General features: G+C 72.0%; 41 protein-coding genes and 1 tRNA gene. 24 read left to right on the forward strand and 18 right to left on the reverse strand.

What is annotated here, in order from left to right:
- Window positions 1–20 precede the first annotated feature (20 nt).
- The 8 genes from RIN80_RS02195 (at window position 21) to RIN80_RS02230 (ending at window position 11,123) form a co-directional block, all read left to right on the forward strand.
- Window positions 21–1,301, forward strand: a complete 1,281-nt coding sequence (locus RIN80_RS02195) for a ubiquitin-like domain-containing protein (RefSeq protein ID WP_309093777.1) — start codon at window positions 21–23, stop codon at window positions 1,299–1,301.
- A gap of 31 nt (window positions 1,302–1,332) precedes the next feature.
- A complete protein-coding gene (gene rsmA, locus RIN80_RS02200) occupies window positions 1,333–2,220 on the forward strand; it encodes a 16S rRNA (adenine(1518)-N(6)/adenine(1519)-N(6))-dimethyltransferase RsmA (protein ID WP_309093736.1) in 888 nt (295 codons plus the stop codon).
- Window positions 2,217–3,116 (forward strand): 4-(cytidine 5'-diphospho)-2-C-methyl-D-erythritol kinase, encoded by a 900-nt coding sequence (locus tag RIN80_RS02205; protein WP_309093737.1) that lies wholly within the window; start codon window positions 2,217–2,219, stop codon window positions 3,114–3,116. Before rsmA ends, RIN80_RS02205 begins: the two co-directional genes overlap by 4 nt.
- 70 nt (window positions 3,117–3,186) lie before the next feature.
- Complete coding sequence (locus RIN80_RS02210; protein ID WP_309093738.1) at window positions 3,187–4,428, forward strand: HEAT repeat domain-containing protein; 1,242 nt, start codon at window positions 3,187–3,189, stop codon at window positions 4,426–4,428.
- A 71-nt stretch (window positions 4,429–4,499) separates the two neighbouring features.
- Complete coding sequence (locus RIN80_RS02215; protein WP_309093739.1) at window positions 4,500–6,305, forward strand: ABC-F family ATP-binding cassette domain-containing protein; 1,806 nt, start codon at window positions 4,500–4,502, stop codon at window positions 6,303–6,305.
- Between the two features lie 189 nt (window positions 6,306–6,494).
- Window positions 6,495–8,267 (forward strand): PQQ-binding-like beta-propeller repeat protein, encoded by a 1,773-nt coding sequence (locus tag RIN80_RS02220; protein ID WP_309093740.1) that lies wholly within the window; start codon window positions 6,495–6,497, stop codon window positions 8,265–8,267.
- A gap of 58 nt (window positions 8,268–8,325) precedes the next feature.
- Window positions 8,326–10,185, forward strand: a complete 1,860-nt coding sequence (locus tag RIN80_RS02225) for a PQQ-binding-like beta-propeller repeat protein (protein WP_309093741.1) — start codon at window positions 8,326–8,328, stop codon at window positions 10,183–10,185.
- Window positions 10,186–10,433: 248 nt separating this feature from the next.
- On the forward strand, window positions 10,434–11,123 hold the full coding sequence (locus RIN80_RS02230; protein WP_309093742.1) for a response regulator transcription factor: 690 nt from the start codon (window positions 10,434–10,436) through the stop codon (window positions 11,121–11,123).
- Window positions 11,124–11,523: 400 nt separating this feature from the next.
- On the opposite strand, the gene RIN80_RS02235 is transcribed toward RIN80_RS02230, so the two are convergent.
- The gene (locus tag RIN80_RS02235; RefSeq protein WP_309093743.1) at window positions 11,524–11,841 is read right to left on the reverse strand and encodes a hypothetical protein; all 318 of its coding nucleotides are present in this window, start codon (window positions 11,839–11,841) and stop codon (window positions 11,524–11,526) included.
- Window positions 11,842–11,861: 20 nt separating this feature from the next.
- Window positions 11,862–13,541, reverse strand: a complete 1,680-nt coding sequence (locus RIN80_RS02240; protein WP_309093744.1) for a sodium:solute symporter family protein — start codon at window positions 13,539–13,541, stop codon at window positions 11,862–11,864.
- A 164-nt stretch (window positions 13,542–13,705) separates the two neighbouring features.
- On the opposite strand from RIN80_RS02240, the gene galT reads away from it, so the two are divergent.
- Genes galT through galK form a run of 3 tightly spaced genes read left to right on the forward strand, consistent with a single transcriptional unit; the run spans window position 13,706 to window position 16,917 of the window.
- On the forward strand, window positions 13,706–14,767 hold the full coding sequence (galT, locus tag RIN80_RS02245) for a galactose-1-phosphate uridylyltransferase (RefSeq protein WP_309093745.1): 1,062 nt from the start codon (window positions 13,706–13,708) through the stop codon (window positions 14,765–14,767).
- Window positions 14,764–15,726 carry a UDP-glucose 4-epimerase GalE gene (galE, locus tag RIN80_RS02250; RefSeq protein ID WP_309093746.1) on the forward strand — a complete coding sequence of 321 codons (963 nt, stop codon included), beginning with the start codon at window positions 14,764–14,766 and terminating at the stop codon, window positions 15,724–15,726. The genes galT and galE overlap by 4 nt, the downstream gene beginning before the upstream one ends.
- Window positions 15,727–15,753: 27 nt before the next feature.
- The gene (galK, locus tag RIN80_RS02255; protein ID WP_309093747.1) at window positions 15,754–16,917 is read left to right on the forward strand and encodes a galactokinase; all 1,164 of its coding nucleotides are present in this window, start codon (window positions 15,754–15,756) and stop codon (window positions 16,915–16,917) included.
- 53 nt (window positions 16,918–16,970) lie between these two features.
- Here the strand turns inward: galK and RIN80_RS02260 are convergent, their stop codons facing one another.
- On the reverse strand, window positions 16,971–17,429 hold the full coding sequence (locus RIN80_RS02260; protein WP_309093748.1) for a GNAT family N-acetyltransferase: 459 nt from the start codon (window positions 17,427–17,429) through the stop codon (window positions 16,971–16,973).
- 304 nt (window positions 17,430–17,733) lie between these two features.
- On the opposite strand from RIN80_RS02260, the gene RIN80_RS02265 reads away from it, so the two are divergent.
- Entirely contained in the window at window positions 17,734–18,501 is a 768-nt protein-coding gene (locus RIN80_RS02265) for a response regulator transcription factor (protein ID WP_031117914.1), read from the forward strand.
- On the opposite strand, the gene tamR is transcribed toward RIN80_RS02265, so the two are convergent.
- Window positions 18,460–18,957, reverse strand: a complete 498-nt coding sequence (tamR, locus tag RIN80_RS02270) for a MarR family transcriptional regulator TamR (protein WP_309093749.1) — start codon at window positions 18,955–18,957, stop codon at window positions 18,460–18,462. The two genes, RIN80_RS02265 and tamR, sit on opposite strands and share 42 nt — an antisense overlap.
- A gap of 139 nt (window positions 18,958–19,096) precedes the next feature.
- Here tamR and RIN80_RS02275 point away from each other — a divergent pair, with 139 nt between their 5' ends.
- Window positions 19,097–19,915, forward strand: a complete 819-nt coding sequence (locus RIN80_RS02275) for a trans-aconitate 2-methyltransferase (protein ID WP_309093750.1) — start codon at window positions 19,097–19,099, stop codon at window positions 19,913–19,915.
- Between the two features lie 13 nt (window positions 19,916–19,928).
- On the opposite strand, the gene RIN80_RS02280 is transcribed toward RIN80_RS02275, so the two are convergent.
- Both RIN80_RS02280 and RIN80_RS02285 read right to left on the reverse strand, forming a co-directional pair.
- Window positions 19,929–20,606, reverse strand: coding sequence for a TetR/AcrR family transcriptional regulator (locus RIN80_RS02280; protein WP_309093751.1), 678 nt, complete (start codon window positions 20,604–20,606; stop codon window positions 19,929–19,931).
- Window positions 20,603–21,622 (reverse strand): fatty acid desaturase, encoded by a 1,020-nt coding sequence (locus tag RIN80_RS02285; protein WP_309093752.1) that lies wholly within the window; start codon window positions 21,620–21,622, stop codon window positions 20,603–20,605. The genes RIN80_RS02280 and RIN80_RS02285 overlap by 4 nt, the downstream gene beginning before the upstream one ends.
- A 295-nt stretch (window positions 21,623–21,917) precedes the next feature.
- Between RIN80_RS02285 and ppc the strand changes: the two genes are divergently transcribed.
- A complete protein-coding gene (gene ppc, locus RIN80_RS02290) occupies window positions 21,918–24,650 on the forward strand; it encodes a phosphoenolpyruvate carboxylase (RefSeq protein ID WP_309093753.1) in 2,733 nt (910 codons plus the stop codon).
- Between the two features lie 67 nt (window positions 24,651–24,717).
- On the opposite strand, the gene RIN80_RS02295 is transcribed toward ppc, so the two are convergent.
- From RIN80_RS02295 to RIN80_RS02325, 7 genes are all read right to left on the reverse strand, one after another.
- Window positions 24,718–25,392: a hypothetical protein gene (locus RIN80_RS02295; protein ID WP_309093754.1), complete on the reverse strand. Its 675-nt coding sequence runs from the start codon at window positions 25,390–25,392 to the stop codon at window positions 24,718–24,720.
- 145 nt (window positions 25,393–25,537) lie between these two features.
- Window positions 25,538–26,038 (reverse strand): hypothetical protein, encoded by a 501-nt coding sequence (locus RIN80_RS02300; RefSeq protein WP_309093755.1) that lies wholly within the window; start codon window positions 26,036–26,038, stop codon window positions 25,538–25,540.
- A gap of 54 nt (window positions 26,039–26,092) precedes the next feature.
- Window positions 26,093–26,695 (reverse strand): aminoacyl-tRNA hydrolase, encoded by a 603-nt coding sequence (pth, locus tag RIN80_RS02305; protein ID WP_309093756.1) that lies wholly within the window; start codon window positions 26,693–26,695, stop codon window positions 26,093–26,095.
- A 68-nt stretch (window positions 26,696–26,763) separates the two neighbouring features.
- Window positions 26,764–27,360, reverse strand: coding sequence for a 50S ribosomal protein L25/general stress protein Ctc (locus RIN80_RS02310; protein WP_309093757.1), 597 nt, complete (start codon window positions 27,358–27,360; stop codon window positions 26,764–26,766).
- Window positions 27,361–27,533: 173 nt separating this feature from the next.
- Window positions 27,534–28,514 carry a ribose-phosphate diphosphokinase gene (locus RIN80_RS02315; protein WP_309093758.1) on the reverse strand — a complete coding sequence of 327 codons (981 nt, stop codon included), beginning with the start codon at window positions 28,512–28,514 and terminating at the stop codon, window positions 27,534–27,536.
- Between the two features lie 135 nt (window positions 28,515–28,649).
- On the reverse strand, window positions 28,650–30,098 hold the full coding sequence (gene glmU, locus RIN80_RS02320; protein ID WP_309093759.1) for a bifunctional UDP-N-acetylglucosamine diphosphorylase/glucosamine-1-phosphate N-acetyltransferase GlmU: 1,449 nt from the start codon (window positions 30,096–30,098) through the stop codon (window positions 28,650–28,652).
- Between the two features lie 113 nt (window positions 30,099–30,211).
- Window positions 30,212–30,284 (reverse strand) — tRNA-Gln (locus RIN80_RS02325).
- 642 nt (window positions 30,285–30,926) lie between these two features.
- Here RIN80_RS02325 and RIN80_RS02335 point away from each other — a divergent pair.
- Window positions 30,927–32,228: a histidine kinase gene (locus tag RIN80_RS02335; protein WP_309093760.1), complete on the forward strand. Its 1,302-nt coding sequence runs from the start codon at window positions 30,927–30,929 to the stop codon at window positions 32,226–32,228.
- A 25-nt stretch (window positions 32,229–32,253) separates the two neighbouring features.
- On the opposite strand, the gene RIN80_RS02340 is transcribed toward RIN80_RS02335, so the two are convergent.
- Both RIN80_RS02340 and RIN80_RS02345 read right to left on the reverse strand, forming a co-directional pair.
- Window positions 32,254–32,748, reverse strand: a complete 495-nt coding sequence (locus RIN80_RS02340) for an SUKH-3 domain-containing protein (protein WP_309093761.1) — start codon at window positions 32,746–32,748, stop codon at window positions 32,254–32,256.
- A 91-nt stretch (window positions 32,749–32,839) separates the two neighbouring features.
- A complete protein-coding gene (locus tag RIN80_RS02345; protein WP_309093762.1) occupies window positions 32,840–33,427 on the reverse strand; it encodes a YwqJ-related putative deaminase in 588 nt (195 codons plus the stop codon).
- Between the two features lie 388 nt (window positions 33,428–33,815).
- Here RIN80_RS02345 and RIN80_RS02350 point away from each other — a divergent pair, with 388 nt between their 5' ends.
- From RIN80_RS02350 to RIN80_RS02365, 4 genes are all read left to right on the forward strand, one after another.
- Window positions 33,816–34,820: an SMI1/KNR4 family protein gene (locus tag RIN80_RS02350; protein WP_309093763.1), complete on the forward strand. Its 1,005-nt coding sequence runs from the start codon at window positions 33,816–33,818 to the stop codon at window positions 34,818–34,820.
- Between the two features lie 8 nt (window positions 34,821–34,828).
- Window positions 34,829–37,708 carry an SUKH-4 family immunity protein gene (locus RIN80_RS02355; RefSeq protein WP_309093764.1) on the forward strand — a complete coding sequence of 960 codons (2,880 nt, stop codon included), beginning with the start codon at window positions 34,829–34,831 and terminating at the stop codon, window positions 37,706–37,708.
- 190 nt (window positions 37,709–37,898) lie between these two features.
- Entirely contained in the window at window positions 37,899–38,051 is a 153-nt protein-coding gene (locus tag RIN80_RS02360; protein ID WP_309093778.1) for a carboxymuconolactone decarboxylase family protein, read from the forward strand.
- Between the two features lie 156 nt (window positions 38,052–38,207).
- The gene (locus RIN80_RS02365; RefSeq protein WP_309093765.1) at window positions 38,208–39,092 is read left to right on the forward strand and encodes a cellulose-binding protein; all 885 of its coding nucleotides are present in this window, start codon (window positions 38,208–38,210) and stop codon (window positions 39,090–39,092) included.
- A 56-nt stretch (window positions 39,093–39,148) separates the two neighbouring features.
- Here RIN80_RS02365 and RIN80_RS02370 read toward each other — a convergent pair whose 3' ends face one another.
- From RIN80_RS02370 to RIN80_RS02380, 3 genes are all read right to left on the reverse strand, one after another.
- On the reverse strand, window positions 39,149–40,675 hold the full coding sequence (locus tag RIN80_RS02370) for a cation acetate symporter (protein ID WP_309093766.1): 1,527 nt from the start codon (window positions 40,673–40,675) through the stop codon (window positions 39,149–39,151).
- Window positions 40,676–40,932: 257 nt separating this feature from the next.
- Window positions 40,933–41,454 (reverse strand): GNAT family N-acetyltransferase, encoded by a 522-nt coding sequence (locus RIN80_RS02375; protein ID WP_309093767.1) that lies wholly within the window; start codon window positions 41,452–41,454, stop codon window positions 40,933–40,935.
- A gap of 20 nt (window positions 41,455–41,474) precedes the next feature.
- Window positions 41,475–42,968 (reverse strand): MFS transporter, encoded by a 1,494-nt coding sequence (locus RIN80_RS02380; protein ID WP_309093768.1) that lies wholly within the window; start codon window positions 42,966–42,968, stop codon window positions 41,475–41,477.
- A gap of 471 nt (window positions 42,969–43,439) precedes the next feature.
- Between RIN80_RS02380 and RIN80_RS02385 the strand changes: the two genes are divergently transcribed.
- The 5 genes from RIN80_RS02385 (at window position 43,440) to RIN80_RS02405 (ending at window position 52,314) form a co-directional block, all read left to right on the forward strand.
- The gene (locus RIN80_RS02385; RefSeq protein ID WP_309093769.1) at window positions 43,440–44,228 is read left to right on the forward strand and encodes an ABC transporter ATP-binding protein; all 789 of its coding nucleotides are present in this window, start codon (window positions 43,440–43,442) and stop codon (window positions 44,226–44,228) included.
- Window positions 44,225–46,804, forward strand: a complete 2,580-nt coding sequence (locus tag RIN80_RS02390; RefSeq protein WP_309093770.1) for an FtsX-like permease family protein — start codon at window positions 44,225–44,227, stop codon at window positions 46,802–46,804. The genes RIN80_RS02385 and RIN80_RS02390 overlap by 4 nt, the downstream gene beginning before the upstream one ends.
- A 273-nt stretch (window positions 46,805–47,077) precedes the next feature.
- Complete coding sequence (mfd, locus tag RIN80_RS02395) at window positions 47,078–50,611, forward strand: transcription-repair coupling factor (protein WP_309093771.1); 3,534 nt, start codon at window positions 47,078–47,080, stop codon at window positions 50,609–50,611.
- A 173-nt stretch (window positions 50,612–50,784) separates the two neighbouring features.
- Window positions 50,785–51,561 (forward strand): HNH endonuclease family protein, encoded by a 777-nt coding sequence (locus RIN80_RS02400; RefSeq protein WP_309093772.1) that lies wholly within the window; start codon window positions 50,785–50,787, stop codon window positions 51,559–51,561.
- Window positions 51,562–51,600: 39 nt separating this feature from the next.
- Window positions 51,601–52,314: a DNA alkylation repair protein gene (locus RIN80_RS02405; protein WP_309093773.1), complete on the forward strand. Its 714-nt coding sequence runs from the start codon at window positions 51,601–51,603 to the stop codon at window positions 52,312–52,314.
- The last annotated feature ends 338 nt before the right edge of the window (window positions 52,315–52,652 follow it).

The raw sequence follows: 52,652 nt of genomic DNA on the forward strand, positions 1-52,652 counted from the left end.
AGACGGCGCCGCTGCCCGGGTTGCCCCGCCAGGGCGCCGGCGGCCCGGACGGGCGGGCGGCGGCCGCGTTCCCGGAGGAGCCGGAGTCCGTTCCGGCAGGACGCGCCGCGTCCCGAGCCGCGTCCCGCGCCGAATCGCGCGCCGCGGCGCGCGCCGGCTCGCACCGCAGGTCCGCGCGCCGGCGGAAGGCGCGGTACGCCGAGCGCCCCGACAGCCCCCTGCGGCGGCTCCTCCCGCAAGCCCTGGTCGTCGCCTTCCTCGCGGGCGGCACCACGGCGTTCGTCGCCAAGGACAAGGCCGTCGAGCTGAACGTCGACGGCAAGGCGCGCACCCTGCACACGTTCGCCGACGACGTCACCGAGCTGCTCGCCGAGGAGGGCGTCGAGATCGGCGCCCACGACGTGGTGGCGCCCGGCCCCGGCACGGAACTCACCAGCGGCGACGAGATCGCCGTGCACTACGCCCGCCCGGTACGGCTCACCCTCGACGGGCACCGGCGCCAGGTGTGGACCACCGCCCGCACGGTGGACGGGGCACTCCGGCAGCTGGGGGTGCGCCAGCAGGGCGCGTACGTGTCCACCTCACGCTCCCGGCGCATCGGCCGCGAAGGACTCGCGCTGGACGTGCGCACCGAACGCACGGTCACGATCATGGCGGACGGCCGGGCCCGCACCGTGCGCACCAACGCCGCGACCGTGCGGGAAGCCGTCGAGGAGGCCGGCATCACCCTGCGCGGCCAGGACGCCACGTCCGTCCCGCAGGGCAGCTTCCCGCGCGACGGGCAGACCGTCACCGTGCTGCGCATCACCGCCGGCAGGGAGGTCCGCGAGGAGCCGATCCCCTTCCAGGTGCGGCGGACGGAGGACCCGGAACTGTTCCGGGGCACCGAGGTCGTGGACCGCGCGGGCGAGCCGGGCCTGCGCCGGATCACCTACTCCCTGCGCACGGTCAACGGCGTCAGACAGAAGCCGCGCCGGATCGGGGCCGAGGTGGTGCGCGAGCCCCGTTCGCAGCTGGTCAGGGTCGGCACCAAGCCGCGCCCCGCCTCCGTGCGGGGCGCCGACCACCTCGACTGGCAGGGCCTCGCGGCCTGCGAGTCCGGCGGCCGCCCCGACGCGGTCGACCCTTCCGGCACCTACGGCGGCCTGTACCAGTTCGACACCCGGACCTGGCAGGCGCTCGGCGGCCGGGGCCGCCCCCAGGACGCCCCGGCGGCGGAACAGACGTACCGGGCGAAGAAGTTGTACGTGCGACGCGGGGCGAGCCCCTGGCCGCACTGTGGGGGCCGGCTGCGCGGGTAGGCGGGCCCGAAACCCCCGTACCCTTGTCCCCGTGACCAGCCCCGCCCACGACGCCCTCCTCGGCCCCGCCGACATCCGCGAACTCGCGGCGGCCCTCGGCGTACGCCCCACCAAACAGCGCGGACAGAACTTCGTCATCGACGCGAACACCGTCCGCCGGATCGTCCGCACCGCCGACGTCCGGCCCGAGGACGTCGTCGTCGAGGTCGGCCCGGGGCTCGGATCGCTCACCCTGGCACTGCTGGAGGTCGCCGAGCGGGTCACGGCCGTGGAGATCGACGACGTCCTCGCCACCGCGCTGCCCGCCACCATCACGGCCCGCATGCCCGAGCGCGTGGACCGGTTCGCGCTGGTCCACTCCGACGCGATGCACGTCGCCGAGCTGCCGGGCCCCGCCCCGACCGCGCTGGTCGCCAACCTCCCCTACAACGTGGCCGTCCCGGTCCTGCTGCACATGCTCGACACGTTCCCGAGCATCGAGCGCACCCTGGTGATGGTCCAGGCGGAGGTCGCCGACCGCCTCGCCGCCGCCCCCGGCTCGAAGGTGTACGGCGTTCCGTCGGTCAAGGCCAACTGGTACGCCGAGGTCAAGCGCGCCGGAGCCATCGGCCGGAACGTCTTCTGGCCCGCGCCGAACGTGGACAGCGGCCTGGTCTCCCTGGTCCGCCGGACCGAGCCGATCAGGACCACCGCGTCGAAGGCCGAGGTGTTCGCCGTGGTCGACGCGGCCTTCGCCCAGCGCCGCAAGACGCTCCGGGCCGCCCTGGCCGGCTGGGCCGGTTCCGCGCCCGCCGCCGAGCAGGCCCTCGTCGCCGCCGGGGTCTCGCCGCAGGCCCGGGGCGAGTCCCTGACCGTCGAGGAGTTCGCGCGCATCGCCGAGCACAAGGCCGACCGGCACCAGGAGAAGGAGACCGCGTGAGCGTCACGGTTCGCGTCCCCGCCAAGGTCAACGTCCAGCTGGCGGTGGGCCCCGCCCGCCCCGACGGCTTCCACGACCTGGCCAACGTCTTCCTCGCGGTCGGCCTCTTCGACGAGATCACCGTCACCCCCGCCGACGGACTGCGCGTCACCTGCGAGGGCCCCGACGCCGGCCAGGTCCCCCTGGACCGGACGAACCTGGCGGCGCGCGCGGCGATCGCCCTGGCCGAGCGGTACGGCCGCGGCCCGGACGTCCACGTGCACATCGCCAAGGACATCCCCGTCGCCGGTGGCATGGCGGGCGGCAGCGCGGACGGCGCCGGCGCCCTGGTCGCCTGCGACGCGCTCTGGCAGACCGGCGCCACCCGCGAGGAACTCCTGGAGATCTGCGCCGAGCTGGGCAGCGACGTGCCGTTCAGCCTGGTCGGCGGGGCCGCCCTCGGCGTCGGGCGGGGCGAGCGGCTGACGCCCCTGGAGGTCGGCGGCACCTTCCACTGGGTGTTCGCCATGGCGGGTCGTGGCCTGTCCACCCCGGCCGTGTTCCGCGAGTTCGACCGGCTCGGCGAGGGCAGGGACATCCCCGCGCCCGTCGCCTCGCGGGAACTGATCGCCGCCCTCGCCAAGGGCGACCCGGACGCACTCGCCGCCACCGTCACCAACGACCTGCAGCCCGCGGCCCTGTCCCTCTTCCCGGAACTCGCCGGCACCCTGGCCACGGGCCGCGCCGCGGGCGCCCTCGCGGCCCTCGTCTCGGGCTCCGGCCCGACCACGGCGTTCCTCGTCCGCGACCCCGAGTCGGCGGCCGCCGTGGCGCAGGCCCTGGTGGCGTCCGGGACGTGCCGCACGGTGCGCACGGCGTCGGGCCCGGCGCCCGGGGCGACGGTGGCCGGGCGTTGATCACGTGCGGCGGCCCGCCACCGGCGCCTGGGCTCCCCCGGTTGTTCTCGACGACGGGGTAGGCGCAGGCGTGGCGGAACTGGTCGCGGCCGTGCGACGGGGCGACGCGGACGAGGTCCGGGCCCTGCTGGCGGCCGGAGCCGACCCCGAGACCCCCGACGACGGCCTTCCGGTCCTGTGCCGGGCGGTCGCGGCCTACGACGAACCCGTGATCGCGGCGCTGCTCCAGGGCGGCGCCGACCCCCTGCGCCGCCTGCCCGACGGCAGCACCCCGCTGCTGCGGGCGGTGGACGGCGGATCACACCTGCTGGTCCTCATGCTCGCCACCCACCGCCTGCCCCTGCCCGCCCCGGTGCGCGAGGAGATGTCGGCCCGCGCCCGGCACTGGGTGGAGACGGGCGCCGAGGCCGGGCTGCGGCGCCTGACCGGTCTCACCGGCCCGGTCGAACGGGTCCGCGTCGTGGACGACGAGATCGGCTGGTGGTGCGAGCAGCTCACGCTCGGCGGGCTGACCGTGCGCGACGAACACCGGGCCGTCCTCACCTCCCTGGAGGCCCACTACGGCGTCCGCGCGCCCTTCGGCGAACTCGTCGCGCGGGCCCTGGCCCACCCCGACCGGGACCACGTCGTCTGGTCCCGCGTGGTGTTCACGCTCGGCCTGCGGCTCGACGAGGAGACCTGGCGGTCGAGCAGGGACCTGCTCGACCACCCCGACCGGGTGCACCGCCTGCTCGCCGCCGAGATCCTGCTGTCACTGATCCTCGGAGACGTCGTCGAGGGCGGCCAGCCGTTCTGGGAACGGGGGCGGGAGTGCGTGCCCTGGGCCGAGCAGGAGCAGGACCCGGAGGTGCTGGCGGTCCTCCTGCACGCGATGACCCACGACAGCGCCCCCGAGATCGAGGCCGTGGGCCTGTCGTACCTCGCCCACCCGGACCCGAGGGTGCGCGCCCTGGTGCCGGACGCCGTGACGCGTCAGGGGGACGGCTGCTGCCGGGTCCGCCCCGAGAGCCTCACCGCGGTGCTCACCCTGGCCGGTGACGAGGACCCCGGCGTGCGCGAGGCGGCCTGCCGCTGGCTCGGGCACTACCGGGGGAGCGAGCCCGAGGTCGGGGACGCGCTGGTCGCGCTCACCCACGACGAGACGCGACCGGTCCGCATCTGCGCCGTTTCCGGCCTGGCCCACCGCGACGATCCGCGCTGCGTCGAGGCCGAGCACCGGATCGGCCCCGCGGACCCGGAGCTGCCGTTCGACGAGAGGCTGCTGGACGTCTGGCGGTACCAGCGCCGTCAGGAGGCCACCGCCCCCTCCTGAACACCCCGGCCGGAGCACCCCGCGGCACGACTACCCTGGAGGGTCGATCCATCCCCCTCGTCAGGAGCGAAATGGCCGTCAACCTGGTCAATGTCGAGAACGTCAGCAAGGTGTACGGCACCCGTGCCCTGCTCGACGGTGTTTCCCTCGGCGTCTCCGAAGGGGACCGCATCGGCGTCGTCGGCCGCAACGGCGACGGCAAGACCACGCTGATCCGGATGCTCGCCCGGCTGGAGGAGGCCGACACCGGACGCGTCACGCACTCCGGCGGCCTGCGCACCGGCGTCCTCACCCAGCACGACTCCCTGGACCCCGAGGCCACCGTCCGCCACGAGGTCATCGGCGACCTGGCCGACCACGAGTGGGCCGGCGTCGCCAAGGTCAGGGACGTGCTGACCGGCCTGTTCGGCGGGCTGGACCTGCCGGGGTTCCCCAAGGGGCTCGACACGGTCATCGGGCCGCTGTCCGGCGGTGAGCGCCGCCGCATCGCGCTCGCCAAGCTGCTCATCGAGGAGCAGGACCTGCTCGTCCTGGACGAGCCCACCAACCACCTCGACGTCGAGGGCATCGCCTGGCTCGCCCGGCACCTGCAGAACCGCCGCTCGGCACTCGTCTGCGTCACCCACGACCGCTGGTTCCTGGACCAGGTCTGCACGCGCATGTGGGACGTCCAGCGCGGCTCGGTCTACGAGTACGAGGGCGGCTACTCCGACTACGTCTTCGCCCGGGCCGAGCGCGAGCGCATCGCCGCCACCGAGGAGACCAAGCGGCAGAACCTCGTCCGCAAGGAGCTGGCCTGGCTGCGCCGCGGCGCCCCGGCCCGTACGTCCAAGCCGCGTTTCCGGGTCGAGGCGGCCAACGAGCTCATCAAGGACGTGCCCCCGCCCCGGGACAGCAGCGAGCTGATGCGGTTCGCGTCCTCGCGGCTCGGCAAGACCGTGTTCGACCTGGAGGACGTCACCGTCCAGGCGGGCCCCAAGGTCCTGCTCAAGCACGTCACCTGGCAGCTCGGGCCCGGCGACCGGATCGGACTGGTCGGCGTCAACGGCGCGGGCAAGACGACCCTGCTGCGGGCCATGGCCCAGGCGGCCCGCACCGACGGGGAGGTCCAGCCCGTGGGCGGCCGCGTCCGCGTCGGCAAGACGGTCAAGCTGGCCTACCTCTCCCAGGAGGTCGCCGAACTCGACCCGAACACGCGGGTGCTGGAGGCCGTGCAGCAGGTGCGCGAGCGCGTCGACCTCGGCAAGGGCCGGGAGATGACCGCCGGGCAGCTGTGCGAGACCTTCGGCTTCACCAAGGAGAAGCAGTGGACGCCCGTCGGCGACCTCTCCGGCGGTGAGCGCCGCAGGCTGCAGCTGCTGCGCCTGCTCATGGACGAGCCCAACGTCCTCTTCCTCGACGAGCCCACCAACGACCTCGACATCGAGACGCTGACCCAGCTGGAGGACGTCCTCGACGGCTGGCCCGGCTCGATGATCGTCATCTCCCACGACCGGTTCTTCATCGAGCGCACCACCGACCGGGTGTTCGCGCTGCTCGGCGACGGCACCCTGCGGATGCTGCCGCGCGGCATCGAGGAGTACCTGGAGCGACGGCAGCGCATGGAGGAGGCCGCGGCCGCCTCCGCCCCCGCGCCGCAGCAGTCGGCCGCCCCGGAGAGGAGCGCCGCCGACCAGCGCGCCGCCAAGAAGGAGCTGCAGAAGATCGAGCGGCAGCTCGACAAGGTCTCCGAGCGCGAGACCAAGCTGCACGCCCGGATCGCCGAGAACGCCACGGATTTCGCGAAGGTGGCCGAACTGGACGCCGAGCTGAGGGAACTGGCCGGTCAGCGCGAGGAGCTGGAGATGCGCTGGCTGGAACTGGCCGAGGACGCGTGAAGGGTGCGTGAAGGCGCGTAACGGCGGCATCACGGGCCGGTCCTCCCTTGGGAACAGGGGGTGAGACGCCCGGTCCGCCGTGGGAACGGGGTGATAGAAAGAGCCGTCTTGGAACTTTATGAAGCGACTCTGAGCCCATCGCGTATCTCAGGGCGTGGCTAAAAATGAGTGAAACGGGGGGAGCGACTGATGACTCAGCCGCCCAGTCAGCCACCGCACGGTGGCTTCGGAGCACCGCAGGACCCGCCGCCGCAGGGCGGTGGTTTCGGGGCGCCGACCCCGCCGCCACCCCAGGGCCCGCCCCAGACCCCACCGCCCCCGCAGGGCCCGCCGCAGCCCGGCTACGGATACCCGCAGCAGCCCGGCCCCTACGGCCAGCCCGGACCGTACGCCTCCGGCCCCTACGGGCAGCCGCAGCCGGGCCCGTACGGCCAGCCGCAGCAGCCCGGCCCGTACGGCCAGCCCGGCTACGGCTACCCGCAGCAGCCCCAGTTCCCGGGCGCGCCGGGCACCCCGCCGCCGGGCGGCTCCCGCAACCCCTTCAAGGGCAAGCCGGCGATGATCATCGGTGCGGCCGTCGCCGCGCTGCTCGTCGTCGGCGGCACCGTCTGGGCGGTCACCGGCGGTGACAGCGGCGAGGGCGAGAAGAAGCCGGTCGCGCGGCAGAGCGACGACCCCAAGGGCGACGCCTCCGCGCCGGTCAACCCCGGTGACGGCGACGGCGACGGCGGCGAGGACCCGGAGAACCTCAACGAGGGCCGCCAGGCCGGCGAGGCCAAGGTCCTCTGGTACAAGGAGGCGCCCGACGCGCCCGGTTCCGGCGCCGACGCCCCCGGCATGTGGATCACCGACAAGACGGCGGTGAAGGCGGCGTACAAGCAGCTCCTCGCCTTCGACGTCGGGGACGGCAAGCCCACCTGGGACACCATCACCTTCCCGCAGAAGATCTGTGCGACGACCCCGCAGAAGACGGCCGACGACAAGATCGTCGTCGCCTACATGAGCGGCAGCAGCGACCGCGCCAAGTGCAACCAGCTGCAGGAGATCGACCTCAACACCGGCGAGAAGGGCTGGACGGAGAAGGTCGCCGACGGCGCCCTGTTCGACTCCACCCTCTCCGTCGAGCTGTCCCTGACCGGCACGACGCTGATGGTGGGCCGCTCCCAGTCCGGCACCGCCTACGACGTCACCAACGGAGACAAGCTCTTCGACAAGAAGCGCTACGGCGACTCCTGCTTCCCGTCCGCGTTCGCCGGCGGCGAGAAGCTGATCGCCGTCTCCTCCTGCGGCGCGGGCACCGACAAGGAACACGACGAGGTGCAGGAGCTCGACCCGAAGACCGGCAAGGCCAGGTGGACCCAGCCGTTCGACAAGGGCTGGCGGGTCGCGCGCACCTACTCGGTCAGCCCGCTGGTCGTCTACAGCACCAACGAGGACAAGAAGGCCTGGAACATCTCCACCTTCACCTCCGGCGGCAAGTTCCGCTCCCAGGTCGGCTTCGACGAGGACTTCGCCCCCGAGTGCGGCTGGGCCATCCTGGAGCGCGACCTCCAGGGCTGCCAGGGCGTCGCCGTCGACGGCGACACGCTCTACCTGCCGACCGAGGCGACCACCGGCGCCAACGAGATCGTCGCGGTCAACCTGGCCGACGGCAAGGAGAAGTGGCGGGTGAAGTCCCCTGCCGACGAGTCGATGCTGCCCATGAAGGTCGAGGGCGGCAAGCTCATCGCCTATGTGCAGCCGTCGTACGACGCGGGCGGCCAGATCATCGCCATCCCGACCGGCGGCGGCAGCCACAAGCCGGCCAGGCTGCTGCAGAACCCGCAGGGCGCGGCGGACATCGAGGACGGGTTCTTCTCCAAGGACATCGACTGGGTCGACGGACGCTTCTACATCTCCACGACCCGGTTGAGCGGGAACGACGACACGAAGGAGAAGTTGATGCTCGCCTACGGCAAGTGATCCTTCCCCTCCCCGCACGCCCTTCGCCGCCCGTCCCCTTCCCCGAGGTGCTCACGTCATGACCCAGCCCCCGCCGCCGCCCCAGCAGCCCCCGCAGGGGGGCGGGTTCGGGCCGCCGCAGGACCAGCCCCAGACCCCGCAGACCCCGCCGCCCGCCGGCGGGCCGAACCTCGGCAAGGCGCCCGAGCCGGGGTACGGCTACCCGCAGGCCCCGCAGACGCCCCCTCCGGCCGCCCCGCCGCAGCAACCGCAGCCGGGGTACGGCTATCCGCAGGGCGCCCCCCAGCCGGCCCAGCCTCCGCAGGCCCCGCCCGGCTACGGCTACCCCGGTCAGCAGCCGGGGCCGTACGGGCAGCCGCCGACGGTGCCCTACGGGCAGCCGGGATACGGGCAGCCGGGATACGGACAGCAGCCCGGGTACGGCTACCCGCAGGCCACCGTGCCGCTCCAGCCGCAGTCCGGACAGCCGGGCGGCGGCGGGAAGTTCAACGCCCAGGTGGCCATCATCGTCGCCGCGGTCGTGGCGATCGCCCTGATCATCGGCGGCGGCGTCTGGTACTCCTCGTCCAAGGACGACGGCAAGAAGGACGACACGGCCAGCTCCGGCGGCGGCACCGGCGGCACGACCGAGGGCAAGGGCGGCACCTCCTCCGGCGGCAGGGAGAAGGCGCCCGACGACCCCGCCGCCAAGGTCCTCTTCCAGGTCCCGATGCCCGAGGTGAAGAACGACAGCACGGTCGTCGTCTCCGGCTCGTGGCTCACCGGCAAGGCGTACGTCAAGAGCGGCATCGCCGAACTCGTCGGCTACGACCGCACCGAGGGCGGCAAGCTCTGGTCGATCCCGCTGGACGGCCCGGTCTGCCAGGCCAGCCGGCACGTCACCGACGACGGCCTGACGGCGATCCTCTACCAGCCCGCGATGCCGACCAAGGCCGATCCCTCGCACGGGTGCAGCCAGATCGCCCTGATCGACCTCGACGCGGGCAAGAAGCTGTGGACCAAGACGGTCGAGGTCGGCGGCGACCCGGTCACCTTCGACAACGTCACGATCAGCGGCAAGACCATCGCCGTCGGCAGCACCAGCGGCGGCGCCGCCTACGACGTCTCCGGCAAGCTGCTGTGGAGCCCCAAGCCGAGCGACTCCTGCTACGACGCCGGGTACGGGGGCGGCGAGAAGCTGGTCGCGGTGCGCAAGTGCGGCTCGTACGAGCAGCGGCAGCTGCACATCCAGACCATCGACCCGAAGTCCGGGAAGGTGATCTCGGAGTACAAGATGGCCGAGGGCATCGAGTACGCGAGCGTCGTGTCGACCAACCCGCTCGTGGTCGCCGCCGACGTCGGCGACTCGGCGGGCGACGGCAGCGGCATCTCCGACTTCTTCTCCATCGACAACAAGACCGGCAAGCTGCGCACCCGGATCTCCGCGCCGGGCGAGCAGTTCGCGGCCCGCTGCGAGGGCATCACCCGCATCGAGTACTGCAACCAGCTGGCCGTCGGCAACGACCGGCTCTACCTGCCGACCGAGGAGCACGACGGCACCGGCAAGTACAGCCAGACCAACGAGATCGTCGCCTTCGACCTCGCGACCGGCAAGCAGACCGGGCAGCGGGCCGACGCCGGCGACGGCTACACGATCTCGCCGCTGCGCATGGACGGCGGCAACGTCATCGCCTACAAGCGCCCGCCGTACGACAAGGGCGGGCAGATCGTGAGCATCGACGGGGGCAGCTTCAAGCAGACGACCCTGCTGGAGAACCCCGCGACGGACCAGGTGCGGGACGTGGAGACCAGCATGTCGCCGGACTACTCCGAGTTCCTGTTCGGCGACGGGCAGCTGTACATGTCCAAGGTGTACGCGAGCAAGCGGTCCGCCGGGCTGGACAAGGAGTACCTCGCGGTCGGCTTCGGCAGGAGCTGATCGCCTTGTGATGGTTTCCTGATCGTTTGCTGATCGGCCGGTGGCCGGTGCGGTCCCGTCCCTGTTCAGGGGCGGGACCGTTCGCGTTTGGCCCGGTCAACCTCGAATGAGAGGAATTTCGGCGATCCGGGGCGATTCTCGCCGGTAGGGGGAGCGCAACGTCGAACAAGCGTGTAGCTTCCGGGGGCATGAAGGCGGGGGAGCCGGGGGGCTTCCATGGGGGGACTGGGTGACTGGGGGGTTGCTCGATGGGAGTGCGGCTCATGGTGGTCGACGACCACCGACTGCTGGCGGAGGCGCTGGCCTCGGCGCTGAAGCTGCGGGGGCACCGGGTGCTGGCCGCGGCGGCGCCGGCCGCGGGGGCGGCGGAGCTGGTGATCACACGGGCGCCCGAGGTGTGCCTGCTGGGGACGGCCACGCCGGCCGAGCCGGGGATCTTCGACCCCGTGGTGAAGATCAAGCGGGAACGGCCGCAGGTGGCGGTGCTGGTGCTGGGCCCGGTGCCGAGTCCGCGGGGCATCGCGGCGGCGTTCGCGGCGGGGGCCTCCGGCTACGTGCGGCACGACGAGCGCATAGAGGGTGTCGAGCGGGCCATCATGAAGGCCCGGGCGGGGGAGGCGGCGGTGGCGCCGCAGTTGCTGCAGGGGGCGTTCGGCGAGCTGCTCAACCCGGCGGCGCAGCCGGACGACGAGGGGCAGCGGCTGTTGTCGATGCTCACGCCGCGGGAGGTCGAGGTCCTGGTCCGGGTCGCGGACGGCGAGGACACGCGGGTCATCGCGGCGGGCATGGGCATCGCACCGTCCACGGCCCGCACGCACGTCCAGCGCGTCCTGATGAAACTCGGCGTCGGCTCCCGCCTGGAGGCGGCCGCTCTGGCGGCCCGCACGGGCCTGCTGGACCGGGCGGGGCCGGTACGGCGGGAGCCGCGAGAGCCGTGACCGTCTGACGCCGGGTGGGGGGTGCGACTTCGTCTGACGCCGGGTGGTGGGACGGGGCCTTCGTCTGACCGTGGGTGGGGGTGCGGGGCCTTCGTCTGACGGTGGGTGGGGGTGCGGGGCTTTCGTCTGACCGTGGGTGGTGGGGCGGGGCCTTCGCCTGCCCGCCGGTGGTGGGTCGGGGCCGCGCCGGGGGGTGTCCGTCCTCGGAACGGCGCGATGGGGTTGCGAACCGACTCGCTGTCCGTTGACGCGCCAACCGCTGCGGGCGGACACCCCCCGACACGGCCCCTTGCGTCGTCCGGCGGTGGCGGCGGGCGGGGGCGGGCGCCCAGTCCCGCTGAGCTGCGGGCATGCGTGCCGCTGGGGGCGGCACCCACGCCGAGCACCTGACGACGGCGGGTTACTCCACCCGTTCGTCTCCCTCCGGCTCAACCCCGGGCGGCGGCGGAGCCACCGGCCTCAGCTTCAGCCACACCAGGAAGAACAACCCCAGCGCGAGCATGCCCAGCCCGGTCCACAGGTTGATGTTCACCCCCTCGGCCTTGTCGATGTCGGCGTCGGACGCCGTCAGCCCCGCGATCGTGACGATCACGCCGTACACCACGAACAGCCCACCGATGATCCGCCGGATGTCGAACAGCCGCGCTGCGGTCGCCGACTTGCCCTGCAGCTCGGTGACCTCCCGCTGCACGTCCTTCTCGGAGTGGAACTCGGACATGTTCTGTCAGCCTCCCTGGGTCAGAACGAGAACGGGATGTAGCAGGCCGCGGCCAGGATCACCGCGCCCCAGCCGAGCAGCGCCGGCCTGCGGTACCAGGCCTCGTCCCCCGGCGCCGGCGGCTCCGTCATGCCGGGCGAGGTCGTGCCGTAGACCAGCCCCTGGAGCTCCTGGGCGGGCTTCGGCGCGGTGAACAGCGAGACCGCCACCATGACGACCGCGCCCGCGACGAATCCCGCGATCGCCGAGACGAAGTTGGCCCCCTGGTCGGAGGGGATGCCGACGATGTCCTGCTTGTAGAGGACGAAGTAGTTGACCATCGCGGCGGTGGTGCCCGCGAACAGGCCCCAGAAGCCGGACTTCATCGACGCCCGCTTCCAGAACATGCCGATGATGAAGACGACGAACATCGGCACGTTGAAGAAGGAGAACAGCGTCTGGAGGTAGCTCATGATGTTCGAGAAGGACGACGCCAGGAACGCCGTGCCGATCGAGGCCAGGACGCCGATCGCGGTGATGAGCCGGCCGAAGCGCACGTAGTACCCGTCCTCGCGGTCCTTCACGACGTACCTGGCCCAGATGTCCGTCGTGAACACCGTGTTGAACGACGACACGTTGGCCGCCATGCCCGCCATGAACGCCGCGAGCAGGCCGGTGACGGCGATGCCGAGCACGCCGTTGGGCAGCAGCTGTTCCATCAGGTAGGGGATCGCGTCGTTGTACTGCAGGTCGGAGCCGGAGGTGCCGATCTTCGGCACCAGGACGGCGGCGACCAGGCCCGGGATCATCACGAGGAACACGATGAAGATCTTCGGGAACGCGGCGATCAGCGGCGTGCGCTGGGCCGCCGAGAGGTTCTTCGCCGACAGGGCGCGCTGCACCTCGGCGAAGTTCGTCGTCCAGTAGCCGAAGGAGAGGACGAAGCCGAGGCCGAGGACGATGGTCAGCCAGTTCGCGCCCAGCGGGTTGTCGCTGCCGATGCCCGTGCCGCCCCAGGCGGTCATGAAGTCGCCGCCGCGGGACTCGGTGAGGGAGTCCGACAGGCCGTCCCAGCCGCCGACGCTCTTCAGGCCGAGCACGGTGATGGGGATGAGGGCCGCCAGGATCACGAAGAACTGGAGAACCTCGTTGTAGATGGCCGAGGAGAGGCCGCCGAGGGTGATGTAGGCCAGGACGAAGAAGCCGGCGACCACGATCGCCACCCACTGCGGCCAGCCCAGCAGCGCCTCGACGACGATGGCCAGGGCGTAGAGGTTCACGCCGGCGATGAGGATGGCGGCGAAGGCGAAGAGGACCGAGCTGAGCAGGTGCGCCGCCTTGTCGAAGCGCAGCAGCAGGAACTCGGGGACCGAGCGGACCTTGGACCCGTAGTAGAAGGGCATCATGACCAGGCCCAGGAAGACCATGGCCGGGATGGCGCCGATCCAGTACCAGTGCGTCGTGTAGACCCCGTACTGGGCGCTGTTGGCGGCCATGCCCAGGATCTCGGTCGCGCCCAGGTTGGCGGCGATGAACGCCAGACCGGTGACCCAGGCGGGCAGGGAGCGGCCGGAGAGGAAGAAGTCGAGACTGGTCTTCACCGAACGTCTGGCGGCGAAACCGATGCCCAGGACGACGACGAAGTAGATCCCGAGGATGGTGTAGTCGAGCCAGTTGGTGGGGAGCCGTAGCTCGGCTGCCAGGAATGTGGGGGTTTGCATGAGCCCTCGCTTTGTCGCGCGAACCGATACCTCGCGGAATCTACGTGTCCGCGTTCAGCAATTGAACACGTCGGGTGATGCTCTTTGTTGGATTGTGATGTTGACGGTTGAGGGGGGCGGTGTTTTGATATGTTCGGTTATGTTTGAAGGATGAGGAGTCCGGCGTGAAGAAGACCTCGACCCGGCTGGCCGACGGTCGCGAGCTCATCTACTACGACCTGCGTGACGACCGCGTGCGCGGTGCGGCCGACCGCCGCCCGCTGGACCGCACCGTCACCACGTCCGAGATCCGCCGCGACCCCCTGCTCGGCGACGCCGTCGCGATCGCCTCGCACCGCCAGGGCCGCACCTACCACCCCCCGGCCGACGAGTGCCCCCTGTGCCCCTCCGAGGGCGACCGGCTGAGCGAGATCCCCGACTCCTCGTACGACGTCGTGGTCTTCGAGAACCGCTTCCCCTCGCTCGCCGGCGACTCGGGCCGCTGCGAGGTCGTCTGCTTCACCTCCGACCACAACGCCTCCTTCGCCGACCTCTCCGAGGAGCAGGCGGGCCTGGTGCTGGAAGCGTGGACGGACCGTACGTCGGAGCTGTCCCATCTCTCCTCCGTCGAGCAGGTGTTCTGCTTCGAGAACCGGGGTGCCGAGATCGGTGTGACGCTCCAGCATCCGCACGGGCAGATCTACGCCTACCCCTTCACCACCCCGCGCACCGCCCTGATGCTCCGCTCGGTCGCCGCCCACACGGAGATGACGGGCGGTGAGAACCTCTTCGACGCCGTCCTGGAACGCGAACTCGCCGGCGAGCGGGTCGTCCTGGAGGGCGACCACTGGGTGGCCTTCGTGCCGTACGCGGCGCACTGGCCGTACGAGGTGCACCTGTACCCCAGGCGCCGCGTGCCCGACCTGCTCGGCCTGGACGAGGAGGCACGCACAGAGTTCCCCAAGGTCTATCTGGAACTGTTGAGGCGCTTCGACCGGATCTTCGGTGAGAACGAGCCTCCGACGCCGTACATCGCGGCCTGGCACCAGGCCCCGTTCGGCGCGCTGGAGGAGTTCGACGGGGTCGCGCGGGAGGACTTCGCGCTCCACCTCGAGCTTTTCACCATCCGCCGCACTTCCGGCAAGCTGAAGTTCCTCGCGGGTTCCGAGTCCGGCATGAACGTGTTCATCAACGACGTGCCGCCGGAGCGCGCGGCCGAGCGACTGCGAGAGGTAGCGAGTTCATGAGCGGGAAGTACCTGGTGACGGGCGGCGCGGGATACATCGGCAGTGTGGTCGCCCAGCACCTGCTGGAGGCCGGTCACGAGGTCGTCGTCCTCGACAACCTCTCCACGGGCTTCCGCGAGAGCGTCCCGGCCGGCGCCTCGTTCGTCGAGGGCGACATCCGCGACGCGGCCAAGTGGCTGGACGCGTCCTTCGACGGCGTCCTGCACTTCGCGGCCTCCTCGCAGGTCGGCGAGTCGGTCGTGAAGCCGGAGAAGTACTGGGACAACAACGTCGGCGGCACGATGGCCCTGCTGGCCGCGATGCGCGAGGCGGGCGTGCGCACGCTGGTCTTCTCCTCCACGGCGGCCACCTACGGCGAGCCCGAGCAGGTCCCGATCGTCGAGTCGGCGCCCACCGCCCCGACCAACCCGTACGGCGCCTCCAAGCTCGCGGTCGACCACATGATCACGGGTGAGGCGGCCGCCCACGGCCTCGGCGCGGTCTCGCTGCGCTACTTCAACGTCGCCGGTGCCTACGGCGAGTACGGCGAGCGCCACGACCCCGAGTCCCACCTGATCCCCCTGGTCCTCCAGGTCGCCCAGGGCCGCCGGGAGGCGATCTCCGTCTACGGCGACGACTACCCGACGCCGGACGGGACCTGCGTGCGCGACTACATCCACGTCGCCGACCTGGCCGAGGCCCACCTGCTGGCACTGAAGGCCGCCGCCCCCGGCGAACACCTGATCTGCAACCTCGGCAACGGCAACGGCTTCTCCGTCCGCGAGGTCATCGAGACGGTCCGCCGCGTCACCGGCCACCCGATCCCGGAGGTGGTCGCTCCTCGCCGGGGCGGCGACCCGGCGGTCCTGGTGGCGTCGGCCGCCACGGCCCGCGAGAAGCTGGGCTGGAACCCGTCCCGCGCGGATCTCGCGGAAATCGTCGCGGACGCGTGGGACTTCGCGCAGCGGCGCGGCAACTAGAACGTACGGAAGGGTCAGGGGTCAGGCATGAGCGAGGCTGTGGCGGAGACGGTCGCCTCCCGGTTCAGCGAGCTGTACGGCGCCGAGCCGGACGGGGTGTGGGCGGCGCCGGGCCGCGTCAACCTCATCGGTGAGCACACCGACTACAACGACGGCTTCGTGATGCCGTTCGCCCTGCCGCACCAGGCGGTGGCGGCGGTCGCACGCCGTGCGGACGGCGTGCTGCGGCTGCACTCGGCGGACGTCGAGTCGGGCGTGAGCGAACTGCGGGTCGACGACCTCGCCCCCGAGTCGGACAAGAACTGGACGGCGTACCCGGCGGGCGTGGTCTGGGCGTTGCGCGAGGCCGGCCACGCGGTGACGGGCGCGGACATCCACCTCGCGTCCACCGTCCCCTCCGGCGCGGGCCTGTCGTCGTCGGCGGCCCTGGAGGTCGTGATCGCCCTGGCCCTGAACGACCTGTTCTCCCTCGGCCTGCGCGGCTGGCAACTGGCCCGCCTGTGCCAGCGCGCCGAGAACGTCTACGTCGGCGCCCCGGTCGGCATCATGGACCAGACGGCGTCGGCGTGCTGCGAGGCCGGGCACGCGCTGTTCCTCGACACCCGCGACCTGTCCCAGCGGCAGATCCCCTTCGACCTGGCGGCCGAGGGCATGCGCCTGCTGGTCGTCGACACGCAGGTCAAGCACTCCCACAGCGAGGGCGAGTACGGCAAGCGGCGGGCGGGGTGCGAGAAGGGCGCGGCCCTGCTGGGCGTGGACGCGCTGCGCGACATCCCCTACGACGGGCTGGACGAGGCCCTGGCCCGCCTCGGCGACGAGGAGGAGGTCCGCCGCCTGGTCCGCCACGTCGTCACGGAGGACGAACGCGTCGAACGGGTCGTCTCCCTCCTGGAATCCGGCGAGACCCGCGCGATCGGCCCGGTCCTGGTCGAGGGCCACGCCTCCCTGCGCGACGACTTCCGCATCTCCTGCCCGGAGCTGGACCTGGTCGTCGACACGGCCCTGGCGGCCGGCGCCCTGGGCGCCCGCATGACCGGCGGCGGCTTCGGCGGCTCGGCGATCGTCCTGGCGGAGGAGGGGGACGTGGACGCGATCACGAAGGCGGTGACGGAGGCCTTCGCCGCGGCTGACTTCACGACCCCGCGCGTCTTCGAGGCGGTCCCCTCACCGGGAGCCCGCCGCCTGCGCTGACCCACCCGGCCCGGCGCCCTCCCTCCCCGGGGGCGCCGGCCCGGCCATCCGGGTCAGACCAGCCTCTTCACCAGCGTGTACTCCGTGATCCCCGGGGGATAGTCCGGCACCACGCACACCACCTCGTACCCCTGCTTCTCGTAGAAGCGAGGGGCCTGGAAGTCCCAGGTCTCCAGGCGGGACGCGCGGCAGGCGCGTTCTCCCGCGGCGATGCGCTCCGCCCGCGCGAGCAGCCGGGCGCCCAGGCCCCGGCCCCGGTGGCGTTCGTCCACCCACAGGTACGTCACGTGCAACCAGGTCGCCCACGTGTGGCCGACCAGGCCGCCGGCCAGTTCGCCGTCGGCGTCGTTCACAGCCCACACGTGCAACGGGACGTCCCGTTCGTCCGGTGTTCCGCGCAGGGCGCGCAGGATCGGAGAGGCGGCCGTGTTGGCATCCCGCAGACGCGTGCGGAGCAGATCACGTCGGGCCTTGTCGACTTCTGTCTCAAGACGAAACATGCGGCACACCATAAACGTGCCGGACAGTCAGTTCTGCAAATAACCTTCCGCTCCGGGCCCCCGCCCGTACCCTGATGAACAGCACCGGTGGGGGCCGGTGCCGCTCAGGGGGCGAGACAGCCGGGTACGACACCCGGAGTGGGGGTAGCGGTTCCTGCACGGCGGCGGCCGTGCGGCTGCGGCGCCCCGGTCAGGCTGCGGCAAGGACGGACGGACAGGCGCAGCGGACGCACACTCCGGGGTCGTACCCGTGCGGTGTCGTCTCCCGACGATGGGGTATCCCCTGCTCTTCCGAGAGCTCGGGTAAGGGGGTTTCGTGGTTCGCATCCGAGTCCTGGTCGTCGACGACCATCGCATCTTCGCCGAGTCACTCGCCGCGGCCCTGGCCGCCGAGCCCGACGTCGACGTCTCCGCCGCCGGCAGCGGTCCCGCCGCGCTGCGCAGCCTGGAGCGCGCGGTCGCCGAGGGGCGCCGGTTCGACGTGCTGCTCGTCGACGCCGACCTGGGCGGCAAGGTGCCGGGCGCGCGCCCGGCCGTGCCCGTGCAGGAGGGCAACGAGGACGGGCTCGTGGACGGGATATCCCTCGTCACGGGCGTGCGCTCCGCGCAGCCGAACGTACGGATCGTCGTACTCGCCGAGAAGGACGACCCGCGCCGGGCCGCGCTCGCCCTGCAGGCCGGCGCCTCCGGGTGGGTCGCCAAGGACTGCTCGCTGTCCCGGCTGCTCACCGTCATCCGGGGCGTGCTGCGGGACGAGACGCATCTGCCGCCCGCCCTGCTCACCGGCGTCCTGCGCGAGCTGACCGCGGCCCGCAAGCACCGCACGGAGAGCGAGCGGCTGGTGGAGTCCCTCACTCCGCGTGAGCGCGAAGTGCTGCGGTGCATGGTGGCGGGGCTGGGGCGCAAGGCCGTCGCCGAGCGCCTGTACCTGTCGCCGCACACCGTGCGGACGCACATGCAGAACGTCCTCGGCAAGCTCGGTGTCCACTCGACGCTCGCCGCCGTGGCTCTCGCCCGGCGGGCCGGAGTGGGGCCCGTCGACCTAGCCGGGGATGTTGTCGAACGGGGCGGTCAGCTGGCGTAGCAGCCCCGCCAGGTCGCCGCGCTGGGCCCGGGTGAGCTCGGCGAGGATCGCGCGCTCCTGGTCCAGCAGCCCCGCCAGGGCCTGGTCCGCGCGGTCCCGGCCCTCGTCCGTGAGCCGCACGAGCACCCCCCGGCGGTCGCTGGGGTCGGGGAGGCGCTCCACCAGGCCCTTCTTCGCCAGGCGGTCGATGCGGTTCGTCATCGTGCCCGAGGTGACCAGCGTCTGGGTGAGGAGCTGTCCGGGCGAGAGCTGGTACGGCGTGCCCGCGCGGCGCAGGGCCGTCAGGACGTCGAACTCCCACGGCTCCAGGCCGTGCTCCGAGAAGGCCAGGCGGCGCGCCCGGTCCAGGTGCCGGGCCAGTCTGCTCACACGGCTGAGCACCTCGAGCGGTTCCACGTCGAGGTCCGGGCGCTCCCGGCGCCATGCTGCGACCAGCCGGTCGACCTCGTCCTCCATGACGATCAGTGTAGTGGTTGTGTCGACGTAGAGTCTCTTGATGTCCATTATCTTGACATCGAGATATCTCGGGGACCACGCTGGGTGTGCGTCCCGTACCGTCGCCGTGCGGTCACCCCGAAGGACACCAGGAGGACCCATGCCCGCAGCCGCCCCCACCTGGGACCCCGCCCAGTACCTGCGCCACGCCGCCCACCGCGCCCGGCCCTTCGCCGACCTCCTCGCCCGCGTCCCCGACCTGCCCGGCGAGCCGCCCCGCGTCGCCGACCTCGGCTGCGGCCCCGGCAACGTCACCGCGCTGCTCGCCGACCGCTGGCCCACCGCCCGGATCACCGGCTACGACAACTCGCCCGAGATGCTCGACAGGGCCCACGTCGACCACGAGGGCCCCACCCCCGGCGGCGGGCGCCTCGACTTCGCCCCCGCCGACGCCCGCACCTGGACGCCCGGCGAGCCGTACGACCTGATCGTCAGCAACGCCACGCTGCAATGGGTGCCGGGGCACGTCGAACGCTTCGCCGACTGGGTCGCCGGGCTGAAACCCGGCGGTGTCCTCGCCTTCCAGGTGCCCGGCAACTTCGACGCCCCGAGCCACCGGCTCATGCGCGAACTCGCCGGCTCACCGCGCTGGCGCGACCGGCTCGCCGGCACCCTGCGCCACGCCGACGCCGTCCACACCCCCGCGGCCTACCTGGAGCGGCTGAACTCCCTGGGCTGTGACGCCGACGTGTGGGAGACGACGTACCTGCACCTGCTGCCGGGTGAGGATCCCGTGCTCGACTGGGTGAAGGGGACCGGGCTGCGGCCCGTACTCACCGCGCTCGCCGACGACCCCGAAGCCCGGGAGGGCTTCCTCGCCGAGTACCGGGCGGCCCTGCGCGAGGCCTACCCGGCCGGCCCGCACGGCACACCGTTCCCGTTCCGGCGGGTCTTCGCCGTGGCGCGCAAGGAAGGCTGACGAACCCACGCGCCTAGGCCTTGCGGCGTCCTATCAGATGCGGCTTGGCCTCCAGGCCGTCCAGACCGTGCCACGCCAGGTTCACCAGGTGCGCGGCCACCTCGGCCTTCTTCGGCCTGCGCACGTCCAGCCACCACTGGCCGGTCAGGGCGACCATCCCCACCAGGGCCTGGGCGTACAGCGGGGCCAGCTTGGGGTCGAAGCCGCGGCTTTTGAACTCCCGGCCCAGGATGTCCTCCACCTGGGTGGCGATGTCCGAGATCAGCGAGGCGAACGACCCGGTCGACTGGGGGATGGGCGAGTCACGGACCAGGATGCGGAAGCCGTCCGTGTACTCCTCGATGTAGTCCAGCAGCGCGAAGGCCGCCTGCTCGCACAGTTCGCGCGGGTGACCGGCCGTGAGAGAGCTGGTCACCATGTCCAGCAGGCGGCGCATCTCGCGGTCCACCACGACCGCGTAGAGCCCTTCCTTGCCGCCGAAGTGCTCGTAGACCACCGGCTTGGAGACCCCGGCCTTCGCCGCGATCTCCTCCACCGACGTGCCCTCGAAGCCCTTGGCGGCGAAGAGGGTGCGACCGATCTCCAGCAGCTGCTGGCGGCGTTCGGCACCGGTCATCCGGGTGCGACGCGCTCGCCGCGGCTTGTCATTGCTGGGGGTGCTGCTCGAGTCGGTCGCCACAGCGACCATCATGCCGCCTCGACGGGCTCCTTCCCGCGCCGGGAGCCACCTTCCCCGGTGGTACGCCGTGAATCGATACGCGAGCGTGACGGCCAGCGCACGTCGTACGCCCACCCGGCCATCTCGAACCAGCGGATCAGCCGCGCGGAGGAGTCCAGCTGGCCGCGCATCACACCGTGCCGCGCCGAGGTCGGGTCGGCGTGGTGCAGGTTGTGCCAGGACTCGCCGCAGGACAGGATCGCCAGCCACCACACGTTGCCCGAACGGTCACGCGACTTGAAGGGGCGCTTGCCCACCGCGTGGCAGATCGAGTTGATCGACCAGGTCACGTGGTGCAGCAGGGCCACCCGGACGAGCGAACCCCAGAAGAAGCCCGTGAACGCGCCCCACCAGGACATCGTGACCAGACCGCCGATCACCGGCGGCAGCGCCAGCGACACCACCGTCCACAGCACGAACTGGCGGGAGATGGCGCGCAGCGTCTTGTCCTTGATCAGGTCCGGGGCGTACTTCTCCTGCGGCGTCTGCTCCTCGTCGAACATCCAGCCGATGTGCGCCCACCACAGGCCCTTCATCAGGGCCGGCAGGGTCTCGCCGAACCGCCACGGCGAATGCGGGTCGCCCTCCGCGTCGGAGAACTTGTGATGCTTGCGGTGATCCGCCACCCAGCGCACCAGCGGCCCCTCGACCGCCATCGACCCCGCGATCGCCAGCGCGATCTTCAGCGGCCGCTTCGCCTTGAAGGAACCGTGCGTGAAGTGACGGTGGAACCCGATCGTGATGCCGTGGCACCCCAGGAAGTAGAAGAACACCAGCAGACCGAGGTCCAGCCAGCTCACCCCCCATCCCCAGGCCAGCGGTACGGCCGCCAGCAGCGCGAGGAACGGAACGGTGATGAAGAGGAGGAGGGCGATCTGCTCGATGGACCGCTTCTTCTCGCCGCCCAGCGTCGCGGAGTCCGCTGCGGCGTCGGTGGGCTGACCGGGCGCCTTCGCGGCGTCCTCGATCACGTCGGAACTACTGGTCATACGCGTCCCCTGGGGGGTATGTGGTTGAGGAAGGAGTAGCCGGGCCACGGGAATCCGTGCGGTGCTTCCTACGGTTCCGTAACCTACGGCATCGTAAGTATGGCAGTGCGTCGCTCCGCGGCAAGAGCCCGACAGCCTGCGCGTCCCGCCCGACACCTATCCTTGAGTCGGTCGGACAGCGCGGTCCGCTCTGATTTCTTCCCGGACGTCCGGCCCCGTAAGCGGCGCCCGCCGCGCGAGACGCCGTCCGGGTACCCCTCCCAGACGAGCTTCAACACTGCAAGGAGCCGCACCTGTGAGCAGTGCCGACGACCAGACCACGACGACGAGCAGTGAGCTGCGTGCCGACATCCGCCGCCTGGGCGACCTCCTCGGAGAGACCCTCGTCCGGCAGGAGGGCCCCGAGCTCCTGGAACTCGTCGAGAAGGTCCGCCGCCTCACCCGAGAGGACGGCGAGGCCGCCGCCGAGCTGCTGCGCGGCACCGAACTCGACACCGCGGCCAAGCTGGTCCGCGCCTTCTCCACCTACTTCCACCTGGCGAACGTCACCGAGCAGGTCCACCGCGGCCGCGAGCTGCGCGCCCGCCGCGCCGCCGAGGGCGGACTCCTCGCCCGCACCGCCGACCGCCTCAAGGACGCCGACCCCGAGCACCTGCGCGAGACGGTCCGCAACCTCAACGTCCGCCCCGTCTTCACGGCCCATCCCACCGAAGCCGCACGCCGGTCGGTCCTCAACAAGCTCCGGCGCATCGCCGCGCTCCTGGAGACCCCGGTCATCGAGTCCGACCGCCGCCGCCTCGACATCCGCCTGGCCGAGAACATCGACCTCGTCTGGCAGACCGACGAACTGCGCGTCGTGCGCCCCGAGCCCGCCGACGAGGCCCGCAACGCCATCTACTACCTCGACGAACTCCACGCCGGCGCCGTCGGCGACGTCCTGGAGGACCTCACCGCCGAACTGGAACGGGCCGGAGTCAAGCTCCCCGACGACACCCGCCCCCTCACCTTCGGCACCTGGATCGGCGGCGACCGCGACGGCAACCCCAACGTCACCCCCCAGGTGACCTGGGACATCCTCATCCTCCAGCACGAGCACGGCATCAACGACGCCCTGGAGACCATCGACGAACTCCGCGGCTTCCTGTCCAACTCCATCCGCTACGCCGGCGCCACCGAGGAACTGCTGACCTCCCTCCAGACCGACCTGGAGAACCTCCCCGAGATCAGCCCCCGCTACAAGCGCCTCAACGCCGAGGAGCCCTACCGGCTCAAGGCCACCTGCATCCGGCAGAAGCTGGAGAACACCAAGAAGCGCCTCGCCGACGGCACCCCCCACGTGGCCGGACGCGACTACCTCGGCACCGGCGAACTCCTCGCCGACCTGCGGATCGTCCAGGACTCCCTGCGCGCACACCGCGGCGGCCTCTTCGCCGACGGCCGCCTCGCCCGCACCATCCGCACCCTCGCCGCCTTCGGCCTCCAGCTCGCCACCATGGACGTCCGCGAACACGCCGACGCCCACCACCACGCCCTCGGCCAGCTCTTCGACCGCCTCGGCGAGGAGTCCTGGCGCTACGCCGACATGCCCCGCGAGTACCGCGCCAAGCTCCTCGCCAAGGAACTCAGGTCCCGGCGCCCCCTCGCCCCCACCCCCGCGCCCGTCGACGCGCCCGGCGAGAAGACCCTCGGCGTCTTCCAGACCGTCAAGAAGGCCCTGGAAGTCTTCGGACCCGAGGTCATCGAGTCCTACATCATCTCCATGTGCCAGGGCGCCGACGACGTCTTCGCCGCCGCCGTCCTCGCCCGCGAGGCCGGCCTCATCGACCTCCACGCCGGCTGGGCCAAGATCGGCATCGTCCCCCTGCTGGAGACCACCGACGAGCTCAAGGCAGCCGACACGATCCTGGAGGACATGCTCTCCGACCCCTCCTACCGGCGCCTGGTCGCGCTGCGCGGAGACGTCCAGGAGGTCATGCTCGGCTACTCCGACTCCTCCAAGTTCGGCGGCATCACCACCAGCCAGTGGGAGATCCACCGCGCCCAGCGCCGCCTGCGCGACGTCGCCCACCGCTACGGCGTCCGTCTGCGCCTCTTCCACGGCCGCGGCGGCACCGTCGGCCGCGGCGGCGGCCCGACCCACGACGCCATCCTCGCCCAGCCCTGGGGCACCCTGGAGGGCGAGATCAAGGTCACCGAGCAGGGCGAGGTCATCTCCGACAAGTACCTCATCCCGTCCCTGGCCCGCGAGAACCTCGAACTCACGGTGGCCGCCACCCTCCAGGCGTCCGCCCTGCACACCGCGCCCCGCCAGTCCACCGAGGCCCTCGCCCGCTGGGACGCCGCCATGGACGTCGTCTCCGACGCCGCCCACGCCGCCTACCGCAGCCTCGTCGAGGACCCCGACCTGCCGACGTACTTCCTCGCCTCGACGCCGGTGGACCAGCTCGCCGACCTGCACCTGGGCTCGCGGCCCTCCCGCCGCCCCGGCTCCGGCGTCTCGCTCGACGGCCTGCGCGCCATCCCCTGGGTGTTCGGCTGGACCCAGTCCCGGCAGATCGTCCCCGGCTGGTTCGGCGTCGGCTCCGGCCTCAAGGCCCTGCGCGAGGCCGGCCTCGACACCGTGCTCGACGAGATGTACGGCCAGTGGCACTTCTTCCGCAACTTCATCTCCAACGTCGAGATGACCCTCGCCAAGACCGACCTGCGCATCGCCCAGCACTACGTCGACACCCTCGTCCCCGACGAACTCAAGCACGTCTTCGACACCATCAAGGCCGAACACGAACTGACCGTCGCCGAGGTCCTCCGCGTCACCGGCGAGGACGAACTGCTCGACGCCGAACCCGTCCTCAAGCAGACCTTCGCCATCCGCGACGCCTACCTCGACCCCATCTCCTACCTCCAGGTCGCCCTGCTCAAGCGGCAGCGCGACGCGGCCGCCGCGGGCGAAACCCCCGACCCGCTCCTCGCCCGCGCCCTGCTCCTCACCGTCAACGGCGTGGCGGCCGGCCTGCGCAACACCGGCTGAACCCCAGCCCGGACACGACCGTGCCCCCGAGCCCGTACAGGGCCCGGGGGCACGTCCCGTTCACGCCTCAGCCGCGCCGCACACCCCGGCGCCGGAACACCAGCAAGGCGCCGGCCGCGAGCAGCACCGCCGCCACACCCGACAGCGCACCCACCGGCGCACCACCGCCCGTCTCGGCGAGGTCACCGGAGCCCTCCGTCTGCGCCGACGGCGACGAGGACACCGGCACACCGCCACCCGCCGTCGAACCCGGGGACGCCGACCCGCCCGGCTCCCCGGGCACCGCGGCCGACGGCGACGCCGACCCGGACGGCGCCGAACCACCGGGCTCCTCCTGGTCCTCGCAGTCCGTCCAGAACACCTTGTGCTTCGCCGCGCCCTTCTCGCCGTCGAAGTTCCACGACAGCTTGTAGTGCCCGTCGGGCAGTGACAGGTCCTCGCTGCGGCCGTGCCCCTCGCCGTCCAGCGTCAGAGCACCGGACTCCACCGTCTCCCCCCTGTTCTCACTCGGGGGGATCGCGTCGATGTGCCAGTCGACCCGCTGACCGCCGTCGAAACCGAAGGCGTCCAGGTAGAACGTGCACACGTGCGGCTCGTTGCGGCGCAACTCCTCGCCCGTCGCGGCGTCATGGATCTTGACCGTGCCGTTGTCACCGGGCGGAGTGGCGTGCGCGGCGGGAGCGAACAGGAAGGCGGTGGAGGCGGCGGCGCAGACAGCGCCGAGGCGGGGGAGGCTTCGCATGGGGAAGTAGTCCATCTTCGAGAAGTGACGGGAAGATGTGGAGGGGGCGGCTCAGCTTCCAGCCAAGCCCGGCAGCACGTCAATCACGAACACACAACACTCACACCCTCCACGGACCTGGAGAACGCCCCGATCCCTCAGACGGTCACGAACGTCGGACAGCCACGAAAGCGGCCGTCAGCAACGCCCCACCCGACAACGCCAGCGCCCACGCCGCCCGCGTCCGCAGCAACCCGCCCGCCACCACCACCGACGCCAGCAACAGCGCACCACCCAGCGGCACCCACGCGTACAGCACACCCGCCGGACCCGAGCGCACCGCCTCGTCACCGCCCGGCTTCAGCACGACCGCGTACGTCCGGCCCCGCTCCACCGCGACCGACCGCTCCAGCACCACCTTCGACCGCGGCTGCGCCCCCGCCGACGTCGGCGCGAACCGGCCCCAGCACGTCTGTTCCCCGCACCGCGCCACCTCGACCGTGCCCTGCTCCCGGCCCTTGGGCAGCATCACGTGCTGCGCCGTACCCCACGACGCCCACACCCCCGCGACCAGGATCAGCACCGCGACCGCGCCCATCGCCACGAACCGCCCGAACCGCAGCACGACGACCGAGGCCGGACGAGAGGAGGGGGCATGGGCAGGCATGGCCGGGATCATTGGCCATGCCTCAACGACCCGTCAACCTCGCCGGGCGACAAGTCAGGAGTTGTACGTACTCTGCGCCCGCTCCAGCCCGTCGATCACCAGGCACTCCACCGCGTCCGCCGCCCGGTCCACCAAGTAGTCCAGCTCCTTGCGCTCCGCCGACGAGAAATCCTTCAGCACGAAATCCGCCACCGGCATCCGCCCCGGCGGCCGGCCGATCCCGAACCGCACCCGGTGATAGTCCGCCCCGAACGCCTTCGTCATCGACTTCAGACCGTTGTGCCCGTTGTCCCCGCCACCCAGCTTCAGCCGCAGCATCCCGTAGTCGATGTCCAACTCGTCATGCACCGCCACCACATGAGCCACCGGCACCTTGTAGAAGTCCCGCAGCGCGCTCACCGGCCCACCCGACAGGTTCATGTACGACATCGGCTTCGCCAGGATCACCCGCCGGTTCGACGGACCCGGCGGCCCGATCCGCCCCTCGACCACCTGCGCCTGCGCCCGCCCGGCCCGCTTGAACCTCCCCCCGACCCGGTCCGCCAGCAGATCGGCCACCATGAAGCCCACGTTGTGCCGGTTGCCCGCGTACTCCGGCCCCGGATTGCCCAGCCCCACGATCAGCCAGGGAGCGGCGGCATCGGTCGTCACGTCCATGTCTCCTTCATACGCGTCGGCCGCTGCCCCGCACGGGAACAGCGGCCGACGAACGACGACGCAGCGGATCAGGCCTCGGCGGCCTCGTCCCCAGCGCCCTCCTCGCCCTCCGGGGTCTCCTCGGCCTGCGCGGCGAGGACCTGCAGCACGACGGTGTCCTCCTCGACAGCCAGCGCCGTGCCCTTCGGCAGCGGGATGTCCTTGGCCAGGATCGAGTCACCGGCCGTCAGACCCTCGACGGAGACGGTCACGGACTCCGGGATGTGGGTGGCCTCGGCCGTGACCGGCAGCGCGTTCAGCACGTGCTCCAGCAGGTTGCCGCCCGGAGCCAGCTCACCCTCGGTCTGCACGAAGATCTCGACGTTGACCTGCTCGCCCCGCTGCACCAGCTGCAGGTCCACGTGCTCCAGGAAGCCCTTCAGCGGGTCACGCTGCACGGACTTCGGAATCGCCAGCTCGTTGGACTTGCCGTCGATGTCCAGCGAGATCAGGACGTTCGGCGTACGCAGCGCCAGCAGCAGGTCGTGGCCCGGCAGCGTCAGGTGGATCGGGTCCGACCCGTGCCCGTACAGGACACCCGGAACCTTGTCCTCACGACGGATGCGGCGCGCGGCACCCTTGCCGAACTCGGTGCGCGTGGCGGCGGAGATCTTCACCTCGGACATAACACTCACTCCTCGAAGTCAGAAACGGACGTGGTCACCCGGCCACGAACGGCCTGCTACGAAGAGCGCGTCGATAACGGACCACCGCACCCCGTCCACAAACGGGAACGGCCTCCCTCGCCGAGCAACTGCAGCAGTCTACTCAGAGGGGGAGGCCGCACCCAAAACGATCTCTACTGCTCGTCGAACAGGCTCGTCACCGAACCGTCCTCGAACACCTCACGCACCGCACTCGCGATCGTCGGCGCGATCGACAACACCGAGATCTTGTCCAGATCCCGGCCCAGCTCCGACGGCGTCGGCAGCGTGTTCGTGAACACGAACTCACTCACCCGCGAGTTCTTCAGACGGTCCGCCGCCGGACCCGACAGCACACCGTGCGTCGCCGTCACGATCACGTCCTCCGCACCGTGCGCGAACAGCGCGTCCGCCGCGGCGCAGATCGTCCCACCCGTGTCGATCATGTCGTCCACCAGGACACACACGCGACCCTTCACCTCACCCACGACCTCGTGGACGGTGACCTGGTTCGCGACGTCCTTGTCCCGCCGCTTGTGCACGATCGCCAGCGGCGCACCCAGCCGGTCGCACCAGCGGTCCGCGACCCGCACCCGGCCCGCGTCCGGCGACACGACCGTCAGCTTCTCCCGGTCCACCTTCCGGCCCACGTAGTCCGCCAGCAGCGGCAGCGCGAACAGGTGGTCCACCGGACCGTCGAAGAAGCCCTGGATCTGGTCCGTGTGCAGATCCACGGTCAGCAGCCGGTCCGCGCCCGCCGTCTTCATCATGTCCGCGATCAGACGCGCCGAGATCGGTTCACGCCCGCGGTGCTTCTTGTCCTGCCGCGCGTAACCGTAGAACGGCACGATGACCGTGATGGAGCGGGCCGACGCGCGCTTCAGCGCGTCGATCATGATCAACTGCTCCATGATCCACTTGTTGATCGGAGCCGTGTGGCTCTGGATCAGGAAGCAGTCGGCACCCCGCGCCGACTCCTGATAACGCACATAGATCTCACCGTTGGCGAAGTCGAAGGCCTTCGTCGGGACGACCCCGACACCCAGCTGTTGGGCGACCTCCTCCGCAAGCTCGGGGTGGGCGCGGCCGGAGAAGAACATCATCTTCTTCTCGCCGGTCGTCTTGATCCCGGTCACAGCACTGTCTCCTCAGAGGTGTCGCAGCTGGGTGTCGAGAGACCTCGCAGCCGGCTTGCCGGAGGCCGTCTCAGCTGGTGGGGGTGCGGGTGTGCACTTATCACCGTACGCCGTGTTTGAGGCACCGGTTTCCGGTCACCCCTCGCCGTCCGGCTCCCGGGACGCCGCCTCCGCCGCCTTCGCGGCAGCACTCCCCGGACGCTTACGAGCCACCCAACCCTCGATATTCCGCTGCTGACCACGGGCCACGGCCAGCGAACCGGGCGGCACGTCCTTCGTGATCACGGACCCGGCGGCGGTGTACGCGCCGTCCCCGACCGTGACAGGCGCCACAAACATGTTGTCCGAACCCGTCCGGCAATGGGACCCGACCGTCGTGTGGTGCTTCTCCTGACCGTCGTAGTTCACGAACACGCTCGCGGCGCCGATGTTCGTGTACTCACCGATCGTCGCGTCCCCCACGTACGACAGGTGAGGCACCTTCGTCCCCTCGCCGATGGAGGCGTTCTTCGTCTCCACGTACGTACCGATCTTGCCCTTCGCGCCCAGACGGGTCCCCGGACGCAAGTACGCGTACGGCCCGACCGACGCCCCCGCGCCCACCTCGGCGCCGTCGGCCACCGTGTTGTCCACGCGCGCACCGGCACCGACCCGGGTGTCCTTCAGCCGCGCGTTCGGACCGACCTCCGCGCCCTCGCCCAGATGCGTCGCGCCGTGCAGCTGCGTGCCCGGGTGGACGACGGCGTCCTGCTCGAACGTCACGGTCACGTCGACCCAGGTGGTCGCCGGATCGATGACGGTCACACCGGCGAGCATCGCCTCGGTCAGCAGCCGGTCGTTCAGAATGCGCCGGGCCTCGGACAGCTGCACCCGGTTGTTGATCCCGGCGATCTCGCGATGGTCCCCGGCAACCGAGGCCCCGACCCGGTGCCCGGCCTCCCGCAGGATCCCGAGCACGTCCGTCAGGTACTCCTCGCCCTGGCTGTTGTCCGTGCGCACCTTCTTCAGCGCGTCGGCGAGCAGTTGACCGTCGAACGCGAACACACCCGAGTTGATCTCCCGGATCGCCCGCTGGGCGTCGGTGGCGTCCTTGTGCTCGACGATCGCGGTGACGGCACCCGTGGCGTCGTCCCGCACGATCCGCCCGTAGCCCGTCGCGTCCGGCACCTCGGCGGTCAGCACGGTGACCGCGTTGCCGTCGGCGGCGTGCGTCTCGGCGAGGGCCCGCAGGGTGGCGCCGGTCAGCAGGGGAGTGTCCCCGCACACGACGACGACGGTCCCGTCGACGGACCCGCCGAGCTCCTCCAGGCCCATCCGGACGGCGTGCCCGGTGCCGTTCTGCTCGGCCTGCACGGCGGTACGGACGTCGGGGGCGATCTCGCCGAGGTGCGCGGTGACCTTCTCGCGCGCGTGGCCGACCACGACGACCAGGTGCTCGGGGTTCAGCTCGCCCGCCGCGGCGAGCACGTGCCCGACGAGGCTGCGACCGCACAGCTCGTGCAGGACCTTGGGTGTGGCCGACTTCATACGGGTGCCCTCACCCGCTGCGAGAACGACGACGGCTGCCGGGCGGTTGGCGCTCACGGGATGCCCTTCGGCTGTGGATGGGGTGGGGTGACATCCGCAGGATACCGGGGGGTTTTGTGCTCGACATGAGTGCGGGCCCCGACGTGATGTTCGGGGCCCGCACCGAGCAGCTCCGCCAGCTGGATTCGAACCAGCACTACAGGGCTTCAAAGGCCCGCGGGCTACCAGTTACCCCATGGCGGATGGCTGCGTCAGACCTTACCCGAGGAGACGGATGCCGTGATCCCGGAGACCGTTCCGTGCCACCAGCCCTCGATGCGGCGGTACAAGTCTGCTCCTTGGGACACGCGAATCACCAGGCAACCGCGGTAGCTCTCGCCCACGTTCTTCCTGACGGTCCTCGGGTTGTGCCTTTTGCGCGTCGTCCTCCGCAGCGTGGCGACGTCGGCCCCCACCAGCCCGGCCCGGAAACGCTCGGCCCGTTCGACGTCCGCCGTGGCGTGAATCATCACGCGGTAGCGCCGACGTCCCTGCACGAAGAGGACGTTCTCCCGCCGGCGATGAACCGGTCCCGCGCCGAGAGGGGGCCCACTTCACCAGTTGCGGCCTCCTTGGTCTTCTGTCGCTCCCTGTCCCTGAAGGCCGGTTCGTGTTCCCCGCGCTTGCGTGCTGCGGGTGTCGCCTGCTCGGTCGGATCGCGACGCTCCGGCTTCTCTTCGAGCAGCCAGGCTCCGCCTCGATCCGGTCGTAGGTCCAACCCTGGAGCCGTAGCTCCCTGGCCTTGGATATCGGGTGGATTCGCAGCCGAACGGTCACGGAGTGTGGTGTGGGCCAGTGCGGGAAACTCACCGGAAAACCGGCCGGGGGCGCCCGTAGGCTGGGGGCATGACCGCGACGGGGGAAGACCATGTGACGGCCCGGGGAGGGCCGTGGTGGTGGGCCAGGCGGCGCAGTGCCGTGTTCGATGTGAGCCTGGGTGTGGTGTCCGCGCTGGAGTGCGGCCTTGAGGGGATTCCGTTCGCCCGGGACGCGGGGGTCCCGGTCGCGGCGGGAGTGGTGTTCGGCGTGCTCGCCGGTGCCGTGCTGGTGGTGCGGCGGCGGTGGCCGATCGCGGTCGTGCTGGTCTCGGTCGCCATCACGCCGGCCCAGATGGGTTTCCTGCTGGGCATCGTCGGCCTGTACACGCTCGCCGCGGCCGAGCTGCCGCGGCGGATCATCGCCTCGCTGGCGGGGATGTCGCTGGTGGGGACGCTCATCGTGACGTTCGTGAAGACGCGGCAGGACATGGTCCGGGGGGACCTGGACCTGGGCGACTGGTTCGTGCCGTTCGCGGCGATCACGATGTCGCTGGGCTTCACCGCGCCCCCGGTGCTGCTCGGGCTGTACGTGGGGGCCCGGCGGCGGTTGATGGAGAGCCTGCGGGAGCGGGCGGACAGTCTGGAGCGGGAGCTTCAGCTGCTGGCCGAGCGGGCGGAGGAGCGGGCCGAGTGGGCCCGGAACGAGGAGCGGACGCGGATCGCCCGGGAGATGCACGACGTGGTGGCGCACCGGGTGAGTCTGATGGTGGTGCACGCGGCGGCGTTGCAGGCGGTGGCCCGGAAGGATCCCGAGAAGGCGGTGCGGAACGCCGCGCTGGTGGGGGACATGGGGCGGCAGGCGCTGACCGAGTTGCGGGAGATGCTCGGGGTGCTGCGCAGCGGTGGGAACGAGCGGCGTGTGCCGGCCGCGTCGGTGCCGCTGGCGGCGGTGGGGGCGGCCGCCGCGGCGGCGGCTTCGCGGGTGGCCGACGACGAGGGGCCGTCTCTCGCGGAGATCGAGGAGCTGGTGGGGCAGTCGGCTGCCGCGGGGATGGTGGTGGACCTGTCGGTGGAGGGGAATCCCCGGTCGTATGCGCCGGAGGTGGAGCAGACGGCGTATCGGGTGGTGCAGGAGGCGCTGACGAACGTCCACAAGCACGCGGCGGGGGCGAAGACGTACGTGCGGCTGGCGCATCGGGTGTCGGAGATCGCGATGCAGGTGGAGAACGAGCCGCCGGGGGAGGAGGCGGCGTCGTCGGCGCGGTTGCCGTCCGGGGGGAACGGACTGGTGGGGATGAAGGAGCGGGTGGCGGCGCTGGGCGGGGTGTTCGTGTCGGGGCCGACGGACGCGGGGGGTTTCCGGGTGTCGGCGGTGATTCCGTCGTCGTAGCTCCGCCCTGGTCCCGGGGTCCGGGTCAGCCGGTGGTGAGGCGGGCCGGTGCGGTGCCGGCGATGAGGGTGGTCAGGCCCTGGTCGATGTCGGCGCCGAGGTACCAGTCGCCGGTGTGGTCGAGGGTGTAGACGCGGCCTTCGGTGTCGATGGCGAGCAGGGCCTGGGTGTCGGTTTCCGCGCCGAGGGGGCAGACCTCGGTGTCGAGGGCGCGGCCGAGGTCGCCGAGGGTGCGGGCCATGTGGAGGCCGTGCAGCGGGTCGAGGTGGAGGGTGGCGGGGGCCACCTGGCGGCCGGGGCCGGTGGGGGTGATGTGGAGTCCGCCGAATTCGGCCCAGGCCTCGACGGCCGCGGGGAAGACGGTGTGGCGGTGGCCGGCGGGGGAGACGTGGTCGCGCAGGGCGTCGGCCCAGATCTCGGCCTGTTTGATGTCCCAGCGTCCGGGGTGCCAGCCGGCGGCGCGCAGGGCGGCGTCGACGGGGACGGCGAATCGGGTGGTAGAGGTGCGGTCGGTGTGCATCTGCCCTTCGTCTCGTCGAGGTGACGGGGTGGCGCGTGGGAGGGCGCGCTGGAGTGTCCGGTCGTGCGGGTGTGGGGGGGGTGGGGGCGCGTCAGCTCCGGGGCGCGGGGTCGACTATGCGGACGCCGAAGTGGGCGCTGAGCGCGGTGCAGGCGCGGCAGGGGGTGGCGAAGCTGCCGTGGAGGGGGTCGCCGTCCTCGCGGATGCGCCGGGCGGTGAGTTTGGCGTGCTTGAGGGCTTTGCGTGCCTCGCCGTTGGTCATGGGTCTGCGGGCGGCGCGTTTGCTGCGGGCGGCGTCGGCGGCGGCGATGTGGCGGGAGATGAGGATGGTCTCGGCGCAGCGGCCGGTGAAGCGGTCGCGTTGGGCGCTGGTGAGGGTGTCGAGGAAGTCCTGGACGAGGGGGTGCAGGGCGGGGGGTGTGTCGCCGCGGGCGGCGGTGCCGGTGAGGGTGGCGCCGCGGACGGAGAGGGCGGCGGCGACGGTGGGGAGGATGCCGTCGCGGCGGTGGAGGAGGACGGGGGTGCGGGCGGCCTCGGCGGCGCTCCAGCCGATGCGGGGGTCGCCGGCCCGTGGCTCGCCGTTGCGCGGGTCGTTGTGGCGCGGGTCGGCGCCGTGTGGGGCGCCGTTTCGTGGGTCGGCGGACCTGCCGGTGTGTGGTCCCGTCTGTGTCGCGTTCATGATCGTCTTCCCCTCCGTGCATCCCCCGGGAGGTCACAGACTGCCAAATGCCGTGGCTCGTGCGGAAGCTGGGGCGTGGCGACACGCCCGTAGCGGGGCGTGGCGTCACGGTGGGGTGACGCCTGGTCACGGAGGCGGAGGGGGTGCGGACCGGCGCCGGTGACCGGTGTCGTCGTACCGCATAGGCTGTCGGCACCGCGGCCGATGCGGTGATCCGTTCGGGGATCGATGCAGTGAACCGGAGGGTGATCCGTGAGGTGGGCGCGTGCGGTGACGGTGGGCCGAGGCGCACCGTGGTCGAGACAGAAGACGTGACAGTCGATACGGGCCGTAGTGCGCCAAAGGTGGTGGATACGGGTCGTACAGAGTGCCGCAGGGGGCAACCGCCATGACGACAGGTCGGCTCGGGCAGCAAGCCGCGCCGCCGAACGCGGCCTACGCCGGGCAGGTCGTGCATTTCCCGGACCCGGTCCGGGCGGCCCGTCACCCGAGAGGGGTACGGGTGGACGAGCGTGGTTACCCCGACTTCTCGCCCTATGCGCGTGCGGCCGCGGAGATCGCGGAGCCGCCGGAGGGTTTCGGCGTCGACGAGTTGCGGCTGACGGACTACGTGTCGGCGAACATGGCGCTGGCGGCGTCCGGGCACGCGTTGTGGGACACGGTGCCCGCGGTGGCGACGCCGCACGGCTGGACGTGGCACCACGTGGTGGGCTCGCGGCGGCTGGAGCTGGTCCCGGTCGAGGTGAAGGCGCTGCTGCGGCATCACGGCGGGGTGGCCACGTCGGGCGTCGACCATGCCAAGCGGGGCACGCGGCCGTTGCAGGAGACGCGTCCGGCGCACTTCGGGCTGCCCAAGTCGGGTGTGGCGGTGACGGAGTCGCAGGTGCAGGGCGTCGAGGAGGACCTCGGCTACCGGCTGCCGGGTGCGTACCGGTCGTTTCTGAAGGCGGCGGGGGGTTGCGCGCCGGTGGGTGCCGCGCTCGACGCGGAGCTGGGGCTGCTGATCGACCAGCCGTTCTTCACGGTGCGCGACGAGGCGGCGGTCAACGACCTGGTGTACGTCAACAAGTGTCTGCGTGACCATCTGACCAAGGACTACCTGGGGGTCTCCTTCGTCCAGGGCGGCCTGCTGGCCGTGAAGGTGAAGGGCGAGCGGATCGGCTCGGTGTGGTTCTGCGCGTACGACGACGTGCGGGACGTGGATCCCTCGCTGCCGCCGGCGGAGCGGGTGGAGCGGCTGCTGCTGCCGTGCGGGGACGACTTCGACGTCTTCCTGTCGCGGCTGGCCGGCGATCCGCCGGAGTTGGAGACGGTGGCGAACCTGATGGTGGACGGCGGGTTCGCGCGTGTGGTGCCGGTGGACGCGGTGTCGTCGTCGGCCGTGGGGGAGTGACGTCAGCGATGGTGACCTTCGCACAGGCGCAGGAGCGCGCCGAAGAGTGGATCAACGGGGACGTGCCGTCGTACCAGCATCGTGAGGTGCGGGTGCGGGAGTTCGACCTCGGGTTCGTGGTGTGGGCCGAGGACCGGGCGGACGGGCCGCGGTCGGACGGCGGCGCACAGCGGCTGGTGATCGCGCGGGACAGCGGCGAGGCCACGCTGTGGCCCGGGCTGCCGGTGGGTGAGGTGATCCGCCGGTACGAGGAGGAGTACGGCCGTTCCGACGCGGCGGACGAGCCGGCGCCGGCGGCGCCCGCGCGGGTGGATCTGAACCAGACGTCGTTCCTGCTGACGCCGCCGGAGTGGTTGCAGGACGCGGCGGACAAGCTGGGGATCCCGGACCGCCGGGAGGCGGCCTCGGCTGGTGCGGACGCCGCTGCGGACACTTCTGTGGGTGCCTCGGGTGCCTCGGGCGGCGAGGGCGTGCCCGTCGCGCCGGGGAGTGGTGCGTCGTGGCCGGCCGCCGGGGGGAGCGACGCTGAGGCCGCGTCGGACGCCTCCGGGGTTCCGGAGGTGGCGGGTGCGCCGGGTGCGCCCGCGGGGGCGACTCCGTGGGCGGGGACGGACACCAACGGGGACGCCGGTGACGACCGTTCCGTACCGCTGCCCGCGACGGTGTTCGCGCCGCCGCTGAGCGAGAGCGACGGTGACACGCCGCCGTCGACGGCACCCGACGCCAAGACGGCCCTGATGTCGGGCGGCAGCCGGCTTCCACCGACCGCGCTGTCGCCGGTGATCGACGACCCGAACGCGGCGGGCGCGGCGGCGCCCGGCGGGCCGGGTACGCCGCCGGGCGGTGTGCCGTACGGCAGCACGCCTCCCCCCACGCAGGCCGGTCAGCCGTACGGGTATCCGCAGGGGCCGGGTGCGTCGGGTGGGCCTGGTGCGTCCGGTGGTCCGGCTGGTCCTTCCGCGCCGAACGCCGGGGACATCGCCGACGCCGCGACCAGCAAGGCGACCCCGCCGCCGGGACGCGACCGGGGCGCGGGCCCGGCCATGCCGCCTCCGCCGGGTGCCCCGGGAACGCCCGGTGCGCGGCCGGGCGATACGCCCGCGCCGTCGGGCCCCGGAGCGCCGGGTACGCCGGCGGGCGGTTACGTACCCACGCAGATGGTGTCGGCGCTCGGACCGGAGGGGCCGGGAGCCCCTGCCGCCGACGGGCCCGGTGGCCCCGGCAGCCATGGCAGCCATGGTGGCCGGGGCGTTCCTGGTGCCGCTGGCGGGCCAGGTGCGCCGCAGCCGCCGGGTGCCCCGAATCCCCCTGGTGCCCCTGGCGCGCAGGGTGGCCACGGTGCCCCGGCTGGTCCCGGTGCGCCGCAGCCTCCCGGTGCTCCCGGTGGGACTCCGCCCGGCGGTGTCCATCACGCCGCCACGATGCTCGCCGGCCCCGGGCGGATGGGCCCGGGTGGGCCCCAGCCTCCGCAGCCGCCGGGGCCTCCTGGCGCGCCCGGTGTTCCGGGAGCCCAGGGTGGGCCCGGTGCGCCGTATCCGCCCGGTGCTCCGCAGGTGCCGGGTGCGCCCACTCCGCCCGGTGCGCCCACTCCGCCCGGCCCGCCCGGTGCGCCTCAGCCGCCGGGTGCCCCCGGAGTGCCCGGGGGGCCGGGGCCCGTGCATCACGCGGAGACCATGCTGGCCGCGCCCCCCGCGGGTGGCCCCGGCGTGCCTCCGCCGCCGCAGGCCCCCGGCGCACCACCCGTCGCGCCGGGAGTCCCGGGCGCCCCTGGCGTGCCCGGTGCGCCGCAGGTGCCGCACGGTGCCATGCCGGGTGCGGTGCCGCCCGGTGCACCGCCCGGCGTGATGCCGCCGCCCGGTCAGCCCGTTCCCGGGCAGCCGCCGGCGTACGGCTATCCGCAGCAGCCCACCGGGCAGCCCACGGTCGGCCCCGGCTACCAGGCAGTGCTGCGCTACCGCGCCCAGGACGGTTCCGAGCAGCAGCTGATCCGGCGTTCGGCGCCGGGCACGCCGCACCCGGAGTGGCAGATCTTCCACGAGCTGCGGGCCATGAACGTGCCCCCGGACCAGGTGCTGGAGCTGCACACCGAGTTGGAGTCGTGCGAGCTGCCGGGCGCGTACTGTGCGCGGATGATCCGGGAGCAGTGGCCGCAGGCGCGGATCACGTCCATCGCCCCGTACGGCACGGACCACGCGAGCCGGCAGCAGGGCATGCAGCAACTGCTGGCCCATCAGGGTGAGTTGCACCAGGTGGCGGACGGCCCGGCGCGTCCGGCCCCGGTGCGCGCTCCGCTGCCGCCGGTGCAGGCGGTGCCGCCGATCCCGCCGGAGGGCATCGCGCAGGAGCTGGCGGCGGCGTTCGGGCCCGGGGTGTTCCGGTTCGAGCAGGCGGCCGTGTCCCGGCAGGGCGTGCCGCCGGTCGTGGCGCACACCCTGGTCGCGGCCGGGCTGCCGCTGGACATGGGCCCGTTCTTCTGGGCTCAGGCCCAGCCGGGCCGGCCCGTGCCGACGCTGGCCGAGCTGGCGGCCGAGCGCGGTGTGCAGCCGGCCTCGGACGCGGGCTCGTACCTGGTGATGGGCAGCGACTTCGGCAAGGCGATCTGCGTCCAGTACGGCACGGCGAACATCGTCGCGGTGCCGGTGGAGGCGGGACCGGGCGGGGCGCCCGTACCGCCGCAGTTCGTGAACACCGGGCTGCCGGAGTTCACGCGCTGCCTGGCGCTGCTGGGCCGGATGTGGCGGCTGCGGTTCGGTCTGAACCAGGAGCAGGCGGGTCGCTGGACGGTCGACTTCCAGGCGCAGTTGGCCGCGCTGGACCCGGCGGCGCTGGGTTCGCCGGAGAGCTGGTGGTCGGTGCTGCTGGAGCAGATGTGGGACGGCTTGCTGTGACGCTGTGACGTGTCGCGGCCGCCGTGCCGTGAGGAGCCGGGTCCGGTCGCTCGTGTGACCGGGCCCGGCTCTTCTCGTGCCGGCACGAAGAACAGGCACGGATGAAGAACCCGGCGTTCGTCCTTCCCGGCGCGATGAAGGGCATCGGCACCATGTTCCAGGCGAGCGGGGAGGGCGGTTGCGGCAGGACGTGGCGGAGTTGGCCGGGTCGCGCGCCAGTCGGATCAACGGCTGTGGCGCCTGCGCCCACGGACACACCGCCAATCTCCGCGAGGCCGGGGTGAGCGAGGAGCGCGTCGCGGCCGTCGCGGCCTGGTGGCACGCTCCCTCCTCGCGGGGCTGACGGCCGTACGGCCCGGCGGCCCGGACGGCGGCCGGGGCCCGTGACCCCCGTGCGGAGTGTCGCGTTATGGACACTTCCGCCTGATCCACCAAGATGTGCGCGAAATCATCCTGATTTCTCGCGTGTCGCGTCGGTGTGGTGGAGAGGGGTCCCCGGATGAGCAGCGCATCGGTGTCCTCGCACGGCTTTCCGGTCGTGCGGGGGCGCGGTTACCGTCCCGAGCAGGTCGACGCGTACGCCGCGGCCCTCTCCGCGGATCGTGACGCGGCCTGGGAGCGGGCGGCCCGGCTGACCGTGCTCGCCCGGCAGATGGACGAGGAGCTGGGGCGGCTGCGCGAGGCCGTGGCGCGACTGGGCCCGCAGACCTACGAGACGCTGGGCGAGCGGGCCCGGCGGCTCTTCGAGCTGGGGGAGCAGGAGGCCGCGGCGGTGCGGGAGGGGGCGTGCCGGGAGGCGCGCCGGCAGGTGGAGGGGGCGCGGGCGTCGGCGGCCGGCGTGCGTGAGTCCGCACAGGCGCACGCCGAGGCCGTACGCGCCGACGCCGACGAGCGGGCCCGGCAGCGGCTGCTCGTGGCGCGTGCCGAGGCCGACGAGCTGCGGGGCGAGGCCGAGCGCGAGGCGGGGGAGGAGCGCCGTGAGGCGCTGGCCGCGCTGCGGGAGATGCGGCAGCGCACCTCCGGGATGCTGGCCGAACAGGAGAGGGAACGCGCCGGGCGGTGGGAGGAGACCGAGCGGGAGGAGGCCGGGCGGGCGGCAGCCCTGGACGCCCGGCACGCGGAGGAACTGGCGCGCGCCGAAGGGGTGCTGTCCGGGGCGGAGCAGGCCCTCGCCGACGCGAAGGACGCGGCCCGCGACCTGGAGGAGGAGGCCCGGGCACGTGCGGCGGAGCTGCTGGACGCCGCCCGGGCCCGGGCGGAGGCGGTCGAGCGCGAGACGGAGCGGCTGCTGCGCGAGCACGCCGAGCGGCGGGACGGCGTGCGGGCCCATATCGACCATGTCCACAGCAGCCTGGCGGCCTGGGCGGGGCAGACGGCGGAGTGAACTACGGGGCGGCGGTGGGCGTTCAGGTGGTTCCCCGCGCCCCGAGGGCGTCCCGCTCAGTCCTTCCTGCGTACCGCGCCCGCCAGGATCCAGCCCTCCACCGCCTCGTACTGACGGCGTTGCTCCTGCGACCCGCGGCGGCCGGAGGCCAGTGTGCCCAGCCAGCCGCAGGCGAAGCCGAAGGGGATGGAGAGCAGGCCCGTGGTGGTGAACGGGAACCAGTTGAAGTCGGCCTCGGGGAAGGCGGAGACGGGTGAGCCGGAGACCAGGTTGGTGCCCGGCATCAGCAGCAGCACCGCCAGTGAGCCGCCGATGAGGGTGCTGAGCAGGCCCGTTCGGGTGTAGCGGCGCCAGAAGAGGCTGAAGACCAGCGCGGGGGCGATGGCCGAGGCGCCCAGGCAGAACGAGAGCGTCACCAGGGGCTGCAGGCTGCGGTGCTGCACGAGGGTGGCCAGCAGGATCGCCGGGACGCCCACCGCCAGGGCCGAGACGCGGGCCAGGGCCATCTCGCGGCGCGGGGACATCTCCTGCACCCGGGCGGCGAACACGTCGTGCGCCAGGGAGTTGGCGCAGGCCAGGATCATCCCGGCGACGGAAGCGAGCAGTGTGAGGAAGACGGCCGTGGTGACGGTCGTGAACAGGAACGTCTCCGCCGCCGACACGTCCGCGCCGAACGCCGCCTGGGAGCCCAGCAGATAGGCCGTGTTGCCCTGCGGGTCGACCTGGGCGATCACCGCCCGCCCGACCAGCGCGGTCGCGCCGAAGCCGACGACCGTGATGACGAGCGCGAACAGCGCCACGCCGGACACCGCCCAGGACATCGACCGCCGCACCTGCCGGGCGCTGGAGGCGGTGTACATGCGCATCGTGACGTGGGGCAGGCAGGCGCCGCCGAGGACGATCGTCAGCTGCGCGGTGATCATGTCCAGCTCGGGGCTTGCGCCGCCCGAGAACTGCAGTCCGGACGAGAGGAACGCCGAGCCCACGCCGCTGTTCTCGGCGGCCGCGCCGAACAGCGCCCCCGGGTCCCAGTCGAAGCGGTTGAGGATCAGCCCGGCGACGACCAGGCCGGAGCCGAGCAGCATCACGATCTTCAGGATCTGGATGAGGGCGGTGCCCTTCATGCCGCCGATCGCCGCGTAGCTGATCATCAGGGCGCCGACGCCGATGATGCAGCCGGTCTGCAGCGACTCGCCGGAGAAGCCGAAGATGAACGCCATCAACTGCCCGGTCCCCGCCCGTTGGACCAGCATCAGCGGCAGCAGCGCCGCCAGGGTCACCGCGCAGGCCGCGATGCGCACGGCGCGTCCGGGCATCCGGCGGGTGAGCGCGTCGCCCATGGTGAACCGGCCCGCGTTGCGCAGCGGTTCGGCCAGCAGGAACATCAGCAGCATCAGTGACAGGGCCGTGCTCAGGGCCAGGACGGTCCCGTCGTAGCCGAACAGGGCGATGACGCCGCCGGTGCCGAGGACGGTCGCGGCGGAGATGTAGTCGCCGGCGATGGCCAGGCCGTTGCGCATGGGCGACAGGGAGCCGTAGCCGGTGTAGAACTCGTCGAGGTCGTCCCGGTCGGGGCCGGTCACGGTGACCACCGCGTTTCAACGGAAACGCCCGGGCGATGTCCCTGGTCGGCTTCTCCGCCGTCGCCACGATCACGCTGCTGCTGTGCGTGAACATCCCGGTGCTCCTTGCGCGGGTCGGATCCGGTGCGGCGGACCGCAGGGAGGTGGGGGGGCGGGCGGCCACGCACGTTACTGCGGAGTACCGGGACTGCGCGAGGGTTTGGTCAAACTGATCGGTCGGTATGCGCTTACCCTCGTGACCTCGGGTGTTACCCGCGTTAACCGTCGTTCGAGGGTGCTTCGCGGAGGGTGGAGGCCAACTGCCCGCGCACGTAACGCAGTCCGGGCCGGCCGCTCAGGATCGTCCCCCCGGCGGGCGTGAAGCCGTTGCGGGTCAGGACCTTCATGGAGGCGGGATTGTCCAGCGTCGTCCGCGCGGTGAGGGACGTCAGCCCGTAGTCGGCGGCGGCCGTCCGGCACATCAGCGCGACGGCAGCCGTCGCCACACCCCGCCCGGCCGCGCGCTCGCCGACGCGGTAGCCCAGCTCGGCGCTGCCGTCCGCCACGTCGAGCAGGTTCACGCGGCCGATCAGCACGTCGTCCTCCAGGAGGACATGGAAGTGGCACACGCGCGCGTGCTGTTCCTCCAGGAGTGCCCGGTGGCGTTCGGCGAACCCGGCCGGGGTGAAGTAGGCGTCGCCGCGGTCGGGCACCGTCCGCGCGAAGTACGCCCGGTTCTCCCGCTCGAAGGCCAGCAGGGCGTCCGCGTGGCCGGCGCGCAGCCGTTGCAGGGTCAGCATGGACCGGAGGGTACGGACGGTCAGTCCTTGAGCACCGGGAATTTCCTCGGCGCGAGGAACAGCAGCACCACGAACGCCAGCGCCGCCGCGCACGAGGCGCCCAGGTAGACGGCGTGCACCGCGTCGGCGATCGCCCGCCGGGTCGCCTCCGGCGCGGTGCCCGAGTCGAGCGCCCGGGTCACCGAGTCGAGGTCGCCCGCGCCGCCGAGCCGGGCGGCCAGCACCCCGTTGGCGACGGCGCCGAAGACGGCCGCGCCGACCGTCTGGCCGGTCTGGCGGCAGAAGAGCACGGACGCGGTCGTCGTCCCGCGTTCCGCCCAGCCCACCGTCGACTGCACCCCGACGATCAGCGGCAGCTGGAACAGGCCCAGCGCGGCGCCCAGGAGCAGCATCAGCAGCGTCGGCTGCCAGGCCTGCCCGGGATAGGGCAGGAAGGGGAACGCCAGCAGGATCAGGGCGGCGGTCCCGATGCCGAGCATCGCGGTGTTGCGGAAGCCGATCCTGCGGTAGACGTGCTGGCTCAGTGCCGCCGACACCGGCCAGCTCAAGGTCCACACGGAGAGCACGAATCCGGCGGCCACGGGCGCCAGGCCCAGCACCGACTGGGCGTAGGTGGGCAGGAAGACCGTCGGCGCGACCATCAGCAGCCCCAGCGCGCCCAGGGCCAGGTTGACCGCGGCGATCGTCCGGCGCCGCCACACCCAGCCCGGGATGATCGGATCCGCCGCGCGGCGCTCCACCAGCACCACCACCGCCACCAGGGCGAGGCCCGTGCCGAACAGGGCCAGCGAGGGCGCCGACAGCCACGGCCACGCCACCCCGCCCTGCACCAGGGCCGTCAGCAGCACCCCGCCGCAGGCGAACACCGCGAGCGCGCCGGCCCAGTCCACCCGCGCGCGGGTGGACTCGGCGCGTTCCGGCTCATGCAGGTGACGGACGATCAGCCACAGCGCCACCGCGCCGACCGGCAGGTTGACCAGGAAGATCCAGCGCCAGTCCGCGTACGCGGCGAGCAGCCCGCCGAGACCCGGCCCGGCGACCGCCGACACCGCCCACACCGTGGACAGCTTCGACTGGATGCGGGGCCGGTCCTTCAGCGGGTAGAGGTCGGCGGCCAGGGTCTGCACGGTGCCCTGCAGCGCGCCACCGCCCAGGCCCTGCACGATGCGGAAGGCGATGAGCGCCCCCATGTTCCAGGCCAGCGCGCACAGCAGGGAGCCCAGCAGGAACACCACCGAGCCCGCGATCAGCACCGGCTTGCGGCCGAAGGTGTCGGAGAGCTTGCCGTAGACGGGCAGCGTGACGGTCACGGCCAGCAGATAACCGGAGAACAGCCAGGAGAAGACCGAGAAGCCGCCCAGGTCCCCGACGATCTGGGGGACGGCGGTCGAGACGATGGTGGAGTCCAGCGCCGCCAGCGCCATCGACAGCATCAGCGCGGCGACCACCGCCCCGCGCCGGCCGGTCGCGACGGGCCGTGCGGTCTCCTGTGCTGCCGGACTCGTGCTGCCCACCCCGGGTCCCTCCCCCTGGCACCGGCCGCCCTCGCCGGGGCCGTCGTCCCTGTGCCTGCCCCTTGCACGTATCTGCCGCGGACAGCTTCCCACTTGACCCTGACGTCGCGGGAGGGTGGAGTCTCGACGGGCCGAGGGGAGGAGCCGACCCTGAGACGGACTCCACCCCTCGGTGGACTGCCCCTAGGGGTACCTCCGTACTACGACCCGGGGAGGGTTCGTACCGGCGGAGGACGAGACGCCGAGGGGGCGTTCCTTAACCTGGCTTTACGCCGCCGGGGGGCGGTTTCACACACCGGCGGGGGTGGGGTTTTCCTCAGCAGAAGACTGCGCTGAACACCAGGGCGCGGGGCCCCTCCCCACGGCGAGACTGAAGGCACGCCGGACGGAAGCGAGGTCCGGCGACGCACACCGCGGCTGCCGACCGGGCAACCGCCTTCACCAACTGCTGACCGATATAGGAGACATACCGTGACTTCGGCTGTAACCATTCCCAGGCACGGGGGCACTGGAGGGCGTACGGCCGTTGCCGCGCGGGCGCGGCAGGTCGTGAAGGCGTACGGGTCCGGAGAGACCCGTGTCGTCGCCCTCGATCACGTCGACGTGGACATCGAACGCGGCCAGTTCACCGCGATCATGGGCCCCTCGGGCTCCGGCAAGTCCACGCTGATGCACTGCCTCGCCGGGCTCGACACCGTCACCAGCGGGCAGATCTACCTCGACGACACCGAGATCACCGGCCTGAAGGACAAGAAGCTGACGCAGCTGCGCCGGGACCGGATCGGGTTCATCTTCCAGGCGTTCAACCTGCTGCCGACGCTGAACGCCATCGAGAACATCACGCTGCCCATGGACATCGCGGGCCGCAAGCCGGACAAGCAGTGGCTCGCGCGGGTCGTGGAGACCGTCGGGCTCGCCGACCGGCTCAAGCACCGGCCCACCCAGCTCTCCGGCGGCCAGCAGCAGCGCGTCGCCGTGGCACGGGCGCTCGCCGCCCGGCCCGAGATCATCTTCGGTGACGAGCCGACCGGAAACCTCGACTCGCGCGCCGGCGCCGAGGTCCTCGGCTTCCTGCGCCGCTCGGTGACCGAGCTGGGCCAGACCATCGTCATGGTCACCCACGACCCGGTCGCCGCCAGCTACGCGGACCGGGTGCTGTACCTCGCCGACGGACGGATCGTCGACGAGATGTTCAAGCCGACCGCGGAGGCCGTCCTGGACCGCATGAAGGACTTCGACGCCCGGGGGCGCACGTCATGACCGTCATGAAGACCTCCATGCGCAACTTCGTCGCGCACAAGGGACGCATGGCCCTGTCGGCGGTCGCCGTCCTGCTGTCGGTGGCCTTCGTCTGCGGGACGCTCGTCTTCACCGACACCATGTCCACCACGTTCGACAAGCTCTTCGCGGCCACCTCCTCCGACGTCACGGTCAGCGCCAAGGGCGCCTCCGACAGCGGTGAGACCACCGCCGACAACGGCAAGCCGCCGGTCATGCCCGCCTCCGTGCTCGGCGAGGTGCGCAAGGCCGAGGGCGTGAAGTCCGCCGAGGGCACGGTGTTCTCCACGTCGGTCACCGTCGTCGACGCCGACAAGGACAGCCTCTCGCCCACCAGCGGCGGCCCGACCATCGTCGGCAGCTGGAACGCCACCGACGCCCGCACCATGAAGATCACCTCCGGTGCGGCGCCCGAGGGCGGCGACCAGATCATGGTCGACGCCGACACCGCCGACAAGCACGGCCTGAGGCTCGGCGACGAGATCACCGTGCTCACCGCGGTCGGCAACCACACCGCGAGGATCTGCGGCATCGCCGACTTCACCGTCACCAACCCCGGCGCCGCGATCTTCTACCTCGACACGAAGACCGCCCAGCAGGCCCTGGTCGGCGAGCCGGGTGTCTACACCAACGTCAACGTCACCGCGGCCGCCGGCGTCAGCGACGCACAGCTGAAGAAGAACGTCACCACCGAGCTCGGCGGCGACTTCCAGGTCAAGACCGCCAAGGAGACCGCCGACGCCAACCAGAAGGACGTCGAGGGCTTCATGAACGTCATGAAGTACGCGATGCTCGGCTTCGCCGGGATCGCCCTCCTCGTCGGCATCTTCCTGATCATCAACACCTTCTCCATGCTGGTCGCCCAGCGCACCCGCGAGATCGGCCTGATGCGGGCCATCGGCTCCTCCCGCAAGCAGGTCAACCGCTCGGTGCTGGCCGAGGCGCTGCTGCTCGGCCTCGTCGGCTCGGTGCTCGGCGTGGGCGCGGGCGTCGGCCTCGCCGTCGGCCTCATGAAGCTCATGGGCCAGATGGGCATGGAACTGTCCACCGACGACCTCACCGTCGCCTGGACGACCCCCGTGGTCGGACTCGTCCTCGGCGTGGTCGTCACCGTGCTCGCCGCCTACCTGCCCGCCCGGCGCGCCGGCAAGATCTCCCCGATGGCGGCGCTGCGCGACGCGGGCGCCCCGGCGGACGCCAAGGCCGGCTGGATCCGCGGCATCACCGGTACCGTCCTCACCGCCGGCGGCACCTTCGCCCTGTACCTGGCGGCGGCGGCCGACAAGGCCACCGACGGCTCGCTGTGGCTCGGCATCGGCGTGGTGCTGTCGCTGATCGGCTTCGTCGTCATCGGCCCGCTGCTCGCCGGCGCCGTGGTCCGGGTCCTCGGCGCGGTCCTGCTGCGGATGTTCGGCCCCGTGGGCCGCATGGCCGAGCGCAACGCCCTGCGCAACCCGCGCCGCACCGGAGCGACGGGCGCCGCGCTCATGATCGGCCTCGCCCTGGTGGCGTGCCTGTCCGTGGTCGGCTCCTCCATGGTGGCCTCCGCAACCGACCAGCTCGACAAGACCGTCGGCACGGACTTCATCGTCCAGTCCGACAGCGGCCAGCTGATCACCCCGCAGGCGGTCAAGGCCATGAAGTCGACGCCGGAGCTGGAGCGGGTCACCGAGTACAAGTGGACCAAGGCCGACTTCACCACCCCCGACGGCAAGACCCTCAAGGACACGGCGATCACGGCGGCCGACCCGTCGTACGCGACCGACCTGCGCACCGAGACCGTCGCCGGCAAGCTGCCCGACGCCTACCAGCCGGACTCGATGTCCGTGCACGAGAAGTTCGCCGAGGACCACGGCATCAGCCTCGGCTCGAAGATCAAGGTGGCCTTCAAGGACGGCTCCGCGGCCGACCTCACGGTCCGGGCGATCACCAGCAGTGACGTCGTGATCGACGCGGGCGCGATGTACACCTCCATCGCGACGATGGCCAAGTACGTCCCGGCCGACAAGATGCCGCTGGACTCGCTGGTCTTCGCCAGCGCCAAGGAGGGTCAGCAGGACGCCGCCTACAAGTCCCTGAGGTCGGCCCTGCACGACTACCCGCAGTACACCGTGCGCGACCAGACCGACTACAAGGACGCTCTGAAGGACCAGATCGGCCAGCTGCTCAACATGATCTACGGCCTGCTGGCCCTGGCGATCATCGTCGCCATCCTGGGCGTGGTGAACACCCTGGCCCTGTCGGTGGTGGAGCGCACCAGGGAGATCGGCCTGATGCGGGCGATCGGCCTCTCCCGCCGTCAGCTGCGCCGCATGATCCGCATGGAGTCGGTGGTCATCGCCCTCTTCGGCGCCCTGCTGGGCCTCGGCCTCGGCATGGGCTGGGGCGCCACGGCCCAGCAGCTGCTGGAGCTGGAGGGCCTGATGGTCCTGGACATCCCCTGGCCGACGATCATCGGCGTCTTCCTCGGCTCGGCGTTCGTGGGCCTGTTCGCGGCCCTGATCCCGGCGTTCCGGGCGGGCCGGATGAACGTGCTGAACGCGATCGCGACGGAGTAGTCACGCGTCACCGCGAGGAGCCACCGCATACGGGGGTTGCGGGGAACCCGGCGCCGGGAAGTCCACTCCAGGACTACCCGGCGCCGGTCGCTGCGCGCGGCGAGGGCCGGCCGGCCCGGACACCGACGCCGAGACCTCGCACCCGGGGGCGTCATCCACAGGCCCCGACGCCGGGCCGCGCAGCGTCGTACGCTGGAGACCCCCGGCCCGCGGCGCGCGTCGGGCCAGTCGCGTTGCCCACCCCCTGGACTCCCCGGACGGAAAACACCCCCCATGAGCCTGCACGGTCTGCTCGACGCCGTCGTCAAGGACGCCGCCCTCGCCGAAGCGATCAGGGCCGCCGCAGACGGCAACCGCATGCACGTCGACCTGGTCGGCCCTCCCGCGGCCCGCCCCTTCGCGGTGGCCGCCCTGGCCCGGGACACGGGCCGCCCGGTGCTGGCGGTGACGGCGACGGGCCGCGAGGCGGAGGACCTGGCCGCCGCCCTGCGCTCCCTCCTCCCGCCCGAGGGCGTCGTGGAGTACCCCTCCTGGGAGACGCTGCCGCACGAGCGGCTCAGCCCCCGCAGCGACACCGTCGGCCGCCGCCTGGCCGTGCTGCGCCGCCTGACCCACCCCCGCCCCGACGACCCCGAGACCGGCCCGGTCTCCGTCGTCGTCGCGCCCGTACGGTCCGTGCTCCAGCCGCAGGTCAAGGGGCTGGGCGACCTGGAGCCCGTCGCGCTGCGGACCGGGCAGAGCGCCGATCTGAACGAGGTGGTGGAGGCCCTCGCCGCCGCCGCCTACGCGCGCGTGGAGCTGGTGGAGAAGCGCGGCGAGTTCGCCGTGCGCGGCGGCATCCTCGACGTGTTCCCGCCCACCGAGGAACACCCCCTGCGCGTGGAGTTCTGGGGCGACGACGTCGAGGAGATCCGCTACTTCAAGGTCGCCGACCAGCGCTCCCTGGAGATCGCCGAGCACGGCCTGTGGGCGCCGCCCTGCCGCGAGCTGCTGCTCACCGAGGACGTACGCGCGCGTGCCCGGGCCCTGGCCGAACAGCACCCCGAGCTGGGCGAACTCCTCGGCAAGATCGCCGAGGGCATCGCCGTGGAGGGCATGGAGTCACTCGCCCCGGTCCTGGTCGACGACATGGAGCTGCTGCTCGACGTGCTGCCCAAGGGGTCCATGGCCGTCGTGTGCGACCCGGAGCGCGTGCGTACGCGCGCGTCGGACCTGGTCGCCACCTCGCAGGAGTTCCTGCACGCCTCCTGGGCGGCCACCGCCGGCGGCGGGGAAGCGCCCATCGACGTCGGCGCGGCCTCCCTGTGGTCCATCGCGGACGTGCGCGACCGGGCGCGCGAGCTGGACATGATGTGGTGGTCGGTGTCGCCGTTCGCCGCGGACGAAGAGCTGGACGCCGACACCCTCAAGCTCGGCATGCACGCCCCGGAGACCTACCGCGGGGACACCGCCAAGGCCCTCGCCGACACCAAGGGCTGGCTCGCCGACGGCTGGCGGACGGTGTTCGTCACCGAGGGCCACGGCCCGGCCGCCCGTACGGTGGAGGTGCTCGGTGGCGAGGGCATCGCCGCCCGCCTCGACGGGGACCTCGGCGAGATCTCCCCGTCCGTGGTGCACGTGGCGTGCGGCTCGATCGACCACGGCTTCGTCGACCCGGCCCTCAGACTCGCGGTGCTGACCGAGACCGACCTCTCCGGCCAGAAGGCGTCCGGCCGCGAGGGCGCCCGCATGCCGGCCCGCCGCCGCAAGACCATCGACCCGCTCACCCTGGAGGCGGGCGACTACATCGTCCACGAGCAGCACGGCGTGGGCCGCTACATCGAGATGGTGCAGCGCACCGTGCAGGGCGCCACCCGCGAGTACCTGGTCGTCGAGTACGCCCCCGCCAAGCGCGGCCAGCCCGGCGACCGGCTCTACATCCCCACCGACCAGCTGGAGCAGATCACCAAGTACGTCGGCGGCGAGGCGCCCACCCTGCACCGCCTGGGCGGCGCCGACTGGACGAAGACGAAGGCCCGCGCCAAGAAGGCCGTCAAGGAGATCGCCGCCGACCTCATCAAGCTGTACAGCGCCCGGATGGCGGCCCCCGGGCACGCCTTCGGGCCGGACACCCCCTGGCAGCGCGAGCTGGAGGACGCCTTCCCCTACGCGGAGACGCCCGACCAGCTCACCACCATCGCCGAGGTCAAGGAGGACATGGAGAAGTCGATCCCCATGGACCGCCTGGTCTGCGGCGACGTCGGCTACGGCAAGACCGAGATCGCGGTGAGGGCCGCCTTCAAGGCCGTCCAGGACGGCAAGCAGGTCGCCGTGCTCGTGCCGACGACCCTGCTGGTGCAGCAGCACTTCGGCACGTTCAGCGAGCGGTACGCGCAGTTCCCGGTGGTCGTGAAGGCCCTGTCCCGCTTCCAGACCGACACCGAGGCCAAGGCCGTCCTGGAGGGCCTGCGCGAGGGCTCGGTCGACGTCGTCATCGGCACGCACCGGCTGTTCTCCTCCGAGACGAAGTTCAAGGACCTCGGCCTGGTCATCGTCGACGAGGAGCAGCGGTTCGGCGTCGAGCACAAGGAGCAGCTGAAGAAGCTGCGCGCCAACGTCGACGTGCTGACCATGTCCGCGACCCCGATCCCCCGGACCCTGGAGATGGCGGTCACCGGCATTCGCGAGATGTCGACCATCACCACCCCGCCGGAGGAGCGCCACCCGGTGCTGACCTTCGTCGGCCCGTACGAGGAGAAGCAGATCGGCGCCGCCATCCGCCGCGAACTGCTGCGCGAGGGCCAGGTCTTCTACATCCACAACCGCGTCGAGTCGATCGACCGGGCCGCCGCCCGCCTGCGCGAGATCGTCCCCGAGGCGCGCATCGCCACCGCGCACGGCCAGATGTCCGAGTCGGCGCTGGAGCAGGTCGTCGTCGACTTCTGGGAGAAGAAGTTCGACGTGCTGGTGTCCACGACGATCGTGGAGTCCGGCATCGACATCTCCAACGCCAACACCCTGATCGTGGAGCGCGGCGACAACTTCGGACTGTCCCAGCTGCACCAGCTGCGCGGCCGGGTCGGACGTGGCCGTGAGCGCGGCTACGCCTACTTCCTCTACCCGCCGGAGAAGCCGCTGACCGAGACGGCGCACGAACGGCTCGCGACCATCGCCCAGCACACGGAGATGGGCGCCGGCATGTACGTCGCCATGAAGGACCTGGAGATCCGCGGCGCGGGCAACCTCCTCGGCGGCGAGCAGTCCGGCCACATCGCGGGCGTCGGCTTCGACCTGTACGTGCGGATGGTCGGCGAGGCCGTCGCGGACTACCGGCGCCAGCTGGAGACCGGCGGCATCGAGGAGGAGCCGCCGCTCGAGGTCAAGATCGAGCTGCCCGTCGACGCGCACGTCCCGCACGACTACGCACCCGGCGAGCGCCTGCGCCTCCAGGCCTACCGCGCCATCGCCTCCGCCAACTCGGAGGAGGACATCAAGGCCGTCCGCGAGGAACTCGTCGACCGCTACGGCAAGCTGCCCGAGCCGGTGGAGAACCTGCTGCTCGTGGCGGGCCTGCGCATGTTCGCCCGGGCGTGCGGGGTCGGCGAGATCGTGCTGCAGGGCACCAACATCCGGTTCGCGCCGGTGGAGTTGCGCGAGTCGCAGGAGCTGCGGCTCAAGCGGCTGTACCCGGGGGCCGTCATCAAGCCGGCGGCGCACCAGGTGCTGGTACCGCGCCCGAAGACGGCGAAGGTCGGCGGCAAGCCGCTGGTCGGACGGGAACTGCTGGCGTGGGTGGGGGAGTTCCTGACGTCGGTCCTGGGGTCCTGACAGGCGGGGACCGGGCCTGGTGCGGCACCGGCTTCGGGCCGGGCCCGGTTCCGGACCCGGTCCCGGAACGCCCCTTCGGGCCGGTGTGGTGTGAACCTTCGCCTCGCTACCGTGGGACGAGACACAGGCCGCCCGCGCGAGGGCGGCACGGGCAAGCAGGGGAGGGGCGCAGGGTGAGGCGTCTGAGGGGCGGGGCGGCACTGGCCGTCGCCATGGTGTTCGCCGGTGCGGCGCTGACCGGCTGCGAGGGCCTGGCCCCTCCGGTGGACGGCAGCGGAGCCTCCGGATCCGGTGCCCCGGCCGCCGGCGACCCCCGGGCCGTGAACCCGCTGGACAACCCGGACGGCACGAAGCCGGGACTGGCGTCGATCACCTCCACCGAGGACAGGGCGAAGGCGCGCGCCCTGATCGAGAAGGTGGCCACGAAGGGCCGCGGCCCCAGGACGGGTTACGACCGGGACGAGTTCGGCTACGCCTGGATGGACTCGGCGCCACGCGACGTCCCCTTCTCCCGCAACGGCTGCGACACGCGCAACGACCTCCTCAAGCGCGACGGCCGGGACCTGCGCTTCCGTAAGGGCTCCGACTGCGTCGTCACGTCCATGACGCTGCACGACCCGTACACCGGCAAGGTCATCGAGTTCACCAAGTCCCGTGCGACGAAGGTGCAGATAGACCACGTGATGCCCTTGTCCTACGACTGGCAGATGGGCGCCTCGCGCTGGACGGAGGACAAGCGGGAGTCCATCGCCAACGACCCGCTCAACCTCGTCCCGGTGGACGGGCCGACCAACAGCGCGAAGGGAGACTCCGGACCGGCGTCCTGGCTGCCGCCCGACCGTCGGATCCGCTGCGCCTACTCGGTGCGCTTCGCCCAGGTGTCCCTGAAGTACGACCTGCCCGTGACGTCCGCCGACAAGGAGACGATGCTGCGGCAGTGCGGCGGCTGACGGCGGCGGCCCGCCCACCCTGCGCTACCGTCCCCGGACATGACGACCCATGCGCTGCAGGCCCTGCGGAGCGCGCTGCGGGACGGGGCCGAGCCGGACATCAGGATCCAGCAGCTGCGGGTGCTGCGGCCGCCGGAAGACGATGAACTGCTCGGCGTGCGGGTGCCCGTGGTACGCGAGCTGGCCCGGGCACACCGGGAGCTGACCCGGGAGGACGTGGACGCGCTGCTGCGCAGCCGTGTGCACGAGGAGCGGTTGGCCGGGGTGCTGGTGCTGGCCGAGCGGACGCGGACGGCCCGGGGCGCGGAACGCCGGGACCTGGTCGACTTCTACCTGGCGCGCACCCGGTGCGTGGACAACTGGGACCTGGTGGACGCCTCCGCCCACCTCGTGCTCGGGCCGTGGCTCGTGGACGGGCCCGAGGAGGGCTTCTGGGACGTCCTGGACGGGCTGGCCGCCTCGTCCTGGCTCTGGGACCGCAGGATCGCCGTCGTCGCCACCCTGGCGCTGATCCGCCAGGGGCGCTTCGAGCCGACGTTCCGCCTGGTGCGCGCCCTGTGCCACGATCCGGAACCGCTGATCCACAAGGCGCTCGGCTGGATGCTGCGCGAGATCGGCCGCCGGGACGCGCCCCTGCTGGTGGCGTTCCTGGAGCAGCACCCGAATGACCTGCCGCGCATCACCGTGCGGTACGCGACCGAGCGGCTCCCGGCGCAGGAACGCGCGCGCTTCGTACGAGCGCGGCAGCGGTAATCCGATGCCCGGCACACCGGATCCCCCTACGGTGACCCCATGCCGGAGATCACGGAGCCGAAGATCACGCAGCCGAGGATATCGAGCCTCGCCGACCGCCCCGACATGCTGGAGCGGGTCGTGGGAATGGCGGACACCTGGCCGGAGTTCGTGATCCAGGACCTCGTGGGCGCCGCGCACTTACCCCCGGATCGCCCCGAACTCCCCGAGTACTGCCCGGGAACGGCTGGGACACGGTCCTGGTGTGGGCCTTCTCGGACCTGCGCCGCGGAGTACGCCCCGACACGGTCAGCGCCATCTCCGTCTCCGTCGCGCCCCACGCCCAGGGCAGGGGCCTG

It is taken from the genome of Streptomyces sp., assembly GCF_031181705.1.
Taxonomy (GTDB): Bacteria; Actinomycetota; Actinomycetes; order Streptomycetales; family Streptomycetaceae; genus Streptomyces.

Excerpts from the sequence above, each read along its gene's own strand:
- galE (WP_309093746.1), top strand. The coding sequence starts at position 14,764 with ATGAGCGGGAAGTACCTGGTGACGGGCGGCGCGGGATACATCGGCAGT.
- RIN80_RS02215 (WP_309093739.1), top strand. The coding sequence starts at position 4,500 with ATGGCCGTCAACCTGGTCAATGTCGAGAACGTCAGCAAGGTGTACGGC.
- RIN80_RS02340 (WP_309093761.1), bottom strand. The coding sequence starts at position 32,748 with ATGCACACCGACCGCACCTCTACCACCCGATTCGCCGTCCCCGTCGAC.
- RIN80_RS02300 (WP_309093755.1), bottom strand. The coding sequence starts at position 26,038 with ATGCCTGCCCATGCCCCCTCCTCTCGTCCGGCCTCGGTCGTCGTGCTG.
- RIN80_RS02260 (WP_309093748.1), bottom strand. The coding sequence starts at position 17,429 with ATGGTGTGCCGCATGTTTCGTCTTGAGACAGAAGTCGACAAGGCCCGA.
- RIN80_RS02365 (WP_309093765.1), top strand. The coding sequence starts at position 38,208 with ATGAGCAGCGCATCGGTGTCCTCGCACGGCTTTCCGGTCGTGCGGGGG.
- RIN80_RS02390 (WP_309093770.1), top strand. The coding sequence starts at position 44,225 with ATGACCGTCATGAAGACCTCCATGCGCAACTTCGTCGCGCACAAGGGA.
- RIN80_RS02350 (WP_309093763.1), top strand. The coding sequence starts at position 33,816 with ATGACGACAGGTCGGCTCGGGCAGCAAGCCGCGCCGCCGAACGCGGCC.
- RIN80_RS02240 (WP_309093744.1), bottom strand. The coding sequence starts at position 13,541 with ATGCAAACCCCCACATTCCTGGCAGCCGAGCTACGGCTCCCCACCAAC.
- pth (WP_309093756.1), bottom strand. The coding sequence starts at position 26,695 with ATGGACGTGACGACCGATGCCGCCGCTCCCTGGCTGATCGTGGGGCTG.
- RIN80_RS02285 (WP_309093752.1), bottom strand. The coding sequence starts at position 21,622 with ATGACCAGTAGTTCCGACGTGATCGAGGACGCCGCGAAGGCGCCCGGT.
- galK (WP_309093747.1), top strand. The coding sequence starts at position 15,754 with ATGAGCGAGGCTGTGGCGGAGACGGTCGCCTCCCGGTTCAGCGAGCTG.
- RIN80_RS02220 (WP_309093740.1), top strand. The coding sequence starts at position 6,495 with ATGACTCAGCCGCCCAGTCAGCCACCGCACGGTGGCTTCGGAGCACCG.
- RIN80_RS02345 (WP_309093762.1), bottom strand. The coding sequence starts at position 33,427 with ATGAACGCGACACAGACGGGACCACACACCGGCAGGTCCGCCGACCCA.
- RIN80_RS02295 (WP_309093754.1), bottom strand. The coding sequence starts at position 25,392 with ATGCGAAGCCTCCCCCGCCTCGGCGCTGTCTGCGCCGCCGCCTCCACC.
- RIN80_RS02355 (WP_309093764.1), top strand. The coding sequence starts at position 34,829 with ATGGTGACCTTCGCACAGGCGCAGGAGCGCGCCGAAGAGTGGATCAAC.
- RIN80_RS02230 (WP_309093742.1), top strand. The coding sequence starts at position 10,434 with ATGGGAGTGCGGCTCATGGTGGTCGACGACCACCGACTGCTGGCGGAG.
- RIN80_RS02310 (WP_309093757.1), bottom strand. The coding sequence starts at position 27,360 with ATGTCCGAGGTGAAGATCTCCGCCGCCACGCGCACCGAGTTCGGCAAG.
- RIN80_RS02235 (WP_309093743.1), bottom strand. The coding sequence starts at position 11,841 with ATGTCCGAGTTCCACTCCGAGAAGGACGTGCAGCGGGAGGTCACCGAG.
- RIN80_RS02225 (WP_309093741.1), top strand. The coding sequence starts at position 8,326 with ATGACCCAGCCCCCGCCGCCGCCCCAGCAGCCCCCGCAGGGGGGCGGG.
- RIN80_RS02405 (WP_309093773.1), top strand. The coding sequence starts at position 51,601 with ATGACGACCCATGCGCTGCAGGCCCTGCGGAGCGCGCTGCGGGACGGG.
- RIN80_RS02335 (WP_309093760.1), top strand. The coding sequence starts at position 30,927 with ATGACCGCGACGGGGGAAGACCATGTGACGGCCCGGGGAGGGCCGTGG.
- RIN80_RS02375 (WP_309093767.1), bottom strand. The coding sequence starts at position 41,454 with ATGCTGACCCTGCAACGGCTGCGCGCCGGCCACGCGGACGCCCTGCTG.
- RIN80_RS02280 (WP_309093751.1), bottom strand. The coding sequence starts at position 20,606 with ATGATGGTCGCTGTGGCGACCGACTCGAGCAGCACCCCCAGCAATGAC.
- mfd (WP_309093771.1), top strand. The coding sequence starts at position 47,078 with ATGAGCCTGCACGGTCTGCTCGACGCCGTCGTCAAGGACGCCGCCCTC.
- RIN80_RS02275 (WP_309093750.1), top strand. The coding sequence starts at position 19,097 with ATGCCCGCAGCCGCCCCCACCTGGGACCCCGCCCAGTACCTGCGCCAC.
- tamR (WP_309093749.1), bottom strand. The coding sequence starts at position 18,957 with ATGGAGGACGAGGTCGACCGGCTGGTCGCAGCATGGCGCCGGGAGCGC.